Raw genomic sequence first — 57671 nt, forward strand, 5'->3', positions numbered from 1 at the left:
GATGTCGGCGGCATTCATCACTTCGAGATCGGGCAGCGTCAGCGTTCCGGTCTTGTCGAAGATGACGTGATCGGCTTCCGCGAGACGCTCGATGGCATCGCCGGAATTCAGCAGGACCCCCGCCTTGAACATCGCGCCCGAGGCGATCGTCTGCACCGTTGGAATGGCGAGCCCGAGCGCGCAGGGACAGGTGATGATCAGCACCGCGACGCCGGTCACGATCGCATCATGCCAGCCGGCGCCCGCGATGACCCAGCCGAGGATGGTGACGAGCGCGGTGGCATGCACCACCGGCGCGTAGAGTCGCGAAGCGCGGTCGGCGAGCCGCATGTAGCGCGAGCGCGCCTGCAGCGCATTGTCGAGCAGCCGCGTGATCTCGGCGAGCAGCGTCGCCTCGGAGGCCGCCGAGACTCGCACCCGCAAGCTGCCAGAGATGTTCATCGATCCCGCATAGACCGGCGTGCCCTGCTCGGCCGTGACATAGAGCGTCTCGCCGGTGATCAGGCTCTGGTCGATCTCGGAACGCCCCTCGATCACGGTGCCGTCGACCGCGCAGCGCTCGCCGGGTCGCAGCAGCACGATGTCGCCGGGATAGATCGCGGCCACCGGCACTTGAGATATCTCGCCAGGCCCGACGAACTTGGCCGCGGTCTCCGCCTTGAGCGCGGCGAGATTGCCCGCGACCGCGCGGGTCCGCCGCCGCATGTTCTGGTCGAGGAAGCGGCCGACCAGCAGGAAAGTGAGCAGCATGATCGCCGCGTCGAAATAGGCGTGCTCGGCGTGGTTGATGGTCTCGACCACCGACATGCCGAGCGCCAGCGTCACGCCGATCGAGATCGGCACGTCCATGTTGGTGGTCTTGGCCGACAGCGCGCGCCAGGCCGAGCGGAAGAACGGCTGGCCGGCATAGGCCGCCGCCGGCAGCGCGATCAGCGCCGACAGCCAGTGGAAGAAATCGCGCTGCTCCGGCAGCATGTCCGAGACGTTGCCGGACCACACCGGGATCGACAGCATCATCACGTTCATGGTGGCGAACGCGGCGACGCCGAGGCAGCGCAACAGGAAGCGCGATTCGGCGACCTCGCTCGCCTCCGCGCTCTCGGTCTCGTAAGGATAGGCCTTGTAGCCGAGCTCCTCGAGGCGATCGATGAATCGGGCCGGATCGAGCGTGCCCGCCTTCCATTCCAGCGCAACGCGCCGGTCGGTGAGGTTCACGCGCGCCAGCGTGACGTCGGGAATCGCGGACAGACCGCGCTCGATCTTGGCCATGCAGCCGGCGCAGTGAACGCCCTCGACCGCGAGATCGATGTGCTGGACGCCCTCGCCCGCAGTCCGGACGTAATGCGAAAAGTCGCGCGAGACGTGCATGGCAAAATCCTTCAGTTCAGGATCACGCGGTTGCGCGACATGAACACGCGCGTTCCCCGCGCCTCGCCCTCGATCACCAGGTCCCACTGGCCCGGCGCGACCGATGCGGCATTGCCGCGATAGAGGCCGATGCCGGCCTCCGAGAGCTCGATTGCGAGATCGGCGCGCTTGTCGGTCGGCCGCTCCAGGCGGCCGCCGAATTTCAGTCCGGCGATCGGCTGGCCGCTCGCGTCGCGCGCCTCGACCTGAAGCACGGCGTCGCCATCGGCGCGGCGCTCGACATGGGCGTTGACCTTCCATTTTCGCGCGGTTTGGTCCTGGGCCGCCGAGATCTCGCGGTCATAGGCGAGCCCCGCGGCATAGGGGCTGTCGACGTCCGTGCCTGGCAGCGTCGCGATCGCGAGCTTCATCATGGTCACGTTGACGCCGATCACGACGCCGAAGAAGGCGACCAGCATCAGAAACACCTTGGTTCCGGTCAGAGGCTTGGTTGCCATGGCGAGCTCCTGATTCTACGGCGCGACGAAATTGTCGGTGGCGCTGGCGACTTCGCCGAGGCCGATATCGGTGACGTGAAAGCGAACCGGGATCGACTTTTCCGGATTGCCCTCCACCGGCGCGGTCACGAGCACCCGCAGCTCGCTGGTGGAGTCGCGCGGAACCACGATCATCGGCCGGTCCTGCGTCACTGAATCGATCCCGATGACATGGATCGTCGCATTGACCGGACCGCTCGCGTCGATCGCGATGACGCGGTCGTAACCGCTCTTGTTGAGCAGCCGCACCGTGTAGGCATTGCGGATCGAACCGTCGCTGAGCCTGACCGCGACCGGGTTCCGGTCGTGCAGCACGTTGACGTCGAGCAGGCTCCGGGTCGCCAGCGTATAGATCATGATGCCGCCGACCGCCGCGATGATCGCGCTGTAGGCGACCGTGCGGGCCCGGACGATGCGGTAGATCGGCGCCTTGCCTTCCTGGCGGCGCTGGATGTTGACGTCGTTGTCATAGCCGATCAACCGCTTCGGCCGGCCGATTTTCGTCATCACGTTGTCGCAAGCGTCGATGCAGAGCCCGCACTGGATGCATTCGAGCTGCGGTCCATTGCGGATGTCGATGCCGGTCGGACACACGGCGACGCATTGATAACAGTCGACGCAATCGCCGACTTGCTCGCCGAGCGCGCGCAGCTCGGCCGCCTTCTTCACTGACGTACGCTTCTCGCCGCGATCGTAACGATAGGTCACGTTGAGCGCCCATTCGTCGGTGAGCGCGGCCTGGATCCGCGGCCAGGGGCACATATAGGTGCAGACCTGCTCGCGCATGAAGCCGGCGAGCACGTAAGTCGTGGCAGTCAGGATGCCGATCCAGATATAGGCGATCATCGGTGCCTGGAAGGTGACGAGTTCCTTCACCAGAGTCGGTGCGTCATTGAAATAGAGCACCCAGGCGCCGCCGGTCCACCACCCGATCAAGAGCCAGATCGAATGCTTGAGCACGATCTCGGAGATGCGCTCCAGCTTCATCGGGTCGGACGATTTGTCCTTCTTCATCCGCTCACGCCGGTCGCCCTCGATCAGACGCTCGACCGCATAGAACAGATCCGTCCACACCGTCTGCGGGCAGAGATAGCCGCACCAGATGCGGCCGCCGACCGAGTTCATCAGGAATAGCGCCACCGCGGCGACGATCAGCAGGCCGGTGAAGTAGTAGACCTCCTGCGGCCACAGCTCGATGAAGAAGAAATAGAAGCGGCTGTTGGGAAGATCGATCAGCACCGCCTGGCTCGGAGCACCGAGTCCGCGGTTCCAGCGCACGAACGGCAGGAAGTAATAGACGCCGAGGCAGAACGCCATCAGGCCCCATTTGATCCGGCGGAAGGTGCCGGAGATGCTCTGGGGATAGACTTTCTTCTGGGCCACATAGAGCGGCCCGTTGTCATCGTCTAATGGGAGCTCTTTTGGGTTCACGGGCCTGTTCATCGCCTGCAGCTTTTCGAGAGGTGCGATAAAACCTAGACCCGACGCCGCCGCGTCAGTTGATCCAGCGCAAGCGGGGGCGTTTTTTGTTCGCCCCCGCCTGTCCCGGATTGGCTATTTTCCACCGCCGAGCGAGTGGACGTAAACTGCCATCGCCTTGATGGTGGCGGGATCGAGCCGCCCTTCCCAAGCCGGCATCACGCCCGCGCGGCCCTGGCTGATGGTCTCGATCAGCGACGTCTCGTCCGAACCATAGAGCCAAATCTTGTCGGTCAAATTGGGAGCGCCCATCTCCGGATTGCCCTTGCCGCCGTCGCCATGGCAGGCGACGCAATTCTCCGCGAAGATCTTCTCGCCCTTGGCCGCGTCATAGCCCTTGCGGATCGGAAGGCCCGATAGTGCCCGGACATAGTTGGCGGCCGTGACGATCTCGTCCGGCTTCAGCACGCCGTCCTTGCCGAAGGCGAGCATCTGGCCTTCGTGCGCCTTGGCGTGGCCGGAACGTGCGCCGAACTGGATGGTCTGCATGATCTGGTCGAGCGATCCGCCCCACAGCCAGTCGTCGTCGTTCAGGTTCGGATAGCCCTTGGCACCAGCGCCGCCTGAGCCGTGACATGGCGCGCAATTGTCGCCGAACACGGTCTTGCCCTTGGCGCGCGCGAGCGCGAGCAGCGCCGGATCCTTCTCGATGTCGGCGAGCGAGGCCGCGCCCAGCGCAACCATCTTGGCTCCGCGGATCTTCTCGAGGTTGGCGAGCTCGACCGCGACGTCGGCGCGCGTCGAGTAGCCGAACAGGCCCGTGGTATTTCCCGAGATCAGCGGCCAGGCCGGATACACGATCCAGTAACCGATTGCCCAGACGATGGTGAGGTAGAAGGTGATCACCCACCAGCGCGGCAGCGGCGTGTTGAGCTCCTTGATGCCGTCCCACTCATGTCCGGTCGTGGACCTGCCGGAGACGGGATCGATGTCGCTATGATGATCGGTCATGATCTCTTACTCCTCCCGCAACGGCAAATGTGCCGCTTCGTCGAAAGCTGCCTTGTTACGGGGCCAGAATGCGTAGGCGATGATCGCGACAAAGATCGCGACGAACACCGGCGTCCAGATCGTGGTCACGAGACCGGACGCGAGATTGTCGAGGGTCAGGATGGCTTTCATCGTTAGTGCCTTCTCAGCGAAGATTGGCTTTCTCGTTGTAGATCTTGAAGTCGACCAGCGTGCCGAGCATCTGGAGATAGGCGATCAGCGCGTCCATCTCGGTCGGCGTGCCGGCCTTGCCGTCGAAGTTGCGCACCACGGCCTTGGCGTAGCGCTTGGTGAAAGCGTCGGAGCCGGCGTTGTCAGGATCGGCCTGGGCCTTCATGTCGGCGCCCGCATTGGCGATCTGGTCGTCGGTGTAGGGCGTGCCGACGGTCCGCAGCGTGCGCATGTGGTCGGCGATCGTGTCCGGATCGACCTCGGTCTTGCTGAGGAACGGATAGCCGGGCATCACCGACTGCGGCACGATTGCGCGCGGGTTGGTCAGATGGGTGACGTGCCAGTCGTCGGAATATTTGGCGCCGACGCGGGCAAGATCGGGACCGGTGCGCTTCGAGCCCCACTGGAACGGATGGTCGTACATGCTCTCGGCCGCCAGCGAGAAATGGCCGTAGCGCTCGACCTCGTCGCGCAAGGGCCGGATCATCTGCGAATGGCAGAGATAGCAGCCTTCGCGGATGTAGACGTTGCGCCCGGCGAGCTCCAGCGGCGTATACGGCCTGATCCCGTCGACCGCCTCGATCGTGCTCTTGAGGTAGAACAGCGGGGTGATCTCGACGAGACCGCCGATCGCGATCACCAGCAGGATGCCGACGATCAGGATGATCGAGTTCTTTTCGAAGATTTGGTGGCGTGTCCAGAACGACATGGAAAACTCCTCATTCCGCCGGCTGGAGAGCGACGGGCATCTGGACTTCCTGTTCGCCGACGCGAACCGTCATCCAGAGATTATAGGCCATGATCAACGCGCCGATCAGGAACAGCCCGCCGCCGGCAGCGCGGATGATGTAGAAGGGATGCATCGCCTCGACGGTCTCGATGAAGGAATATTCGAGGAAGCCGAGCGAGGTGTAGGCGCGCCACATCAGGCCCTGGAGGATGCCGGACACCCACATCGCCGAGATGTAGAGGACGATGCCCAGCGTCGCGATCCAGAAGTGCCAGTTAACGAGCTTGAGGCTGTAGAGGCCCTTCCGATTCCAGATCCAGGGCACGAGGCAGTAGAGCGCGCCAAAGGAGACGAAGCCGACCCAGCCGAGCGCGCCGGAGTGCACGTGGCCGATGGTCCAGTCGGTGTAGTGGCTGAGCGAGTTGACCACCTTGATCGACATCATCGGGCCTTCGAAGGTCGACATGCCGTAGAAGGCGACGGAGACCACGAGCATGCGCAGCACGGGATCGGTGCGCAGCTTGTCCCAGGCGCCCGACAGAGTCATCAGGCCGTTGATCATGCCGCCCCAGGAGGGCATCCACAGCATGATCGAGAAGGTCATGCCGAGCGTCTGGGTCCAATCCGGCAGCGCCGTGTAGTGCAGATGGTGCGGGCCGGCCCAGATGTAGAGGAAGATCAGCGCCCAGAAATGGATGATCGAGAGACGGTAGGAATAGATCGGCCGCTCGGCGCGCTTGGGGATGAAGTAGTACATGATGGCGAGGAAGCCGGCGGTCAGGAAGAAGCCGACCGCGTTGTGGCCGTACCACCACTGGAACATGGCGTCCTGGATGCCGCCCCAGGCGATGTAGGATTTCGAGCCGAACACCGAGACCGGCAGCGCTGGGTTGTTGCCGAGGTGCAAGACCGCAATCGTCACGATGAAAGCGAGATAGAACCAGTTCGCGACGAAGATGTGCGGCTCCTTGCGCTTGATGATCGTGGCAAGGAAGACCAGCAGATAGGTGACCCAGACGATGGTCAGCCACAGATCGGCGTACCATTCCGGCTCGGCATATTCCTTCGACTGGGTGACGCCGAGCAGATAGCCGGTGCCGGCGATCAGGATGAAGAAATTGTAGCCGACGACGACGAACCAGGGCGCGAGATCGCCTGCAAGGCGAACGCGGCAGCTCTTCTGGACGACGTAGAAGGAGGTCGCGATCAGGACGTTGCCGCCGAACGCGAAGATCACTGCGGACGTGTGCAGCGGACGCAGGCGGCCGAAGCTGGTCCAGGGCAAATCGAAGTTCAGCGCCGGCCACGCCAGTTGCGAGGCGATGATGAGGCCGACGAGAAAGCCGGCGATGCCCCAAAACATCGCCATGACCGAGGAGAACTTGATGGGGCCCATGTTGTAATTGGGCCGGCCGTTGATCTCCGCAGGCGGCAGCGCCGCCGGCCGGTCGAGGTAGCGGTTGATGATGCAGAAGACCGCGGCGACGCTCGCTGCCGCGCTCAGCGCGGCGTGGAAGGCGAAGGGCGCATCGAGCGCCTTGGCCGAGGCAATCACGCAGAGGAAGGCGGTGACCGCGAACACGACAGCCAGGCCGCTTTCACCTGATGTCATGGACTTGGAGATGGAGGGCTGGCTCATGCGGATTCTCTCTGAAAGAACACAGGGCCAGAAACCACATTCGCCCTCGCGGGGAATTGATTGAAATCAAGCTATGTGGATTTCTGTTAATGTGGGTGATGCGGCGCCAGTTGCAGTGCCCTCTCCCCTTGCGGGAGAGGGCAGCGAGGACCGTCCCGCACACCCACTTGGGTGAGGGGTTGGTCCCGCACGGAAGAGTCTTTCGGTGGAGAAAACCCCTGATCCGGCGCCATAGCCGAAGCTTCGCTTCGGCGTTCTCAAGAACGGCGGCCGAAGGCCGCCTATGCCACCTTCTCCCACAAGGGGAGAAGGGAAGAAAAAGACTCCCCCGTAATTATGGAGCCGACAATTCTCACTCCCGCGCCGTCGCCTTGAGCGCCGCGATGACGTCCTCGCGGGCGACGATTCCGACCAGCTTCTGCGCTCCGTCGAGCACGATGATGCTCCTGATGCGGTGCTCGACCATGATCTGGAGCACGCGCGTCAGCCGCGTGTCGGGGCTGACATAGATGAAGTCGGGAGTCATGACGTCGCCGATTTTGCGGCTCATCAGGTCGTGGTAGCGCGGCAGCATCTGGCTCGGCGTGAAGGCGAAGCACTTCAGGATGTCGAATTTGGTGACGATGCCGACGACCTGCCCGTCGTCCTCGACTGGATAGGAATTGAAATCGTCGCGTTCGAACATCTCGCTGAGCGCGAGCAGGTCGAGGTCGCGCCTCACCGTCCTGACGTCGTGCGTCATGTAGCCGTCGACGGTCTGCTCAAGGAATCTGTACACGGCGCGTCCTCTTTGATTCGTCTTGCACCGCTCCCGCGTCAGTGCGACAGCAGCACGCAGCGGGCAGATTGAGTGACCAGATATTGGGTGACGCCGCCGAGGATCAGCTCGCGGAAGCGCGAATGACCGTAGGCACCGGCGACGATCAGGCTGGCGCCGACAGCGCCGGCAATTTTCTCCAATTGCCCGGCGACGGTTTCGTTGCGGGCCGCTTCGGAAACGCGCGCGATCGCGGTCACGCCATGGCGGGCAAGCCACGCCGTCACGTCGGTCACGCCAGCCACCGCGGCGGGGCGGTCGTCGTCGCCTTCGGGAATTGCAAGGACGGTGACATCCCTGGCCTTGCGCAGGATCGGCAGCGCATCGGCCAGCGCTCGCCGCGCTTCCGGCGTATCCTTCCACGCCACCAGGACGCTGCGCAGGTCGAGCCAGTTGACGCCGTCAGGCACGACCAGGATCGGCCGGCCGGCTTGCATCACCAGATCCTTTGGGCTCGCGAGCGCGAAGGCGTCGGAGAAGGCCGGGCTCTGGCCGCCGGCGACGACGACGTCGGCGCAACGCGCCTGGGCGAACGTAAAGCGCGCCGGGAAATCCATGGCGTTGCGCCATTCCACATGTCCGCCGCGATTCCTGATCGCGGCGCGGAATTGCGCCTCGAGCTCGCCCAGGCGTCGCTTGACCGAGGCTTCTCCCTCATCGATCAGTGCCTGCGCTGCAGTGCCATCGCTGAAGTAGAGTGGCGGGGCGAACTGCGCCGCGGCAACGCCGATGATCGACGCCCCAAATCGTTCGGCAAGCTCGCCCGCGACCTGAAGCCGCGCCTCGTTGGGCTGATCGAGCGCCAGGCTGACCATCACGGTCGCGTATGTCATCGGAGTCTCCGGGGCAATGAGCTTTGATCCGATCGTAAGCCGGCCGCCGGCTGGCAGGATGAGATAGATCAAAACCTTGGATCACCGCGCGGGCCCGAAATCTGCCAATGGTATAAGACATCGGAACTTGCCTCTGGCCCCTCCTTGGGTACATTGCCGACGATAACGCTGTGCGGTTCCCCGCATCAGAATGGGAGTGATCGTGTGGCGCCGACCCGTGTGATTCATCCGCAAGATGACGGCCGGGGCGAACATTTCCGCGTTCGAATCGAAGGATTTGGCGTCGGGACCTGGGATCTCGATCTCAAGACACTGGAATTGGAGTGGTCGGAGACGGCCAGAATCCTGTTCGGAATCGAATCCGGCCAATCGGTGAGCTACCCGCTGTTCCTGTCCCGGCTGGAGCCGAACGACCGCGAGCGGATCGAGAGTGCGATCCGGCGCGTCTCCGAACGGGGCGGCAGCTTCGACGTGTCGTTCAGGGTCACGGGGGCGTCGGGCAGAACGCAGTGGATCCGCGCCCGCGCGGGGCTGATTCGGGACGACGCCGGCGCCGCCCGACATCTCAGCGGCATCTTTCTCGATGTCGATGAGGAGAAGCAGGTCGAGGAAACCCTGCGCACCCGCGAGAGTCACCTCCGCTCGATCCTCCAGACGATTCCCGACGCCATGATCGTCATCGACGGCCACGGCGTCATCCAGCTTTTTAGCGCGGCGGCCGAGCGCCTGTTCGGGTGGGTCGAGTCGGAGGCGATCGGCCAGAACGTCCGCATCCTGATGCCGGAGCCCGACAGCTCACGTCACGACGGCTACATCGCGCGCTACCGCACCACCAGCGACCCGCACATCATCGGCATCGGCCGGATCGTGACCGGCAAGCGTCGCGACGGCACGACCTTCCCGATGCACCTGTCGATCGGCGAGATGCAGTCGGGCGGCGAGCCCTATTTTACCGGTTTCGTCCGCGATCTTACCGAGCATCAGAAAACCCAGGCGCGGCTCCAGGAACTGCAGTCCGAACTTGTCCACGTCTCGCGGCTGAGCGCGATGGGCGAAATGGCGTCCGCGCTCGCTCACGAGCTCAACCAGCCGCTGGCAGCGATCAGCAACTACATGAAGGGGTCGCGGCGGCTGCTCGCCGGAAGCCAGGATCCGAATACGCCGAAGATCGAGAGCGCGCTGGACCGCGCCGCCGAGCAGGCGCTGCGCGCCGGCCAGATCATCCGCCGCTTGCGCGACTTCGTCTCCCGCGGCGAATCGGAGAAAAGGATCGAGAGCCTGTCCAAGCTGATCGAAGAGGCCGGCGCCCTCGGGCTGGCAGGCGCGCGCGAGCAGGACGTGCAGCTTCGCTTCAGCCTCAATCCCAATGCCGATCTCGTGCTCGCCGACCGGGTGCAAATCCAGCAGGTGCTGGTCAATCTGTTCCGCAACGCGCTGGAAGCGATGGCGCAGTCGCCTCGGCGCGAGCTCGTCGTCACCAACACCCGCGTCGCCGACGACATGATCGAGATCGAAGTCTCCGATTCCGGCTCCGGCTTCCAGGACGACGTCATGCCGAACCTGTTTCAGACTTTTTTCACCACCAAGGACACCGGCATGGGAGTGGGACTGTCCATCAGCCGCTCGATCATCGAGGCTCACGGCGGCCGGATGTGGGCCGAGAGCAACGCATCGGGTGGGGCGACATTCCGCTTCACGTTGCCGGCAGCCGACGAGAACTGATCCATGACGACCAAGGGAATCATCTACGTCATTGACGACGACGAGGCGATGCGAGATTCGCTGAATTTCCTGCTGGATTCAGCTGGCTTCGGCGTCACGCTGTTCGACAACGCGCAGAGTTTTCTCGACGCTCTGCCCGGCCTCGCCTTCGGCTGCGTCGTCTCCGACGTGCGGATGCCCGGTATCGATGGCATCGAGCTTCTCAAGCGCCTGAAGGCGCAGCGCAGCCGGTTTCCAATCCTGATCATGACCGGCCATGGCGACGTGCCGCTCGCGGTCGAGGCGATGAAGCTCGGTGCCATGGATTTCCTGGAAAAGCCGTTCGAAGATGACCGCCTCGTCGCCATGATCGAATCCGCGATCCGCGAGGGCGAGCCGGCGGCCAAGAACGAGGCCATCGCCCAGGATGTCGCCGCTCGCGTCGCTTCCCTGAGCCCCAGGGAACGCCAGGTCATGGAGGGGCTGATTGCGGGCCTCTCCAACAAGCTGATCGCCCGCGAGTACGACATCAGCCCACGCACCATCGAGGTCTACCGGGCCAATGTGATGACCAAGATGCAGGCCAACAGCCTGTCGGAACTGGTGCGGCTGGCAATGCGGGCCGGAATGCTCAACGATTGAAGTCACCAGGATTGAGGCAAGTCAAAACCGTCCGCCCGCCCTGTGCTACCAGATCGGAATGATTGCGATCAGCTCCCATCCCGAGCGGCTCCCGATGTCGTCACCCGCGAAACCAACCGTCTATGTGGTGGATGACGACGCCGCCGTGCTGGGCTCCCTGCGCTTCCTGTTGGAAATCGACGGTTTTGCCGTGCGGACCTTCAGGAACGCCACGGCGCTGCTCAATGCGGCGAGCCCGTCCGGTGCAGACTGTTACGTGATCGACTACAAAATGCCCGACATCAACGGCATCGAGCTGGCCGGGCGACTGCGCCAGTCCGAGGGCGATACCCCGGTGATCCTGATCACCGGCTATCCCGACTCGAATATCTCGGCCCGGGCGGCGGCCGCAGGCGTGAATGAAGTGATTCTGAAGCCGCTTCTGGACGAAAACCTGGTCAAACGCATTCGCCACGCCATCCAGAACCGGGTCCATAGCTGACCTAAGGGATTCTACGTAAGGCACCCCCCTTAAGATATCTCGCGAAATTTTCGAGGCACCCGATACCGCGTACCAAAGCGTCATCACAACGGAGATGGCGCAGATGCTGACCCAGACGATCAACACCCAGGCGATCAAGACCCAGATCAACGGCAGCAAGATCGCCCCGGGCCATCCCGTCTCCGACCAGTTCGGTGCGATCGCTGGCCATGTCGGCCTCGTTGCCACCGAGTTCTCCTACCGCAAGGAAGAGGAGATTTATGGCGAGGACGAGCCGGCCGAGTACGTCTATCAGGTCGTCACCGGCGCCGTGCGCAGCTACAAGCTTCTCTCCGACGGTCGCCGCCAGATCGGCTCCTTCCATCTTTCCGGCGACGTGTTCGGCCTCGAATCCGGCACCACCCATCGCCTTGCCGCTGAAGCTATCATCGACACCACGGTGCGCCTCGTGAAGCGCGCGAGCCTCGAGAAGGCCGCAGCCACCGACGTCCAGGTCGCCCGCAAGCTCTGGGCCATGACCGCTGGTGAGCTTCGCCATGCCGAAGACCATATGCTGCTGCTGGGCCGCAAGACCGCGATGGAGCGCGTCGCTACCTTCCTGCTCGAAATGGACCGCCGCCTCGCGGTTGCCGGAATGATGGCGCTGCCGATGTGCCGCCGCGACATCGGCGACTATCTCGGTCTCACGCTCGAGACCGTCTCGCGCGCGCTGTCGCAGCTTCACGCCCAGGGCATTCTCGGCTTCTCGGGCGCCCGCCAGATCGTGCTGCGCAACCGGGCACGCCTGCACAATCTCGACGCCTGATCTCCCCTCTCCCACCCGCTCATGGCCGGCTGAATTGATTCAGCCGGCCATTTCTTTTGCTGCGATCATGCCCTTGCGCCGCGTCTCCGGCATCACAAGCAGAATCAGCAGAAGTCCCGTCGCCGCGACGCCGGACAGTCCGGTGAACGCCATGGCATTGCCGAATTTATCGCTGACATAGCCGCCAAGCGCGGTGCTCAGCGACGCGCCGATGCCCATGGCCGTGCCGACGATGCCCTGCGCAAGGTTGAAATGGCCGCTGCCGAAGGCGACGTCGGCCACGATCAGCGGGATCATCACCGCGAACACCGCCGCGGTGAGGCCGTCGAACACCTGCACAAGCACCAGCAGATACGGATCCCGCACGGTCGCAAACAGCAGGCCGCGAATCGTCAGCGCCGCAAATCCAATCAGCAGCAGCGGCCTGCGCCCCCACGCTTGCGCCTTGCGCCCGACGCTCGGCGACAGCAGCGCCACGATCGCCTGCGGCACGACGATGCAAAAGGCGACGAGCACCGTCGCCCACTCGCTCGATCGCGCAGTCACCGCGCTTGCCATCAGTGGCATCATCGAGGCGTTCGCGAGCTGCAACAGGAGCACGCTGAGCGCAAAGACAATGAGCGGCCGCTGCCGGATCAGATGCCAGATATTGGTGTCGCCTCGATCCTCCGCCTCGCGCGGCATCTCGCCGTGACAGCGCGCGATGTCGACCTCGTGCTCGCGGATGCGAGAGAGCGCGATCAAAGTGGGGATTGCGAGTAGGAACGTGACCAGGAAGACCGAGCGGCTCGACAGCAGATAGCCGGCCGTTCCCATCACGGCGGCCGCAACGCCGTTACCAAGCGAGGCAAAGCGCGCGTTGCGGCCGAGACGCTCGCCGATCGCGAGCGGGCCGACCAGACCGAGGCTGATCGCCGCGATCGCCGGTCCCAGTACGCAGCTCGCTGCCGCGTGCAAGGTGGCCGCAGCCACCACCACGGGGAAGATCGGCATCGCCGCATAGGCGAGCGCGCAGCAGCCGATGGTGGCGATCGCGAGACCTGCGACCAGCCGCTCGGACTTTGCGGCATCGATGATGGCGCCGCCCGGCATCTGGCCGATCAGGGCAACGATGCCGCCGATCGACAGCACAAGGCCGATCTCGACCTGGGTCCATTTCTGGGTCGTCAGATAGACCGCGATGAACGGCCCGAATCCGGTCTGAACATCGGCGAGGAAGAAGATGAACCAGTCGAGGCCGCGCAGGCTCTGGCGCGACGGCGCCGGAATGCCGGCAGGCGACGGCGCCGCAAATTTGTCCTGCTCAACGCGACCCTCGCGATCCGCATGATTCGGCTTCCTCGACAACAGCACCGGCGGCCATTCCTCCCCGCGCCTCACTGAACGGCTTGCAGTGGCTGCAGGCTGCCGGACGCGCCGAGCACCACCATCGGCGTGTCCTCCTTGTATTCCGGCGCGGCTGCGACCTGTGCCTTGGTCAATTCCAGCGTGATGCTGTCCTTCTTGTTGACGATCTTGCCGAACCGCATCGCGTTCCAGTCCACCACGATCTTGCGGCTGCCGACGCCAAGAAAGCCGCCGAAATCGATCACGGCGGCACGCACGTGCCCGCTCCGATCGACGATGACGTCGACGATGCGGCCCATGTCCTCGTTCGCCGCGCTGAGCACGTCACGGCCGAGCACACCGTGCGCATCGCTCGCGCCGATGATCGTGACCGACGGCGGTGGCGCGGCATTCTTTGGCGTGACGGGGACCGATGACGCCGACGGCTGCGCCGTCGGCGGTGCGTTCGCTTCAGTCGCGGGTGCGGGCGACTCCTCCGCGGCACGTGACACGGCGAGCGTCATTCCGCAGACCATCACGACGCCTAGGGCCAACCATCCGGCGGTACGCATGCACCCTCCTTGCGGCGCGCCGTCAGCGCGCCAGCACGATCGAGACCTGGATCTGGCCACGCGTGCGCAACACCTCCAGCGCCACGTCGTCGCCATGGCGGCTGACGCGCAGGTCCACGCTGGACTCGCCCAGACGCAGATCGCGCAAGATCACCTCGTGCAGAAACGCCGGCAGATGCGGATTGCGCAGCCGGATCTCGCCGCGCGCCACGTCGAACTCGATGCCCAGCGCCGCCTCCAGCAGCGTGAACGCGGTTGCGCTGGCCCAGGCCTGCGGCGCGCAGGCGACCGGATAGAGCGTCGGGCCGCGCCGCTTTTCGCGCCGGAAGCCGCAGAACAATTCGGGCAACCGGCGCAGGTCCATGTAGGTCGCGGCGTCGAACAGTCCCTTGAAGACATGCGCGACCGAATGCTTGAGCCCGTAGCGCGCAAGCCCGAGCGCGATCAGTGCATTGTCGTGCGGCCAGATCGACCCGTCATGATAGGACATCGGGTTGTAACGCACCTCGCCGACAGCGACGGTGCGGATGCCCCAGCCCGAGAAGAAATGCGGCCGCATCAAATCGGCGGCGACGAGGCGCGCGCGGTCCTCGCGGATCATGCCGCTGAACAGGACCTGGCCGGCGTTGGAGGTCCGCACCTTGCAGGGCCGCTTCTTGCCGTCGAGTGCAAGCGCATAAGTGCCGAGCTCCTCGCACCAGAACGCGGCCTCGAAATGCTCGGCCAGCGTCTTGGCCTCGGCCTCGAGCTTCCTGGCGAGATCGGGCTTGCCGAGCCGGAGCGCGCAGCGCGCGGCGAGCCGCTTGGCGGCAAAGACGTAACCCTGCACTTCGGCCAGCGCGAGATTGCCTTCCGCAAGCTGGCCATCGGCATGGAAGATCGCGTCGTAGGAATCCTTCCAGCCCTGGTTGGCGAGGCCCTTTTCCGTGGCGCGCTGATATTCGACGAAGCCGTCCTTGTCGGGGTCACCGGGGCCGTCGATCCAGGCCAACCCCGCCTCGATGGCCGGCCACAGCTCGGTCAACGTCTTCTCGTCGCCGGTGCGCTCAAAATAGCTTCCCGCCAGCAGGACGAACAAGGCCGTGGAATCGACGCTGCCGTAATATTGCGCGAACGGCACCTCGCGCAGCGCCGCCATCTCGCCGCCGCGCATTTCGTGCAGGATCTTGCCCGGCGCGGCATCGGCGAGCGGATCGACCGCCTTGGCCTGGAAATGGGCGAGCCGCCGCAGCACACCCTTGGCAATCCGCGGATCGACCCACAGCATCTGCAGCGCCGTGATCAGCCCGTCGCGGCCAAACGTCGTCGAGTACCAGGGAATCCCCGCATAGGGATAGCGCCCCTGCGGCGTCTCCGTCATCAGCATGTTGAGGTCGGCCATGGCCTGGCACAGCACCTCGTTGAAGATGTTGTTGGAGGTCTCGATGCTGGCCGCCCCCATCGTCGATTGCCGCATCTCGCGGCGATGGGCGAGCAAACTCTGGAAAAAGCGCGCCGGCTTCTCCGCGATCGGCCGATTGGAGGACACCGCCACGAACAGGGATTTCGACTCGTGAGGGTCGAGTTCGAGCTGCCAGGTCGCGGCATTCACCGACAACTTCGTGGGGCGCGGGTCGAAATGTAGGCCCGTGGTGCGCTCGGCGTCATCGAGACCGCGGTAGTCGAACAGCACGTCGGTCGGTCCCAACAGCCGGCTCGAGCCGATGCCGCGGCGCGGGCGCCGCTCGCCGCGGACCTCGAACAGATCGGCGAAATCGTTGTCGAACAACAGCGTCAGCGCGAAGCCGGCCGGGCGGTCGCCGTGGTTCTGCACGCCGATGCGCTGATAGGCGGTGCCGCGCCACAGGAAGATCGTGCGCACGATGTGCAGCAGGTCCTTTTGCAGCACGAGGCTGCCCTGCCGGTAGATGTCCGGATTGGTGAGATCGACGGTCAGGGCTGAATTGTCGTCGCGCAGGTTCGAGCCCAGCAGCAATGGCTGGAGATCGTCGAGCACGAGCTCGAGCCTGGCAAGATAGCGCGTGTCGTGATGGAACAGGCCGTCGGGCCCGCCGGCCGAAGCGCCGATGTCGCCATGGCTGTCGAGCACGATAAAGGTGTCGTCGTGCTTGAGCGAACGCCGCGGCCGCGCCGACGGTCCCGTCATCGGAATATAGAAAGGCTGCTCCGCGACCTGGTCCACGGTCCGCGTCACGGAGACGAATTGGGTAACGGCTTCAGCCGACATCAGCAGCTCCCCTGCGCTTGTTTCGACACGCAACCGACTCGAACGCGACTGTTGGTTTACGCGGCGGCCTGGGCGAGCCGGCTCATTTCCTGCGTGACCAGCTCACGATAGGGCCCGTGGCCCTGCATCAGACGCTCGGGCGACCCGTCCTCGATGATCTTACCACCCCTCAACACGACCACGCGATCGAAATTGCGCAGGGTGGCGAGGCGATGCGCGATCGCGATGACCGTGCGGCCGCGCATCAGCCGCGACAACGCCTCGCGGATCGCCTCCTCGGATTCGCTGTCGAGCGCGGCGGTCGCCTCGTCCAGCAGCAGGATCGGCGCATCCTTCAGGAAGGCGCGCGCGATTGCGATGCGCTGGCGCTGACCGCCGGACATCTTGACGCCGCGGTCGCCGACCATGGTGTCGAGACCACCAGGCAGGCTTTCGACGAAATCGCAGCGCGCCGCAATCGCGGCACGCAGCACCTCGTCGTCGGTCGCGTTCGGGCGGCCATAGCGAATGTTCTCGCGAATCGAGCGGTGGAACAGCGAGATGTCCTGCGGCACGACGGAGATCGCCTCGCGCAGACTCTGCTGCGTCACCTTGGAAATGTCCTGGCCGTCGATGGTGATGCTGCCCTCGTCGGTGTCGTAGAAGCGCTGGAGCAGCGTGAACAGCGTCGACTTGCCGCCGCCGGACTGGCCGACCAGGCCGACGCGCTGGCCGGGTTGCAGGCGCAGGCTGAAGCGCTCGAATATCTTTTCGCCGCCCGGATAGCCGAAGGTGACATTGTTGAACGCGATCGCGGCGCCGCTCTTCACCAGCGGCTCGGCCTCGGGATGGTCGCGCAATTCATGCGGCACCAGCAGCGTGGCGATCGCCTCGGTCAGCCGCGCAACGTGCTGGGTGACGTCGACCAGCGCCACCGCGAGATCGCGCGTCGCGTTCAGAATGGAGAGACCGAGGGTGCAGACCAGCACGACGTCGCCGGTGGTCGCCCGGCCATCCTGCCAGAGCATGATCGCCCAGGCCATCAGGGCGATCGTGAGCACGACAGTGACGCCGGCATGGATAAGCCGCAGCTTCTCCAGATAGCGCAGGCTGCGGCCGCGCGCGGTCAGCTCCCGGTTCACGGTCGCGTCGAACCGCTCATGCTCGTGCCCGATGCCGCAGAACGCGCGCACCAGCGGCATGTTGCTGATGACGTCGATCATCTCGCCGTCGACGACGGCGGCCTTGTCGGCGAAGTCGTCATGCAGCGGTTTCCCCGCGGCCGCGAGGCGGAACATCGCAAGCACCATGCCGCCGGCAATCACCATCAGGCCGAGCGCCATATAGGGACTGACGGTTCCAATCAGCGCGATGGCCGCAACCGTTGCGATGCACGGCGGCAGCACATTCCAGACGAACATGTTCTCGACCGTGAACACCGCATTCGACGTCGCCGTGATGCGGCTCGTCAGCATGCCGGGCATGCGGTCGGAGAAGTAGCTCGGCGCGTGGCCGGTTAGATGACGAAAGATGTCACGGCGCAGATCACCCGTGACACGGACGAAGGTGAAGCTGGCCGTCCAGCTCGCGATCCGCCAAAGGAAATTGTCGGCGGCGATCAGCGTCATGAGGAAAATGAATGCCAGCCATACGCTCCCACCATGCGCAGCGCCGGCCGACAAGCTGTCGACGAGGGATTTGACGCCGTACTGCGTGCCTACGGAGCAGGCAACGGCCGCCACCACAGCCGTCAGGATCACGAGATGCGACGCCAGCCGACGCCGAAGATAGCGCAAAACAAAGGCAAACGGCCGGTGCGCGTATCCAGAAAGATGATCCATGTGACTATCGACCCCGTCGTGATGTTTTCAATTTTTCTGTTAGTCGACTGAACATCGACCACTTCGCCTCGGTTCCCGGGCACACTCATCACGACATGCGGATGCGGGCGTTCTGCGATGATGTGATGGCAGCATCGCGACGGGCATCCGACGTGTCGAATAAGTAACGTTCGGAAGGAGGAACTTCGCAAGTGCGGGAACGTTCCTTTGTCTGGCGTGCCGGTGCCGAACAGGCGGGGGCTTTCTACAATCATGATCGCACAGAGGAGATGGTGAGATGCGCATCGCGCAGGTAGCTCCGTTGACGGAGGCTGTTCCACCCAAGCTGTATGGCGGCACCGAGCGGGTGGTGCATTGGTTGACGGAAGAGCTGGTGGCCCTTGGGCACGATGTGACGCTGTTCGCGAGCGGCGACTCGCAAACCTCGGCAAAGCTGGATGCGCTGTGGCCGCGGGCGCTCCGCCTCGACGGTTCCGTGCGCGATCCCAATGCGCTGCACATGGTGATGCTGGAACGGGTACGGCAGAAATGTGACGACGAGGAGTTCGACTTCCTCCACTTCCATCTCGATTATTATCCGTGGTCGCTGTTCTACCGGCAGCCGACGCCGTTCCTGACCACGCTGCACGGCCGGCTCGACTTGCCGGAGCATCAACCGGTCTTCAACACCTTCTCGAAGGTCCCCGTCATCTCGATCTCGAATGCGCAGCGGCGGCCGGTGCCGCAGGCGAACTGGGTGAGGACGATCCACCACGGCCTGCCGGAGAACCTGCTGACGCCGAAGCCGGCGAAACAGGAATATCTCGCCGTGCTCGGCCGCATCGCGCCGGAAAAGGGCGTCGACCGCGCCATCAAGATCGCGACGCATTGCGGCATTCCGCTCAAGATCGCCGCCAAGGTCGATCGTGCGGACCAGGATTACTATGACGAGCTGATCCGGCCGATGATCGAGAACAATCCGCTGGTGGAATTCATCGGCGAGATCAGCGATCACGAGAAGTCGGACTTCTTGAGCGGCGCGCTTGGCTTGTTGCTGCCGATCGACTGGCCCGAGCCGTTTGGCCTGGTGATGATCGAAGCCATGGCCTGCGGAACGCCGGTCGTCGCCTTCAACCGCGGCTCGGTGCCGGAGATCATCGACGAGGGCCTCACCGGTTTCGTCGTCGAGGACGTCCTCAGCGCAGCCGGCGTCGTCGGCCGCCTGCCGCAACTCGACCGCTCCGTCATCCGCAAGCAGTTCGAGACGCGCTTCACGGCGCGGCGCATGGCGCTGGACTATCTCGCGGCCTATCGCAGCCTTGGCGAGGAACAGGCGCCGCGGATCAAGCTGGTGAGCAGCGCGGAGTAGCAGGACCACGCGCCCATCCCATCGCGATCGTCATGGCCGGGCATGTCCCGGCCATCGACATTTGCGTGGGGCGCGATCATCTCTATCAACCGTCATTGCGAGCGCAGCGAAGCAATCTAGACCGTCCCCGCGGAGGGATTCTGGATTGCTTCGCTGCGCTCGCAATGACGGAGAAGGCGGCAGCCTACCTCACCACCGCCCGCTTGGGCTCGACGATCTCGAACATGCGCGGGAATTCGTCCATCAGGCCCATCAGCTCGGCGAGGCGCATCGGGTTGCCGGCGAACTTGACCTTGCCGGCGGCCACGGCCTCGGGAAAGCTGGTCAGTTTTGCGATCACTTCATCGAGCGTCAACCGCGCGAGCGTGAAGCTGGCATCGGCATTGTCCGCCTGCATGCCCTCCGTGTAAGTCAGCGCGCAGTTCTCCAGATTGAGCACGAAGGTCTCGCCGGTGTCGGAAAAGCTCCAGTTCAGCACGATGTGCTTTCCTTCCGCCTTCGGTCCGTTGAGGCGGATGCCGAGCACGTCCCAGAGCTGTGAGGTGCGCAGCGCCGCCAGCGTCTCGCGCGGCATCGGCGGGCGTGCCGGCACCTTCGGCATGCCCTGGCGCAATTCCTGCGCGCCGAACAGATAGGCATTGCGCCAGGTCGCGCTTTCGGCGGCGTAGCCGAGCTGCTCCAGCGTATCCGCCAGCAACGCACGCGCGGCCTGATTGTCCGGCTCGGCAAAGACGACATGGCCGAGCGCCTGCGCCACGAAGCGGAATTCGCCCTTGTCGAAATCGACACGCGCCCGCGCGAGGATGGCGTCGGCGCCGCCCATGTACTCGACATATTTCTTGCCCGACTCCACCGGCGGCAGCGGATCGAGGTTGACCGGATTGGCGTCGTACCAGCCCAGATACTTTTGATAGATCGCCTTCACATTATGCCGGATGTGGCCGTAATAGCCGCGGCCGTGCCAGGCGCCCTCCAGGCTCTCGGGCAGCTGGATCGTCTCGGCGATCTCGGCCGCGGTGAGGCCGTGGTTCATCAGGCGAATGGTCTGGTCATGCGCGAACTTATAGAGGTCGCGCTGCTGCCGGATCATCGTGCCGATGCGTTCGCGTCCCCACACCGGCCAGTGATGCTGGCCGCACATCGCCTCCGCCTTGCCATCCCAGAGCTGCAAGGCCTCGCCCAGATATTTCGACCAGGCCAGCGCGTCGCGCACGTCGGCGCCGCGGAACGGCAGCAGATTGTGGAAATTGTGGGTGCAGTTCTCGGCGAGGTTCAAAAGCTTGTAGCGCGGGATGAAGAAATGCATCTCCGCCGGCGCTTCGCTGTTCGGCGCCATCTGGAATTCGAATACGACGCCGTCGATCACGCGCCGGTCGCCGGTCGCCATGATCAAATCGGTCGGCCGCAGCAGCGCCACTGAACCTGCTGCCATCGACTTGCCGAGGCCGCAATCGACCTGCCCGCGCGCTCCCTTGGCGAGGAGAGGCCCGAACTGGTACTGCGCCCGCCGCAGCATCGCAGGTCCCGCGATGATGTTCTCGGAGACGGCATGCTCCATGAACAAGTTCGGCGCGATGATCGGCACGCGGCCGCTCGCGAGTGCATCCTCCTCCAGAACGCCGCGCGCACCGCCCCAATGGTCGGTGTGGGTGTGCGTGAAGATCACGGCCGCGACCGGTCGCTGGCCGCGATGCTTGTAGTAGAGATCGAGCGCGGCGCGCGCCCCCTCGATCGAGGTCAGGGTGTCGACGACGATGACGCCGCTGTCGCCTTCGATCAGCGTCATGTTGGCGATGTCGAGCCCACGCACCTGGTAAACGCCGGGCACCACCTCGAACAGGCCGTGCTGCATGTTGAGCCGCGACTGCCGCCACAGGCTCGGGTTGACCGTGGTCGGCGCCTGCTCGGCGGCGAGAAAGCCGTACGGCTCGAGGCTCCAGACCGTCCGCCCTTGCGGACTGGTGATCGCCGCGTTCTCGATCGTGCCGAGGAAGCCGCGCGCGGCGTCGTCGAAATCCCGCGTGTCGGAGAATGGCAGCGCGTTCAGCATCGCCGTTTGCTGCGCGATGACGGACGGTGTTGCGCCCTTCGGCTCGTTGCTGGACGTATCCGTCATCTCGATCTCCTCCCCCGCCTGTTGCGCGGCATCTAACCGCATCTCGCGGCCGATTGCCATGGCGGGAGGACGCAGCAATGCGTAGCCCCGCGCCAACAGGTGGAGAGAAGCAGCGTGTTCGCAGCTACATGCCCAGCAATCTCGGCAGCCACAGCGACAGACCCGGCCAATAGGTCACGACCACCAGGAACGCCAGCATGGTCAGCAGCCATGGCCACACCGCGACCGTGAGCTCGGTGATGCCCATCTTGGCGATGCCCGAGGCCACGTAGAGATTGAGGCCGACCGGCGGATGGCACAGCCCGACCTCCATGTTGACCGTCATCAGGATGCCGAAATGGATCGGATCGATGCCGAGCTTGATCGCAACCGGAAACAGGATCGGCGCCATGATCAGGATGATCGAGGACGGCTCCATCACGTTGCCAGCCAATAGCAGCAGGAGATTGACGACGAGGAGGAAGCCGATCCAGCCGAGACCCTGGTCGATCATCCATTGCGCGAGCGCTTGCGGCACGTTCTCGTAAGTCATCAGGAACGAGAACAGGACGGCGTTGGTGATGATGTAGAGCAGCATCGCCGAAAGATTCGCCGAAGACAGCAGCACCCGCGGCACGTCTCGCAGCTTCAGATCCTTGTAGATGAACACGGCGACGATGAAGGCGTACACCGCGCTGACGGCTGCAGCTTCGGTCGGTGTGAACAGGCCGCTATAGATGCCGCCGATCACGATCACGATCAGCAGGATACCCCAGATCGACTTGCGGAACGCATCGAAGCGCTCGGAGAGGGTTGCTTTCGGCATCCTCGGATAGTCGTTACGCCAGGCCCGATAGAACGTCGTGGCGCCGAGCAGCATAGCGAGCACCATTCCCGGCACGATGCCGGCGATGAACAGCTTGCCGACGGAGGTGTTGGTGGAGACGGCAAAAAGCACCATCGGAATCGAGGGTGGAATGAGAATTCCAAGCGAGCCCGAGGTCGTGATCACGCCCGCCCCGAACCTCTTCGGAAATCCCTGCGCGATCATCGCGGGCAGGATCACCGATCCGATCGCCACCACGGTGGCCGGCGACGAGCCGGAAATCGCGGCGAACAGCGCGCAGGCGACCACGCCCGAGAGCGCAAGGCCGCCGTACCAATGGCCGACCAGCGAAGTCGCGAACGTGATCATCCGGCGCGCCACGCCGCCATGGGTCAGGAAGTTGCCGGCAAGGATGAAGAACGGGATCGCCATGATCTCGAAGCTCTCGATGCCGGTGAACAGCTTCAGCGCCACCGATTCCGTCCGCACGTCGGTCAACGTGAACATGAAGCTGAGCACGGTCAGACCGAGCGCGATCGAGATCGGCATACCCGTGAGCATCAACGACAGCAGGAGGCCGAAGACGACGGCGACACGCAGGCCCTGCGGCAGCGTGATCACGTGCGCCGAATGGGCGAAGCACACGGCGACGATCAGGACCGGCAACAACATCAGGACCCAGCCGAGCGGGCTGCGTTCGTCGCGGACGACCTGACTGCGCGTGACCGGGGCCGGATGGACCGGGTCTATTTCGACGCCCTCGACGCCGGCCATGTCGTGATGCGGCAACTCGCCGGTGCGATAGAACGACCAGGCGACCTGCAGGAAGCGGAAGCACATCAGCCCGGAGCCGAGCGGGATGGTGAGATACACCAGCCACATCGGCGCTTCCAGATCGTTGGATTGCTGGCCGGTCTGCCACATCTGGCCGACGAACGCGGCCCCGAAATAGCATACGATGGCAGTGAAAAGGGCGCCGCACATCAGGCCGAACGTGATGACGCGGCGGCGCGATCCGCCGGGAAGGATATTGACCAGGACGTCGACGCCGACATGGATGCCGGTGCGCACCCCGTAGGCCGCACCGAACTTCGCCATCCAGATGAACATGTAGATGCAGAGTTCCTGCGCCCAGGACAGGTCGAGAGCGGCAAGCCAGACGAACGCGGCTCGCGCGGGGACGGCCAGCAAGGCCAGGTTGCGCGCCTCCGCCCATTTGGCGATGTCGATCGACAGCCCGGCACCATATCGGTGCAGCACGGCAACGAAGATGAGCAATGTCGCGGCCGCGATCATCGTCGCGATCAGCCATTCCTCGAGATGATCGAGCACACGATTCAATGCACGCAGCAACTTGGTCCCCTCAGCTTGGCTGATCATTCAAGAGCAACGGCCGGGAGTGCGATCACCCCCGACCGTTCATGGTTGTTCTCAAAGCGCGCCGGCGTCAGTTCATCTTGACGTCGAGTTCCTTGGCGACGAGATCGAGCACCTCCTGCCCGACCCGCCCCTTCGCCCATTTGTAGGTCGGCTGCATCGCTTCCTGCCACGCCTTGCGATCGGCGTCAGTCAGATAATGCAGCGTGGTCTTGCCCGTCTTCTTGATCTCGGCCAGCGCATCTTCGTTTTCCTGGTGCGCGATCTGGTTGGTGTAGTCGGTCGCCTCGTTCATCGCCTTTTCGAGCTGGGCGCGGATATCGGGCGGCAGGCCGGACCAGAATTTCGAATTGACGATGACAGCATATTGCAGGTGCGCGTGATAGGACACGGTGATGTCCTTCTGCACCTCGTAGAACTTCTGCGTCAGGTAGTTGGACGCGGTGTTCTCGCAGCCGTCGACCACGCCCGTCTGCAAAGCCTGGTAGACTTCGGAAAACGCCATGATCTGCGGGATCGAGCCCATGATCCGGAGATATTGGTCGGCGACCTTCGATCCGGAGATGCGGAATTTGAGACCCTGGAAATCGGCCGGTTTCATCAGGGCGCGGTTGGCCGAGAGCATGTGGAAGCCGTTGTCCCAATAAGCGAGCCCGGTGATGCCCTTGGTCTCGAGCCTCTCGAACAGCCACTTGCCGATCGTGCCCTTCATCGCGTTGGAATAGGTTTGGTCGTCCTTGAACAGCCAGGGCAGGTCGAGCGCCTCGAACTCCTTGATACCGAGCGGGGCGAATTTGGCGGTTGAAGGCGCGAGCATGTGCACCGAGCCGAGCTGCAGCGCCTCGATCTCCTCCTTGTCCTTGTACAGCGTGGAGTTCGGGTAGATTTCGACCTTGACCTTGCCGTCGGTGTATTTCTCCGCGAGCTCCTTGAACTTCAAGGCGCCCTTGCCCTTGGGAGTGTCGTTGGCGACGACGTGGCTGAATTTGATGACGATCGGGCTCTGGGCCTGGGCCAAGACAGGAGACAAGGCAGGAGCCACGAAGATAGCTGCGGCGGCGGCCGCAAGAAGCAGCTTGCGCATGAACGAACCTCCCAACAACCTCTAAAACCGGGTTTTTTTTGTTTTCCGGTTTCAGTAGTGGCAGCAATCCGCCACCCGAACAACTAGACCTAAGCCCAATTTGCCGCAGCCAAGCCATCTTGCGCAACCCGGCACCCGCTGCCGTTCCCGGAAGCGAGCGCTTATGTCGCATTGCGGCAGTGCGATCAGCCGTTGCGCTGGGCGACCATGAACAGACGCCGGAACGGAAACAGCGTCTGTCCCGCGGCGTTCTTCGGATAGGCTTTCGCGACCCGCATCCCATAGGCGGCTTCGAACGCGGCCTTCTCGTCGCCCTGCAAGATGTCGAGATAGCGCGTCAGCCAGGTCCCCTTGGTCCATTCCTTCACGGGATTCTCGCCTTCCAGCACCTGCAGATATTCGGTCTCCCAGATGTCGATATTGGCCGACATCGGAGCGAGAAGACCGTGATAATAGGCCGGCGCTTCGACCGGCGGCGGCGTGACGAGATGCTCGACCTTGGACCGCCAGGGACCGTTCAGCGCGGTCTCGCCAATCAGCACATGCGAGGGCGCCAGAAAGTTGCGCGGCATCTGCACAGCGAGCATTCCGCCGGGCGTCACCTTCTCCATGATCGACGGAAACAGTGCCGCATGATTGGGCAGCCAGTGCAGCGCGGCATTGGAGTAGACGACGTCATATTGCTTCGTCGGGCGCCAGTGACCGAGGTCCTCGTGTGACCATTCCACGTCCGGCGCCGCCTTGCGGCCGGCGGCAACCATCTCGGCCGAGCCCTCGACACCGGTTACCGTCGCGTCCGGCCAACGCTCCTTGATCAGCTTGGTGACGTTGCCGGCGCCGGCGCCAAGATCGGCAACCGCACGCGGACCAGCATCCGGAATCCGCATCAAGAGGTCGACGGCGGGCCGGAGCCGGTGACCGGAGAATTTCAGATATTGCTGCGGATCCCAGACCATCGCTCGGCGCCTTTTCTTTTTCGTGTTTCCTTCAACGCGGCTCTTGGTTACCACTGCTCGTCCCGGTCGGGCAAATCAGGCTGGCCGGGACACGGCAGGAAACGAACAGAAAAACGAACAGCGACAAGCTGACAGCGAACAAGAGGGCGTGTCACCATGGATCTCGGGCTCAAATCGAAAACCGCCGTCGTCACCGGAGCGAGCGTCGGCATCGGCCGCGCCATCGCCAAGGGCTTGGCTGCCGAAGGCGTGCGCGTCGTCGGCGTGGCACGGCGCACCGACCTGCTCGCCGAGCTGGTAACGGAAGTCGGCTCCGGTCTGATCACGCCATTCGAGCAGGACGTGATGGCCAAGGACGCGGCGGAGAAGATTTCGGCCTTCGCCGTGAGCGAGCTCGGCCATGTCGACATCCTCATCAACAATGCCGGCGGCAGCCGCCCCCTCCCCGTCGATGCGCCCGACAGCCAATGGGACGAAGCGATCGCGCTGAATTTCACCAGCTACCGCCGCATCGCGCATGCGCTGCTGCCGCAGATGATCGAACGCAAATGGGGCCGCATCGTCAACATCACCGGCAAGTCCGAGCCGGAAGGCCTCAACGCCGCGTTTGCCGCCAAAGCCGCCGTGCACGCCTGGGCCAAGGGCCTGTCGCGCGAGATCGGCGAGCACGGCATCACCATCAACTGCATCCCGCCCGGCCGCATCATGAGCGAACAGATCCGCCGCAACTACGCGCCTGATTATCGCGAGCGGTTCGCGGAGGAAGAGATTCCCGTCGGCTATTGGGGCGAGCCGGAAGACCTCGCCGCGCTCGCGGTGTTCCTGGCGTCACCCGTAGCGCGGTACATCACGGGCACGGTGATCCCGGTGGATGGGGGGCTGAGGAGGTATCAGTTCTGAGGCTATCATCCCTGGCGTCCATCAGCCCCGGAGGCAGGTCCTTTCCGGATGTCTTCAGGAGGAGCAGAAAGTTCCAGTTCGCCCTGACGAACCGGCTAAGGACACCAGTAGAGCGGCGACGAACCGCCCGCAATCATCTCCATACCTCCAAAAGGATTTGACGGCCTGCCCGATGGCAGCCTTGCAATCGTGCGGCGCGAGGTCCTTCCAGACGGGATAGTTGCCGTTTAGCGTCGTTAGCCTAGCCGAAAACAACGTAAGCCATCGCTAGCGGGCCCGCGGCTGATCAATGCCGTCCTGATGAATCTTGGCCCTTTATGGACAGCGATGGAGCCTTATCGCCACCGAGTTAGCCCACATGCAGTATTGTCGGGTTCTTTCGAGCCCCGCAACAGATGGTCCTTGACCATTGATCTAAATCAACCGACGACAGGTTGGTTCGTTCTCCTCTCAAAAGAATCGCTGGTCATCGTAATCGTACCGAAATCGAGCGATCGAGCTTCAATTGGAGAAAGGATGAAGCAGACTTGGTGAATTGCCCTTACGGAGCTTTTCAAGGTTGGACGCAAGACCAGCAAGAGCGGCGATTCAGGTTGCAGCGATATCGCCTCATCCTATTCGCAATCGTTCCGCAATGGGGGTGGGGATATGCGAGACGGCAAGTTCTTCGATAGCCCCGCAGGCTTGACGGTAGCCAGAATTATCTCGCTAACCGGCGCCGAATGTCACGACGCGACACGACTTTCACATCTGATTACAAACGTTGCGCCACTCGAACTCGCCGGGCCGAATGACCTCGTCTTTATCGAAAGCGGCAAGTACGCCGACGCGCTGACTACAACGCGCGCCGGGGCCTGCCTGATGCTTCATCGCTTCGAAAACTGCGCCCCAAGTACTCTCATCTCGCTGCTTGCGAAGCAGCCCTACCAGGCATTTGTTGACGTCCATAGCGAACTTTATCCCCGGTCTCTTCGGCCCACCTCCGTTTACGAAGCCAGCGACATAGCTTCCGGCTCGACGATCCATCCAACTGCGCGCCTTGCTGGCGGAATCACGGTTGATCCGGGAGCCGTGATCGGACCCCGAGCTGAGATTGGAGCGGGAAGCATCATCTCCGCCACGGCCGTGATCGGCCCGGATGTTCTGATAGGCCGCAACTGCACGATTGGCGCGGGCTGTTCGATTACACATACGCTTATGGGTGAGCGGGTCGTCATCCATCCGGGCTCCCATATTGGGCAGGACGGTTTTGGCTATGTCGCCGGTGTCCGATGGCAAAAAGTCCCGCAGACCGGGCGAGTCATTATCCACGACGACGTAGAGATCGGGGCCGGCACGACGATCGATCGGGGCGGCATAAGAGACACGATCATCGGAGAAGCTACAAAGATCGACAATCTCTGTCAGATCGGTCACAACGTAGTCATTGGCCGCCATTGTATTATCGTCGCACAATCGGGGCTTAGTGGCAGCGTTACGATTGAAGATTTTGTCGTCCTCGGTGGCAGAGTTGCGATCGCTCCTCACGTCACGATTGGCAAGGGTGCAAGGGTGGCGGGGGGCTCGGGAGTTATGACCAACGTTCCCCCGGGAACGACCTGGGGTGGCTATCCAGCCCGGCCTAGAATGCAATGGATGCGGCAACTCGCTACGCTGGCTCGACTTACCAAATCGGGCATATAGCTGGCGCCACCCCGAAGCATCCGTAAAAAACACGCAAGGCCCCCGCAGGGCGACCTCATCCCAGCGGCAAGTTCTCCGCGATCGCGGAGAACGAGGCTACTGCAGAGGTTGGCGCTGTTATTCGATCACGTCGTCCGCGCGCACCAGCAAGGACGGAGCTATCTCCACGCCGAGCGCCTTTGCGGTCTTGTGATTGATGACGGTCTTGAACTGCGTCGGCTGCTCGATGGGAATCTCGGCGGGGTTAGCACCTTTCAATACCTTGTCGACGAAAACAGCCGCGTGGCGGAACATTGCGGTGAAGTCCACCCCGTAACCCATCAGGGCCGCCCCGCGGGAGGCGACAATGGGTGCGGCAACCGATGGCACCCGGCACTTGTCCACAATCGCGGCGACCATGGACGTGTTGGTGACAAACGCGTTTGCATCCGTGATCACGAGGCCGTCCATCGGGTTAGAGCCGACGAGTGACAGCGCGCTTTCGAGATCGCCGGGGACGTCGACCTCGATAGGTAGTAGCTCCATCTTCAATGCCTGCGCCGCGTTCCTCATGGTGCTCATTGTGGTGTTGTTCAGTGGATTTCCTCGCTGCATGAGCACCCCTACGCGTCGCGTCGAGGGAGCCAAGCCTGCGAGAATCTCCAAGCGCTTTGCAGCCAGTTCTGTCAGGAAAAAGGTTTGCCCCGTGATGTTGCCGCCAGGATGAGCCATGCTGGCTGCAAGCCCTATGGTCACCAGATCGGGGCCTACGATCATCACGGTCGGAATTTTTGCCGTCGCGTTGTGAGCGGCAAGAATCCCGGGATATGTGGCTGTGACGAGAACGTCAACATCAAGAGCGACAAGTTCATTCGCAAGCGCCGGCAGCCTGGCGTCGTCGCCACCGGCGTCGCGGTATTCGACATGAACGTTCACGTCGTTAACCCAACCGAGATCGCTGAGCCCCTTGAGGAACGCGTCGACTTCCAAATTCCGCGGTGGAGGGAGGAGAAGGCCAATTCGGGGCATTCGCTTTGCTTGCTGTGCTCGCGCTGCCAGCGGCAACGCAGACGCCACACCAACCAAAATCAGGAATTCTCGTCGTTTCATTACCAATCCAGTCTCATACACTCCGGCTGAGAACAGCCATTGTTCTACGTTGCTCCAAGCGAACTGACGACCGGATCGGGGCAAAGGCGGCAGTCTGCACCGGAGGCGATGACTTCTGCTCTCCCCAGACTCGGGACCTGCCGATGCCCATGCCAACCGACGCTCCACGCTAGGGAGCGACGTCATTCCCCGCAGCAGCGGCTCGGGTCATGGCGAGAGCGACGCCACGTAGGCAGCCAGCGCGATCATGTCGTTCTGCGACAACTTTTCGACGGTCTGTTGCATCAGGGAGCTTGCGCTTGCCACGCGGCCCCCGCTTTGAAACTCATGAAGCTGGCGCACGATGTAGGTCGGCGAGCGCCCGGCAATTGGCGGAATATCACCGACGCCTTTCAACTCCGGACCGTGGCAGCTACCGCAGGCGACGGTTATTCCCGATCCGCCCGTCTTGGCGAGTGTTTCTCCCCTCGCCAGACTTCCAACCGGAACATAGGCTGTGAAGGTCGCCCGGGAGTCTCGAAGCTCGAACTGATCCACATCGTCCGGTACCTCGACGATGCGCGGGCCGAGGGTTTCGGAGCCGCCCTCCGGGCTTTTGACGTAGAACAAGCGGGACGGCCCCGTCTTTGGAATGCTTTCGCTTTCGACGACCTTGATGATCTGCTTGGGCTTCTGCGCAGAGAAATAATCTGCCGCAGCGCGCATCTCGGCGTCGGTCATGGCTTTGACTGACGCCATCATCAATTGTGTGGAGGGCCTCTCCGGCCCCGACATCTTTCGCGCGCCGCTTTTGAAATCAGCCAGCTGCTGAACGAGATAGCTCGCCGGCAAGCCCGCGAGACTCGCATTTTCAGGACCGCCGGTGCCCTCGACGCGATGGCACGATCCGCAAGCGCGGACATCCGGCTTTCGTCCGTTGGCAACGATTTCCGGCATGGCCGGGTGGTCGTCCGGATGCCAATCAGGCGCAAAGAAAAGATCGCGCGCCTGCTTCCAGCTGAACGCGGCGTTGCTGCCGGCGAGTTGATTGGGCTTGTCGTCAGCCGGGGGCACCTTGACGGTCGGGTCCCACAAGAACGCCCAGGCCGGAAGCCCATTCTGCGCCAAGGCAGCGGTCGCGGTGAGGATCACGGCTGCCCACAAAATTGGCACAGACATTTTCATGGCAATAAACCTCTGCAAATGGATCGAGCAAAATCAGCGAAAAAGAAAAAGAAACTTAGCACTTCGAAAGCGGAATGCCGGAGCTGCACGCCTGGATCTGCTTCACCACAGGAAGCGCACATCGCTCCTTCACAGGAAGCACCCGATGGTCTTTTGCCGATCGGTGCAATCCTGGCATCCTGCCAGTGTTTTGCCCGACGCGTCAACGTCAGGGCCGCCGCGAATGTCGTCGCGATGCGATTCGAAAATCCCTTATTGATCAAGGGGCCTTCTACTGTGCATGGGGTTGTTTTCGCGTTTTTTGTTTTGGGCCCTTAAAAAAACACGCAAGACCCCGCATGACCACTCACCCCGCCTGCAGGATCTCCGCGATCGCCGCTCCCGCCGCGATGGTGCCGAGCTTGCCGCCGACATCGCGCGTCGCCCTGCCCTCGCCGATCGCTTTTGCCACCGCCGCCTCGATCGCACGTGCGGCTTCCTCGTAGCGCACCGCGCCGCTGTTCTGGCCGTGCCAGGCCAGCAGCAACGCCGTCGACAGGATCAGCGAGACCGGATTAGCAACGTCCTGTCCGGCGATGTCAGGCGCCGAGCCATGCGCGGCCTGCGCCATGGCGAAGCTGTCGCCGACATTGAGCGAGCCGCCGAGGCCGAGGCTGCCCGAGAGCTCGGCGGTGAGATCGGACAGGATGTCGCCGAACATGTTGGTGGCGACGATGACGTCGAAGCGGTCGGGGTTACGCACCACATGCGCCATCATGGCGTCGACGAGGATGTCGTCGACCCCAAGGCCGGGATAGGTCTTCGCCGCCGCGCGGCAGATGTCGAGGAACATGCCGTCGCCGAGCTTGAGCACATTGGCCTTGTGCACGATGGTGAGATGCTTGCGTCGCTTCATCGCCAGCCGGCACGCCGCGTGCGCGATGCGCTCGCAGCACAGGCGCGTGATCCGGCGCAGCGAGATCACGACGTCAGGCGTGACCAGCATCTCGCCATTGCCCTGCTCCATGTTGCGGTCGGCGTAAAACCCCTCCGTGTTCTCGCGCACCACGACGAGGTCGAAATCGCCGACCCGGCCGGACCGCCCCGCAAAGGTGCGTGCGGGCCTGACATTGGCGTAGAGGTCGAGGTTCTTGCGAAAGTGCCGCGACGGGTTGATCTCGCCATGGGTTTCGTCCTTGAAGTCGAAGGTCGCGGTCGGCCCGAGGATCAGGCCGTCGGCGGCGCGGACGATGTCGAGCAGCTCGGGGCGCACCGTCGTGCCAAATTGTTTGAGGCTCGCATGGCCGACCGCATGCTCCTCCAGGCGCAGATTGAGCTGGAAGCGCTCGGAGGCCGCGCGCAGCACGCCTGATGTCGCGGTCGTGATCTCGGGCCCGATGCCGTCACCGGGCAAAACGACGATGTGCATGGCGCTCCCCTGACATTGCAGCAGTTCGCGTGATCATACGCCGGCGCGCAGGTTCATCGCCCAGCCTTCGCGCATACACTGCATGCAAGCATATGCCTGTGGAAGGCGGCCGCGCCGTAGTACATGCCAAGTCCCATGGAGCCGGCCGCCGGAGCAACGCGCTAACGCAATGACAATCACGTTACCTGCCGCCGCGCGCAAGCCCGACCACACCATTTCCGACGGCCTTCCGCCCGCACAGCGGCGCTGGGCCATTGCCGCGATCTTCACCGCGCTGGCGATGGCCTCGCTGGACACCGCGGTCGCCAACATCGCGCTGCCCGCCATTGCCGGCGACCTGCATGTGACCCCGGAGCAATCGGTCTGGGTGGTCAACGTCTACCAGATCGCGCTGGTGGCGACGCTGCTGCCGCTCGGCGCGCTCGGCGAGATCGTCGGGCACCAGCGCATTTATCTCGGCGGCCTGATCCTGTTCACCATCGCCTCGCTGTTCTGCGCGGTGGCGTGGTCGCTGGAGAGCCTGCTGGTCGCGCGCACGCTGCAAGGGCTGGGTGCGAGCGGCATCATGAGCGTCAACACGGCGCTGGTGCGCTTCGTCTATCCCGGCCGAATGCTCGGCCGCGGCTTCGGCCACAACGCGCTGGTGGTCGCGACCGCCTTCACCTTCGGTCCCTCGATCGCCTCCGCCATCCTCGCGGTCGGCCCGTGGCCATGGCTGTTCGCCGTCAACATCCCGTTCGGCCTGGTCGCGATCGGCATCGGATTTGCGATGCTGCCGAAGACGCCGCGCGCCGATCATGGCTTCGACTTTCTCGGCGCGGCCCTCGCGTCGGCCTGTCTCGGCTTGTTCATCACGGGTATCGGCAGTGCTGCGCATAATCTCTCACCCGTGGTCGTGGGCATCGAGCTGGTCACGGCCCTGGTGCTCGGCTTCATCCTGACGCGCCGCCATGCCGATCATCCGGCCCCGATGCTGCCGATCGACCTGTTCAGCCGGCCGATGTTCGCGCTGTCGGCGGCGACGGCGGTGTGCTCGTTCGCGGTGCAGGGCCTCGCCTTCGTCTCGCTGCCGTTCTATTTCGAGGACGTGCTGGGGCGTTCGCAGGTCGAGACCGGCTTCTTCATGACGCCGTGGCCGCTGGTGGTCGGCATCATGGCGCCGATCGCAGGACGCCTCTCCGACCGGCACGCGGTCGGATTGCTCGGCGGCATCGGGCTCGTGCTGCTCGGCCTCGGCATGGCGCTGCTGGCGATGCTGCCGGCCAATCCTGCGATCCCCGACATCATCTGGCGGATGGTGATCTGCGGCATGGGATTCGGCTTCTTCCAGGCGCCGAACATGAAGGCGGTGATGTCGAGCGCGCCGCCACATCGCAGCGGCAGCGCCTCGGGCATCGTCGCCACCGCGCGCCTGACGGGGCAGACGACGGGTGCGGCGCTCGCCGCAGCCTGCTTCTCGCTCGCCGGTCATGACGGTGCGACCGTAGCGCTGGCACTCGGCGCGGGCTTTGCCGCGCTCGGCAGCGTGATGAGCTTTTTGCGGCTGGCGGTGAAGTAGACCGTCAGGCCAGATGTCGGGCCGCCGTCACCTCGACAGTCGCGACCGGAACGACCGTCCCCTCGTCGAGTGCTGCGAGACGCTCATCGATGGCAGCGATGACCTTGCGCGAGAACGGCCCGAGATGCGCATAGGCAGCGATCATCTGCACGGCAATCCGCGCCGACGTGGTGTCGCGCTTGGCGCAGTTCATGAAGGTCTGCCACAGCGGCCCACGCGCCTCGGGAAGGGCTGTGACCACCTTGTGCACCGTTTCCATCGCGCCGATCCGGGCGCGGATATCGCCTTCGGCGAGCTCCTGGCGCTGGCGCGAGCGGTCGAGCAGCGTCATCAGACGATCGATGCGCCTTGCATAGGCCTCCGGGCTGTAGATGTGCTCCAGCACGCGCTTGTAGTCCGTCAGGATGTCGCGCAACGGGCGCACCGGGTCGAAGTTGATCCCGGCGGTGCACTGATCCGCGCCGATGGTCGGCGCCAAATCATGGCCCGGATGCAGCCGGCCTTCGCGCTCCAGGCGGCGCGTCAGTTGCGTGTTCGGCAAGGCATAGAGCAGGCCGACCATGCTGACCGGGATCGCCGCCTCTTCGATGAAGTCGATCATGGCATCCGCCATCGAGAGCTTCTCATTGTCGAAGCCGACGATGAAACCCGCGGTGACGAGCATGCCCGCGGCGTAGATCTTGTGGATGCTCTCGGCGATGTTGCGCCGCGTGTTCTGTTTCTTCCGCATCGCGACCAGCGTCGCCGGATCCGGACTTTCGATGCCGACGAAGATGGCGAAGAAATTCGCCTGGCCCATCAGGTTCAATAGCTCGGGATCGTCGGCCAGATTGACCGAGGCTTCGGTCGACAATTCGAACGGATAGCCGTGGGCGCGCTGCCATTCGGCGAGCTGGGGCAGGAACAGCCGCAGCGACTTCTTGTTGCCGATGAAATTGTCGTCGACGAAGTCGAGATGGCCGCGGTAGCCCATGGCGTAGAGCCTGTCGAGCTCGACCAGCATCTGCTCGTTCGTCTTGGTTCGCGGCACCCGGCCATAGAGCTCGATGATGTCGCAGAACTCGCAGGTGAACGGGCAGCCGCGGGAATACTGCACACCGAGATAAAGGTAGTCCTCGAACTTCAGCAGGTCGAAGCGCGGCACCGGCGTCTTGGTGACGTCGGCCTGGAATTTCGGCGCGATGAAGACGCCGGAGCGTGCGCCACTGTCCCAGGCCGCGACGAATTCGTGGAGAACGCTTTCGGCCTCGCCGAGCACCTGGAAGTCGGCCCTCTCATAGATATGGGGGCTCGAGGTGGGATCGGGACCGCCGACGACCACCGGCTTGCCCGCGGCACGGCAAATTTCGATCAGGCGCAGCGTGTCGGCCTGCTGCGGCATCATACCGCCGGTGAAGACGACGTCGGCCCAGGAAAGATCCTCGTCGCTGAAGGCTTCCGTGTTGCAATCGATCAGCCGGACCGTCCAGTGCTCGGGCAACATCGCGGCAACGGTGATCAGCCCCAAAGGGGCCGCGGGGCGCTTCACGCCCAACACTTTGCAGGATTCGCCAAAGCTCCAGAAGGACTCTGCCGAGAACAGCGGATAGAGCATCAGGACTTTGCAAGGCTGCGGTACGTTCATGGAACCCCTTTTTGGCTGATTCCACTGTAGCAGAGCATTGTCGACTTGCATCCCGGCAAAAGGGACAAACTGTCGCTCTCGGTTCCGGGGGCGTTGGCGCGGAAGCCGGAGGACGGCGCCCCAAGCCGTGCCGCGGGCGTCCAGGGCGGGAATCTCCAGCGGCTACCCCTCGGACTATTGATTTGAACGTTTCCAATTTGCCGGACACATTGCGCCCCTGAGTCCAATCGGTGGATTGGGCCAATCAGGGGACTGCGATGGCAAACCTAACAATCAACGGAAAAACCTTCACGCTCGACGTCGAGCCGGATACGCCCCTGCTGTGGGCGATCCGCGAGAATGCCGGCCTGACCGGAACGAAATATGGCTGCGGCATTGCACAATGCGGCGCCTGCACCGTTCACATCGACGGCGTCGCCACCCGCTCCTGCGGCGTTTCAGTCGGCGAGGCCGCAGGCAAGAAGATCACGACCATCGAAGGGCTCGCCTCCGGCAACGCACTGCACAAGGTGCAGGAAGCCTGGATTGCCCAGGACGTGCCGCAATGCGGCTATTGCCAGAGCGGGATGATCATGGCGGTCGCGGCGCTGCTGAGCGAGAAGCCGAAGCCGACCGACGCCGACATCGACGAGGCCATCACCAATATCTGCCGCTGCGGCACCTTCCAGCAGGTGCGCGAAGCGATCCACACGATCGCAAGCGCGTAAGGAGCCGCCACATGAACAAGCATGTCTCTCCCAGGATGAACCGCCGTGCCTTCGTCATCGGCACCGCCGCGGTCGGCGCAGGTCTCGCAATCGGCCTCGATATCCCCTTCGGCGGCCCCGCAATGGTCCGCGCGGCCGACGGCTCCCCCGAGATCGGCGCCTGGGTCGTGGTCAGGCCCGACGACACCGTCGTCATCCGCATCGCCCGCTCCGAAATGGGCCAGGGCTCGCTCACCGGCCTTGCCCAGCTCGTCGCCGAGGAACTCGAATGCGACTGGTCGAAGGTCTCGACCGAATATCCGACACCGGGCCAGAGCGTCGCCCGCAAGCGCGTCTGGGGCGATTTCTCGACCGGCGGCAGCCGCGGCATCCGCTCTTCGCAAGACTATGTCCGCAAGGGCGGTGCCACCGCACGCGTGATGCTGATCCAGGCTGCCGCCGAGGCGTGGAAAGTGCCGGCGTCGGAATGCACGGCCGCCAACAGCGTCATCACCCACACGCCGACCGGCAAGACCACGACCTACGGCAAGGTCGCGGAGGCTGCGGCCAAGTTGACGCCACCGGCCGACGTCAAGCTGAAGGACCCCAAGGACTGGAAGCTGATCGGCAAGGGCGTGAAGCGGCTGGACACCGCCGAGAAGACCACCGGCACCATGATCTACGGCATCGACGTCAAGCTGCCGGGCATGCTGAACGCCGCGATCAAGGACTGCCCGGTGTTCGGCGGCAAGCTGAAGAGCTATGACGAAGCCAAGATCACCGGCATGAAGGGCGTCAAGAAGGTCGTCAAGGTCGGCGACACCGCGGTCGCGGTCGTTGCCGACACCTGGTGGCACGCCAAGACCGCGCTGGAGGCGCTGCCGATCGTCTGGGACGAGGGCGACAACGCCAAGGTCTCCAGCGAGTCGATCGCGAAATGGCTGACCGAAGGCCTCGACAACGGGCAGCCGGCCTATGTCGGCAACAAGAACGGCGACGCGAAGGCGGCGATTGCCGGTGCCGCCAAGAAGATCGAGGCCGTCTACAACTATCCCTACCAGAACCACGCCACCATGGAGCCGATGAACGCCACGGCGCTCTACACGGCGGACAAATGCGAGGTCTGGTGCGGCACGCAAAATGGCGAGGCGGCCTTCGCGGCCACGTTGGAAGCGTCGGGCCTGCCGGCGGAGAAGTGCGACGTGCACAAGGTGATGCCCGGCGGCGGCTTCGGCCGGCGCGGCCAGACCGACTATGTCCGCCAAGCCGTCCTGATCGCCAAGGAGATGCCGGGCACGCCGATCAAGCTGTTGTGGTCGCGCGAAGAGGACATGGCGCACGGCCGATATCACCCGATCACCCAGTGCAAAATGACCGGCGCGTTCGATGCGGACAACAATCTGGTCGCACTACACTACCGCCTGTCCGGGCAATCGATCCTGTTCTCGCTCCGTCCCGAAGCGCTGCAGAACGGCATGGATCCTGCCGCGTTCCAGGGCGTCGCCCAGTCCGGCGAAGCCGCGTTCGGTTACTCCGTGCCAAACCTCCTGGTCGAGCATGCGATGCGCAACCCGCACGTTCCGCCGGGCTTCTGGCGCGGCGTCAACGTCAATCACAACGCGATCTACATGGAATGCTTCATGGACGAGCTGGCCCAGGCCGCAGGCCAGGACCCGCTCGAATTCCGCCGCAAGCTGATGGGCAATCACCCCAAGCATCTGGCGGTGCTCAATGCCGTGGCGGAGAAGATCGGCTGGAGCACCCCGGCGCCGCAGGGCATCTATCGCGGCATCGCGCAGGTCATGGGCTATGGCAGCTATGTCGCCGGCGCCGCCGAAATCTCGGTGACCGACGGCAACAAGATCAAGGTGCATCGCATCGTCGCCTCCACCGATCCCGGCTACGTCGTCAATCCGGCGCAGGTGGAGCGACAGATCGCAGGCTCCTTCGTCTATGGCCTTAGCGCCTTGTTCTACGGCGGCTGCACCGTCAAGGACGGCAAGATCGAGCAGACCAACTTCGACACCTACAATTCGATGCGCATCAACGAGATGCCGAAGGTCGAATCGGTGATGGTGCCGAGCGGCGGGTTCTGGGGCGGCGTCGGCGAGCCGACCATCGGCGTCGCGGCGCCGGCGGTGCTCAATGCTTACTTCGCGGCGACGGGCAAACGCATCCGCTCGGTGCCGTTGCGCGACCAGAACATCACCTTCGCCTGAGAAACGCCGCGGCGGCCGTAACGGCCGCCGCGGCACCCTTTCCGGACAAGCCTCATGAATGCGTCGGTGACACGGCGGGATGCCGTCCTCGGCATCGCCGCCGCGGCTACATCATTCGCCGTTCCTTCGATCCTGCGCGCGCAATCGGCGGGCCGCGTCGTCATGGTCGGCGGCGGTTTTGGCGGTGCGGCGTGCGCCCGCGCGCTGAAGCGCGCGCAGGCAAACTTGCAAGTCATCCTGATCGAGCCCAATGCAGCCTTCACCTCCTGTCCCTTCAGCAACGAGGTAATTGCCGGCCTGCGCGACATCGAAGCTCAGCAATTTGGCTATGATAGGCTTGGTGCCGAAGGCGTGACGGTGATCAGCCAAGCCGTAACCACAATCGAGCCGCAGCTGCGCAGCGTCGTGACGGCCGATGGCGTTGCGCTGCCCTATGATCGTCTCGTCCTCTCTCCCGGCATCGACTTCCATTTCGAGGCTCTGCCTGGCTACGACGACGCGGCATCCGAAAAGATGCCGCATGCCTGGAAGGCCGGCGCGCAGACGCTGTTGCTGCGTCGGCAGCTGGAGGCCATGCCGGACGGCGGCACTGTCGCCATTGCGATCCCCGCCAATCCCTCGCGCTGTCCGCCTGCTCCTTACGAGCGCGCCAGCCTGATTGCGCATTACCTGAAAACCAAGAAGCCGCGCTCGAAAGTGCTGGTCCTCGACGCCAAGGACAATTTCTCCCAGCAGCGACTGTTCGAGAAGGCGTGGAAGGAGCTTTACGGCGACATGATCGAACGCATCGGGCTGTCGCAAGGCGGCCGCGTGACCTCGGTCGATGCCGCGACCAGGACCATCGTCACCGAGTTCGGCAATTATATCCCTGACGTCGCCAACGTCATCCCGCCGCAGCGTGCCGGACGCATCGCCGAGGTCGCGGGCGCTGCGGATGCCACCGGCTGGTGCCCGATCGATCCCGTCACCTTCGAGTCGAAGCTTGTCCAGAACATCCACGTCATCGGCGATGCCTGCCTCGGCGGGGGCATTCCCAAATCGGCATCCGCGGCAAGCGCACAGGGCAAGGCCTGCGCCGCCGTGATCGTGAACCTCCTTGCCGGCCGCGCACCAGAAACGCCGCGATTGACAGGCGTCTGCTACAACATCGTCGCACCCGGCTACGGCTTTTCGCTCGCGGGCAATTACCAGCCCAGGGGCGACATCTTCGCCGAGGTCGAGGGCGGCGCGACCAGCCCGATCGATGCGCCGCGCGAATTGCGCGCCCGCGAGGCGGCTGAAGCCGAGCGCTGGTTTCAAACCATCACGGCGGACACCTTTGGCTAGAGCATTGGTCCATATCGCAGCGCTGATCGCCGCCAGTGTCGCCTTCGCCTGCCATGCGGGAGCCGAGGAGCTCCTGCCCTACAACATCACCGGCGACGGCATTGCGGAATCGCTCACCGGCGCGCCCGGCGATGCCGCGCGCGGGCGCGCGCTGGTGCTGGCACGCACGACGACTTGCATCCTGTGCCATTCCGGTCCGTTCCCGGAAACCCGGTTCCAGGGCGACCTCGCGCCTGATCTCTCGGGTGCGGGGAACCGCTGGACGGTGAGCCAGTTGCGGCTTCGACTGGTCGATGCAGCGCGCTTCAACCCTGAGACCATCATGCCGTCCTATTATCGCACCGATCACCTCGTGCGGGTCGGGCGAAATTTCGCCGGCAAACCGATCTTGTCCGCCACCGAGATCGAGGACATCGTGGCTTTTCTCGCAACGCTTCGGGACTAGGACTGTTCATGCCAACCACGCGACGACAATTCCTGAACCTTGCCGGAAGCGTAACGGTCGCCGGGACGATCCCGATCGTCACGCTGCGGCCGCTCGAGGCGACACCGGCGATGCTAAACGCCGCGATCCGCAACGTCGTCGGCGAAGCACCTGTACGCACCGGTAAGGTGAAGCTCGACATTCCGCCGCTGGTCGAGAACGGCAACACGGTGCCGCTGACCGTGAGCGTCGCGAGCCCGATGACGGCGGACGACTACGTCAAGAGCATTCACGTCTTCAACGAGAAGAACCCGCAGCCCAACATCGGCAACTTCCATCTCGGCCCCTCCTCTGGTCGCGCCCAGGTCTCGACCCGGATCCGGCTCGCCGACACCCAGAAGGTGGTGGCGATAGCGCGCCTTTCCGACGACACGTTCTGGCAGGTCACGACCGAAATCGTCGTGACGCTGGCCGCCTGCACCGAGGAGATGAACTGATGGCCGCGCTCATCAACGTTCCCGCGAAAGCCAGACGCGGCGAAATCATCGAAATCCGCACGTTGACCTCGCACATCATGGAGACCGGCTTCCGCCATACCGCGGACGGCGCGTTGGTCCCGCGCGACATCATCACCAGCTTTACGTGCCGCTATAACGGCACCGAGGTTTTTCGCGCCGATCTCTTTCCGGCGATAGCAGCCAATCCCTATCTGTCGTTCTTCACGGTCGCGAAGGAGAGCGGCAAGTTCGAGTTCGAATGGATCGGCGACAACGGCTATTCGTCCAGCGCATCGGCGTCGATCACCGTCGAATGAGTTTTTGGCGCGCGATATCGGCCGCGGCGCTCCTCGCCACGAGCCCTGCCCTGCTCGCCGGCGAGATTCCGCCGGACGCGCGCCGCTCCGGCTATTCGTTCATGGGGCCCGACACCCGCGCGATGCAGGATGACGACAGCTCAAATCCCGGCATGCTGTTCGTGCTCGACGGTGAGGCGTTGTGGACGAAGAGGACCGGTAGCGCCGACAAGGCCTGTGCGGATTGCCATGGCGATGCACACGGCAGCATGAAAGGCGTCGCGGCGCGCTACCCGGCCTTCGACAAGGCGCTGGCGCGCCCGGTCAAGCTCGACCAGCGCATCAATCTGTGCCGCAGCAATCATCAGCAGGCACCGGCGCTCCCCTACGAGAGTCGCGACCTGCTGGCCTTGTCCGCCTTCGTCGCGCACCAATCGCGCGGCACCGCGATCACGGCCGGCGACGATCCGCAACTGAAGCCATTCGTCGAACAGGGCCGCGACCTCTTCATGCAGCGCCAGGGCCAGCTCAACCTTGCCTGCACCAATTGCCACGACGACAATTTCGATAAGCGACTTGCCGGCGCGCCGATCACGCAGGGACAGCCGACCGGCTATCCGCTTTATCGCCTGGAATGGCAGACGCTGGGGTCGCTGGAGCGCCGGCTACGCAGCTGCATGACGGGTGTCCGCGCCCAGGCCTATGATTTCGGCGCGCCCGAGCTGGTCGCGCTCGAACTCTATCTGATGTCGCGAGCGCATGGCTTGCCGATGGAAACGCCGGCCGTGCGGCCCTGAATTCCACAGATTAGGGCTAGGCAGACGCAGAACGGCCGCTAGTATCCGCCCAAATTGAGTCACAGGGAGGGACCTCAAGTGGTCAACCACAAAATCTCGCGTCGTACGCTCTTGACGGGCACTGCCGCAGCTGGCGCGCTCAGCCTGACGGGATTGCCGGCGCGCGCCGACGTGAACTGGAAGAAATACGCAGGGACCAAGCTCGAGGTGATCCTCGCCAAGGGGCCTCGCGGCGACAATCTGCAAAAATACGTCAAGGAGTTCACCGAGCTCACCGGCATCCAGGTCGAAGCGGAGCAGATTCCCGAGCAGCAGCAGCGCCAGAAGGTGGTGATCGAGTTCACCTCGGGCCGTCCGAGCTTCGACGTCGTCCATCTCAGCTATCACGTGCAGAAGCGGCAGTTCGAGAAGGCCGGCTGGCTTGCCGATTTGACGCCCTTCATGAAGGACCCGGCGCTCACCGCGCCCGATCTCGTCGAAAGCGACTTCTCGGCCGCGGGCCTGCAATACGCCAGGAACGACAAGGGCCAGATGCTGTCGCTGCCGTGGTCGGTCGATTATTTCATCCTCTATTACAACAAGGAGCTGTTCGCGAAGAAGGGCGTCGCCGTTCCCAAGACTCTCGACGAGATGGCTGCGGCGGCCGAGAAGCTCACCGACACCAAGGAAGGCATCTACGGCTTTGTCGGGCGCGGCCTGCGCAACGCCAACATGGCGATGTGGAGCAACTTCTTCCTCAATTATGGCGGGGAATTCCTCGACGCCAAGGGCAATATCCTGACCGACGGTCCGGAAGCCATTGCCGCGACCAAGCTGTATCAGACGCTCCTGACGAAATCGGCACCTCCAGGCGTCGCCGGCTTCAACTGGATGGAGTCGATGGCCTCGTTCACGCAAGGCCGATCCGCGATGTGGATCGACGGCGTCGGCTGGGCACCACCGCTGGAAGATCCGGCCGCCTCGCGCGTCGTCGGCAAGGTCGGCTACACCGTCGTGCCCGCCGGCCCCAAGGGCCAATATTCCTCGACCTATGGCGACGGCATCGGCGTTGCCGCTGCGAGCAAGAACAAGGAAGCCGCCTATCTGCTCTGCCAATGGGTGGTCTCGAAAACGCAAGGCGCGCGTCTGCTGCAGGCCGGCGGCGGCGTACCGTTCCGCAATTCGATCCTCGGCGATCCCGAGGTCCAGAAGGGCGTCAAGACCAAGGAATGGCTGCAATCGGTGATCGATTCCGGCAAGATCAGCAAGCTGGGCCTGCCCGTCGTGATTCCGGTCGCCGAATTCCGCGACATCGTCGGGGCCGCGGTCACTGCGACCTTGTCCGGCGCCGATCCTGCCGCCGAGCTGAAGAAGGCCAACGATCAGTACCGGCCGATCCTGGAGCGTAGCGAGAAGGCGTGAGTGCGTTGACACAATCGACTCCGGGTGCGGCACAGTCTGATGCCGCGCCGGAGAAGGAGTTGCGGCCGCCGTCCTACTGGCCGTTCGTGGTGCCGGCGCTGGTCGTCGTGATCGCGATCATCATCTTTCCGTGGGTCTTCACGATCTGGATGAGCCTGAACGAGTGGAAGGTCGGCTCGTCGACCACCTTCGTTGGATTGTCCAATTATCTGCGGCTGACGAGCGATCCGCGGTTCATTGAGGCCGTCGGACATACATTGGTCTACACCATACTGTCCGTGCTGCTGCCGCTCGTGCTCGGCACGTTTGCGGCCGTGGTGTTTCATCAGAAATTTCCTGGCCGCGGCTTTCTGCGCGGCGTCTTCATCATGCCGATGATGGCGACGCCGGTGGCGATCGCGCTGGTCTGGACCATGATGTTCCACCCGCAGCTCGGCGTACTGAACTATCTGCTGTCGCTGGTTGGAATCCCAGCGCAGCTCTGGGTATTCCATCCCGCGACCGTCATTCCCTCGCTGGTGCTGGTCGAGACCTGGCAATGGACGCCGCTGGTCATGCTGATCGTGCTCGGCGGCCTGGCCGCGATCCCGACCGAGCCTTATGAAAGTGCACAGATCGATGGCGCCAGCATCTGGCAAGTGTTCCGCTTCATCACCCTGCCGCTGATCATGCCGTTCCTGTTCATCGCCGGCATGATCCGCATGATCGATGCCGTGAAGAGCTTTGACATCATTTTCGCAATCACCCAGGGCGGACCGGGATCGGCGTCGGAGACGATCAATATCTATCTCTACAGCGTCGCCTTCTCCTATTACGACCTCGGCTACGGCTCGGCGATCGCTGTCGTGTTCTTCCTGCTGATCGTCCTGCTTGCGGCGGTGATGCTTTATGCGCGCCAGCGCATGCTGTGGACCGAGATCGCGAGCGGCACATGAGTCCAAGGCAAATCATCGGCAAGATCGGCCTGTGGTTCTCGGTGTTCGTCATCGTGTCGCCGGCGATCCTGTTCTTCCTCTGGATGCTGTCGCTGTCGCTCAAATTCGAGATCGACAACGCCGCCTACCCGCCGGTGTTCTTTCCCGAACATGTCGCCTGGAAGAACTATGCCGACGTGCTCGCTTCCAACCGCTTCCTGACCTATTTCATCAACAGCCTGATCGTGACAGGGAGCGCGACGCTGCTTGCGCTGCTGGTCGGCGTTCCCGCCGGCTACGGGATTGCGCGGATGGCCGCGCACAAATCCGCGATCGTGATCCTGATCGCCCGCATCACGCCGGGCCTGTCCTATCTGATCCCGCTGTTTCTCATGTTCCAGTGGCTGGGACTGCTCGGCACGCTGGTGCCGCAGATCATCATCCACCTCGTGGTCACGGTGCCGATCGTGATCTGGATCATGATCGGCTATTTCGAGACGACGCCGATGGAACTGGAAGAAGCAGCCCTCATCGACGGCGCCACGCGCTGGCAGGTCTTCCGACACGTCGCGCTGCCGATCGCCAAGCCCGGCATCGCGGTCGCCTTCATCCTGGCCGTGATCTTCTCCTGGAACAATTTTGTCTTCGGCATCGTGCTGGCCGGACGCGAGACCCGCACCCTGCCCGTCGCCGTCTACAACATGATCTCGTTCGACCAGTTGAGCTGGGGGCCGCTCGCGGCCGCTGCGCTGATAGTCACCCTGCCGGTGCTGCTGCTGACGGTGTTCGCCCAGCGACAGATCGTCGCCGGGCTCACCGCGGGTGCCGTCAAAGGCGGGTAGCTACTCCGCCGGTGCCGCGTGCATGTCCGCATGCGGCATGTAGGGCTCGCTCGCGCCGAGCCTGCTGGCCGCGAACAGACCGGCGGCCATCACGGCATAGGCGAACGCGACCGCGGGCGTGACGCCGAAGCCACCGCCGATGCCCACGGCTTCGCCATGCATGAAGCCGAAGTAGGTCAGCACTGCACCGACCAAGGCGAACGCCGAGGCCTTCTCGAAATCGCGCTCGATAATGAAGACACCGATCGCGCCGAGGATCAGGCCGCCGAGGATGGAGCCGCCGCCCATCACTTCGAGCCCGTGATAGAACACGCCCTGCTGCGGCAAGGCTGCGATCGCCGCAGCCTTGACCGCGTCGGCCTTGTCGGCGGCCATTCCGCCGACCGTCGCAGCCGCATTCATGGTCGAGCCCAACATGGTGTCGATCTGGAGCTTGGCCCACGCCGCGAGATGCGGCGTCAGTGCCAGCACGATCGCGGGCGCGTGCTTGACCGGCGTGGTCTGGAACGCCTGCGCGCCAATGAGCATGCCGATATAGAGCAGGATGGGCGAGATCGCGACGACCGGCACCAGCGCCAGCAGCACCGAGATGATGCCGAACCAGGCCAGCACCACCACCATGATGCCGGTCGCGGCCGAATAGCCGATCCGGCCGCCCATCGCCTTCCAGCCGGGATGCCCGATATAGACGGCGTTGATGAAGGGATTGCCCATCAGGCAGCCGATCAGGCTGACGATTCCGTCGGCGGTGAGCACGCGCGTGGTCGGATATTCGTCGCCGGCGGCTTCCGCGCTCTCGACATTGTCCATGGCCTCGACGAGATCATAGATGCCGAACGGAATGGCGGTGACCAGGATGATTCCGAGGAATTCGAAACCGGAGAAGACGTAGCCCACCGCCGGGATCGGCACCGAGAAACCGAAATTGGCAAAGGCATCACCGACGCCCTTGACGCTGAGCCCCCCGAGACCGAGGCCGAACAGGTTCGAGCCCCAGGCGATGACCATGCCCACCGCGATCGCAACGAGACCGGCGGGAATGCCGCGCCAATATTTCACGCCGCCGAACCAGCTCACCAGGATGATGGCGAAGCAGACGAGGCCGATCTGCGGCGTCATGTACATTTCGAGCGCCGGCCGCATCGAGATGAAGGTGACGGATACGCCGGCGAGCGTGCCGAGCAGCGCCGCGCGCGGTGTGATCTTTCGGATGAACGGCGCGATGAAACCGCCGATCATCAGGATGAAGCTCTGGAAGAACACCCAGACCAGGCCAGCCGACCAGCCCTTGAGCGGATCACCGGTCTTGATCGTGATCGGCAGCATGATCACGAAGGTGACGATGAACATGTGCGGCACGCTGACGCCCGAGGGCAGCGCACAGACGTCGTTGCGGCCGGTCTTCTGCGCCAGCCGATAGGCAAGGAACGCGTAGTAGAAGGTGGAAAGGCACATCATCAACCCGAGCGCGGGCAGGATGCGGCCGAACACGAGACTGTCAGGCATCTTCAACACGAAGCGCAACAGGCCCGTGAGCACCAGCATGTTGACGAGGATGTTGGTGCCGAAGCCGAAAAACGCGTTCCAGTCGCCCGGTGTCCATAGTGCCGGCTTGAACTCGGAGGTGCCGGCCGTCCCTGTCGTGCCTGTGCTCATCGTGATGCCCCTACGCTGATGTGGAAATCTTCATCGCCTCCAGTACCGCGGCTGAGCTTGCGACCCAGCCGAAGATGCCGCCCTGGGCCTTGATCATCTTCAGGCCCATCTCGTGAAACTCGGGAAAGTAGGACGCGCAGCCGTCCGAGATGACGACGCAGCGATAGCCGCGATCATTGGCCTCGCGCACGGTGGTGTTGACGCACACTTCGGTGGTGACGCCGCACACCAGGAGATTCTCGATGCCGTATTTCTCCAGCACGTCGGTGAGCTCGGTGGCGTAGAACGCGCCCTTGCCGGGCTTGTCGATCACGATCTCGTTGTCGAGCGGATAGAGCTCCGGAATGATGTCGTGGCCCGCCTCGCCGCGAATGAGAATGCGCCCCATCGGACCGGGGTCGCCGATGCGCAAGGATGGCGCGCCGCGCTCGATTTTCGCCGGCGGCGCGTCGGAGAGATCGGGCAGATGGCCCTCGCGCGTGTGGATCACCAGCATGCCGGTGTCCCGCGCGGCCTTCAGCACGGCACCGATCGGCTTCACCGCGCGCGCGAGCTGGCTGACGTCGTTGCCCAGCGTCTCCCCGAAGCCGCCGGGCTCCATGAAGTCGCGCTGCATGTCGATGATGAGAAGCGCGGTGGCCGGCCAGTCGAGCTTGACCGGCTCCGGTTCGGCGATGATGACACCCAGTGTCGGCTTGGTTGAGTTCAACATGACTCAAGGCCCCCGCGAGAACTCTCTCTGCAGGAGTTCTGCAAGCGCCATGCCATTGTGTACAATTGGGGTTGAACCGACGGCGCAGGAAAATTTACTGCGCTGTCAGAATGTTATTGGAAAAGCCGGGGTCTGCTTATTCGCTGTGCGGCGGCTTTGCGACGTGCATTTGCCCAAAGGATGAGCGCTTTCTGTCGTCATTCCGGGGCGACGCGTAAGCGTCGAACCCGGGCGGCTGAACACGCGGTGAAATGGATTCCGGGCCCGCGTACGCGCGCCCCGGAACGACGAAGGTGGCGTTAGCGACCCGCTCCGTACGGCCGGCGATACTCCTCCCCGTAAGGTGCGCAAGAGGCATTCAGCGTCGCCATGTAGAGCGACCTTCGGCCGTGCCGCGCAATACTTCTGCGTGGAGCATCTGGTGCGGGTGACGCCATGGCCCGATCAGCGCCTCAGCCGTCTCCGTGATCTCGGTATCGAACGCGCTTGCAGGCATCGTGTTCTCCGCAAGCAAGCCATGACCAGCAGGAGCGCCACGGATGCGGCCAGCGATATTGACTTCGCTGTGCATGCCTCTGACTGTCACAATTCGCGTCGCGCAGCCGCTCCTCCCTCCCGCAGCGCAAACCCCAAAGTCGAATACCAAGTCAAATAAAAGCCGAACAAGAGATGAGGACTCCTGAAATGACGCTGATGCAGGTCGAGCTGGACGACAAATACCGGCTCGAATCTAAGCGGATCTTCCTGTCCGGCACGCAGGCGCTGGTCCGGCTGCCCATGTTGCAGCGCGAACGCGACCGGCTTCAGGGCCTCAACACCGGGGGCTTCATCTCGGGCTATCGCGGCTCCCCGCTCGGCATGTACGACCACGCGCTGTGGCGCGCGAAGGAACATCTCCAGCAGCACGACATCGCCTTCGTCCCCGGCCTCAACGAGGACCTCGCGGCGACCGCCGTCTGGGGCAGCCAGCAGGTCGGTCTGTTTCCCGGTGCCAAGGTCGATGGCGTGTTCGGTATCTGGTACGGCAAGGGCCCTGGCGTTGATCGCTCGGTCGATGCGCTCAAGCACGCGAATGCCGCCGGCACCTCGCTCAATGGCGGCGTGCTCGCGCTCGCCGGTGACGACCACGGCTGCCAATCCTCGACACTGGCGCACCAGAGCGAGCAGGTCTTCGCGGCGGCGCTGATCCCCGTCATCAATCCGGCGACGCTCCAGGATTATCTCGACCTCGGCCTCTACGGTTTTGCGCTGTCGCGCTTCTCCGGCTGCTGGGTCGGCTTCAAGGCAATCAGCGAAACCGTGGAAAGCTCAGCCTCGATCTATAGCGATCCTGAACGCATCCAGATCAAGCTCCCCGACGATTTCGAGATGCCGCCCGGCGGCCTCAACATCCGTTGGCCCGATCCGCCGCTCGAGGCGGAGAGGCGCCTGTTCGGCCCGAAGATGGCGGCGGTACAGGCGTTTGCCCGCGCCAACCAGCTCGACCGCATCGTGCTCGACTCCAGGCCGGCACGGCTCGGCATCGTCGCGACCGGCAAGGCCTATCTCGATCTGCGGCAGGCCCTGGCCGATCTGGGCATTACCGACAAGGACGCGCAGGACCTTGGCTTGCGCATCTACAAGGTCGCACTGACTTGGCCGCTGGAGGAAACCGGCGCCAAGCGCTTCGCGGAAGGACTTCAGGACGTGCTGGTCGTCGAGGAGAAGCGCGGCTTCATCGAAGACCAGCTGATGCGCATCCTCTACAACATCGATGCGTCCAGGCGTCCGACCGTGACGGGAAAACGCGACGAGCGCGGCGCGCCGCTATTGCCGAGCGAGAGCGAGCTGACGCCGACCCTCGTTGCAGCCGCGCTGGTGGCGCGGCTGCGCAAGCTCGGCCACCATAGCCCGGTGCTGGAGCAGCGCCTCGCCCGGCTCGAGGCCTTCGACACTCCTGTTCCGGCCTCCGCGCAGATCAAGCTCGCGCGCACGCCATTCTTCTGCTCGGGTTGCCCGCACAACACCTCGACGCGCGTGCCCGAAGGAAGCCGCGCCATGGCCGGTATCGGGTGCCACGGCATGGCCCTGAGCATGCCGACCCGCCGCACCGATCTGATCTCGCATATGGGCGCCGAGGGCGTGAACTGGATCGGACAAGCGCCCTTCACCACCGAGCAGCACATTTTCCAGAACCTCGGCGACGGCACCTACACCCATTCCGGACTGCTTGCCCTTCGCGCGGCATCGGCCGCCGGCATCAGCATCACCTACAAGATCCTCTACAACGACGCCGTCGCGATGACCGGCGGCCAGCCGGCCGAAGGCGGCTTCAACGTCGCCCAGATCGCGCATCAGGTCTGGGCCGAGGGCGTCAAGCGCCTCGCGATCGTGTCGGACGATCCGGGTAAGTATCCAGATGGCAATTACTTCCCGCAAGGCGCGACCATCCATCACCGCCGCGACCTCGACGCCGTGCAGCGCGAACTGCGCGACATCAAGGGCCTTACGGTCATCATCTACGACCAGACCTGCGCCGCGGAAAAGCGCCGCCGCCGCAAGCGCGGGCTCTATCCAGATCCCGCCAAGCGCGCCTTCATCAACGAGCTGGTCTGCGAAGGCTGCGGCGACTGCTCGCAGGCCTCGAACTGCGTCTCGGTGCAGCCGCTGGAAACCGAGTTCGGCCGCAAGCGCCAGATCGACCAGTCGAACTGCAACAAGGACTTCTCCTGCGTCGAGGGTTTTTGCCCGAGCTTCGTCACCGTCCATGGCGGCACGCTCAAGCGAATCAAGACCTCGGCGGTGGACTCAGGCCAGTTGTTCGCCGACCTGCCGCTGCCGCCTGCGCGTGAGCTGGACGCCCCCTACAACATCCTCGTCACCGGCATCGGCGGCACCGGCGTCATCACCATCGGCGCGCTGCTCGGCATGGCCGCCCATGTCGACGGCCGCGGCTGCTCGGCGCTGGATTTTACCGGCCTGTCGCAGAAGAACGGCGCCGTGATGAGCCATGTGCGCATCGCCGCGAAGCCGGAAGACATCTCCGCGGTCCGGATCACCACGGGCGGCGCCGACGTCATCCTCGGCTGCGACATGATCGTCTCGGCAGGTCCCTCTGCGCTCAGCCGCGCCGAGCGCGGAACCACGAAAGCGTATATCAACGCCGACCTGCAGCCGACCGCAAGCTTCGTGCAAAATCCCGATCTCGATTTCGAGATGGGCACGATGCAGACGGTGCTGCGCGACGCTGTCGGCGACAAGAACCTCGACATCATCGACGCGACAGGCATTGCCTCCGCGCTGATGGGCGATTCGATCGCGACAAATCCCTTCATGCTCGGCTTTGCCTTCCAGAAGGGCGCGATCCCGCTATCGCTGGACGCGCTGCTCCGCGCCATCGAGATCAACGGCGCCGCGATCGAAATGAACAAGCTCGCCTTCACCTGGGGACGCCTCGCCGCCCACGACATGTCGCGGGTGCGCAGCGTGCTGCAATTCCGGAGCCGGGCCGCCGCGCCGACGAAGTCGCTCGACGACATCATCGCGACGCGCGCGGAGTTTTTGACGGGCTACCAAGACAAGGCTTACGCCGACCGTTACCTCGCCGCCGTCGCCAAGGTGCGGAAGGCGGAGAATGCGGCCTCCCCCGCATCCATGGAGCTGACCGAGGCTGTCGCGAAAAACCTGTTCAAGCTGATGTCCTACAAGGACGAGTACGAGGTCGCGCGGCTCTACACCGACGGCAGCTTCTCCAAGAAGGTCTCGGAGAAATTCGACGGCGACTTCAAGCTGAAGTTCTATCTGGCCCCGCCGATCTTCGCACAGCGCGACAAGACGACCGGACACCTCCAGAAGAAGGAATTCGGCGGCTGGATGATCCACGCCTTCCGCGTGCTGGCCAAACTAAAGTTCCTGCGCGGCGGCGCGTTCGATCCGTTCGGCCGCACCGAGGAGCGCCGGACCGAGCGGAAGCTGATCGCGGATTATCTCGACATGATCGATCAGCGGATCGCCGGGCTGAAAGCGGAGCAGATCCCGCTGCTGGCGAGGCTCGCGCGGCTGCCGGAGACGATCCGCGGCTTCGGGCATGTCAAGGAAGCCAACATCAAGCTGGCGGCGGCGGAGAAGGCGCGGTTGGAAGCGGAACTGGAGAACAGCCGCTTTGCGGCGGCTGCGGAGTAGCGGTAGGCCCGAACTCTCTCGCCGTCATTGCGAGGAACCCTTGCGACGAAGCAATCCAGACTGCCTCCGCGGAACGATTCTGGATTGCTTCGCTTCGCTCGCAATGACGGGGATATAGCGGAGACGACAATCAGGCAGTTGCCGTCGCCGCACTCGCCGTCACCGCCCCCTCCGCCAGATGCCTTCCCGCGATGTACCCGAACGTCAGCGCCGGCCCCAGTGCAATCCCCGGCCCGGGACAATTGCCGTTCATGATCGAGCCCATGTCGTTGCCGCAGGCGTAGAGGCCCGCAACCGGCGCGCCGTCCTCGCGCAACACGCGCGCCTGTGCATCCACCTTCATGCCGGTCGCCGTGCCGAGATCGGCGGGATAGATCCGCATCGCATAGAACGGCGCGCAGAGGATGGGCGCGACGCAGGGGTTCGGCTTGTGGCTGCTATCGCCGAGATGGCGCTGGTAGATGGTGCTGCCGCGACCGAATTCCGGGTCACGGCCCTCCTTCGCATCGGAATTGTAGTTGGCGATGGTCGCCGCGAGTGTCGACGGCTTGATGCCGATCTTCCCTGCGAGCTGCGCGATATCAGCGGCCTCGGCCAACTCGCCGCTCGCCGCGTAGCGCCGGATATTGCGCGTGAACGGCTGGATGCGGCCGAGGCCGTAGCTCCACAGGAACGGGCGGTCGCAGATCAGATAGAACGGCCAGTCCGGTTCGCCATTGCCGTCACGCAGCATGGCGAGAACGAACTCGTGGTACGACAGTGCCTCGTTGACGAAGCGCCGGCCGGCCGCATTGACCGCGATCACGCCGGGCTTGGCGCGGTCGGTCGCCATGTGCGGGAAAACACCACGGCTTCCGTCAGTACGCCGGAACAGCGAGGTCGGCACCCAATAGGCCGGGCTCGTCGCATCCGTATTGAGCGCTGCGCCGGTTGCAGTCGCAAGGCGGAGCCCGTCGCCCGTAGCGGACGTGTGGGCCGCCGAGATAAATCCGGTCGCGGGTGGGAACAAGCGTTTGCGCAAGATCGCGTCGTGCGAAAAGCCGCCGGTCGCCAGCACCACGCCGCGTCGCGCGGCGATCAGCCGATCGCGCGCGCCATGACGGATGAGCACACCACCGACGCGCGCGCCCTGGAGCGACAAATCCTCGACGTCCGCACTGAAGAGGATCTCGACCTGCCGGTCCAGCAGCGAGGCATACAGCCGCGCGGCGAGCGCATTGCCGAGATGCAGCGTCGTGCCGCGCGGGCTGCGCAGCCGCTGCCACGCATACTCGGAAACCAGCCGCGCCGCGCGAAGAGTCGAGCGCAGCGATTGTCCGGCCCGGCGCAGATGCGGCATGTCGAGGCGGTTGACCATCATGCCGCCGAACAGCGTGAACTCCGGCAGCGGCGCGCGCAGCCGCGCGAAATGCCCGCCCAGCCGCGCGCCGTCGAAGACGACCGGCTCGAGCACGCGCCCGCCCGGCGTCGCGCCCAGCCGCTCCGGATAATAGTCCGGACAGGCTTTCACCGGCTGGAGCCGCACTTGCGTGTTGGCTTCGAGATAGGCGACCGCCTCCGGCCCGCGCGCGAGGAAAGCGGCGCGGAGGCCCGCATTGGCGGGCTCCGGCACCGTGCTCGACAAATATTGCACGGCGTCCGTGATGCTATCGGAGAGCCCCGCCTCTTTCATTTTGGCATTGGCGGGAATCCAGACCATGCCGTCGGACCATGCGGTGGTGCCGCCGACGAAGGCGGTCTTCTCGATCACCAGCACGCGCAGGCCCTCGGCGGCGGCCACCGCCGCTGCCGTCATGCCACCGGCGCCGGCGCCGACGACAATGACATCGTAGGTCTCATGCGCCGGCATCATGCAGCGGGGTTCCCGAAGCGAGGCATGACACCGTCATACCTCGCTTCGGCGCCCACACGCTAGCGGGCCGGCTTGCGTTCGACCGGGTCGATGTCGATCGCCCGCAGGCGGCCGAGCCGCAACACGTCCATCGCCAGCCGCCGGCCGATCCGGTCGCGATCGAGCACACGGATCAGATCGTCGACGCCGTTGATCTCGACGCCGTCGAGGCCGATCACGACATCGCCGGACAACAGGCCCGCCTTCGCGGCCGGCCCGTCCGGCTCGATCTGCGCCAGCAGCGCGCCCATCTTGTTCTCGACGCCGGCCAGCACCGCGTGCCGCCGCGGGATCGGTGCGGTCTGGCCGGCCACGCCGATATAGGCGCGGCGGACATAGCCGTGGCGGATGATCTCCGACAGCACGAATTGCGCGGTGTTGCTGGCGACCGCGAAGCATATGCCCTGCGCGCCATTGATGATGGCGGTGTTGATGCCGATCACCTCGGCATTCGACGACACCAGCGGCCCGCCGGAATTACCGGGATTGAGCGCGGCATCGGTCTGGATCACGTCTTCGATGGTGCGGCCGCTGACCGAGCGGATCGAGCGCCCGAGCGCCGAGACCACGCCGGCGGTAACGGTCGATTCAAAGCCGAGCGGGTTGCCGATCGCGATCACGAGCTGGCCGCGCCGCAAGGTCTTGGAGTTGCCGAGCGCCGCATAGGGCAAGTCCCGCACCCCGTTGGCGCGAAGCAGCGCAAGATCAGTGTCGGGATCGACGCCGAGCACCCGGGCGTCGCCGACATGGCCCTCGACGTCGCGCAGCCGGATCTCCTTCGACGAGCCGACCACGTGGCTATTTGTGAGCACGAGTCCGTCCGGCGAGATCACGATGCCCGAGCCGAGCCCGCCGCGCTCGCGGCCGTTCGGCACCTTTGGTCCGGTCTCGACGCGCACGACGGCTGGGCCGACCCGGTCGGTCACGTCGATGACGGCATTGGAATAGGCGTCCAGCAGGGCCCGGTCGTTGTCCCGGACAGCCGCTGTCGCCCGCGATGACGCGGCGTCATCGACGATGTCTGAAGTAAAATCCAACATGGTAGGAGTCCTTGAGGCTCACACAGATGGTGGCCTGCTCCTTTAGGCGCAAGGGACCCGCCCGGGGCGCAAGGCTGGACTGCCCAGGTGGCTAGGGTGCCCGTCGCAGCGTGCCCGCCCTTGTCTTGACCGGGTCCAGCAGCGACCAGTCGCCATCCGGCAGCACGTAACCCAGGGGGAACGGCGCGCGTAGCTCGAGCCCGAGCGAGCGCAGCACACGGTCGTCGCGGTAGTAGCATTGCAGCACCACGCGGACGAGCGTCGCGGCAGCCGCGCCGCCGGAACTGCGAAACTCCTGCGCCACCGCATCGCGCCTGGCCGCATCGAGCTCGGCCAACGGCTGGCCCGCGAGCCGCCCCAGATGGTCGAGCGCCGCCGCGACCAATTTGGCGTCACGCCCCAGCGTCGCCAGCATGTCGGCCTGGATCGCGGGATCGTCGGCGCCCGGCACCTTGTACTCGTCGCTGGCGGGCACGATCATCGCGGCGATAGCGCGGAGGTCGTCGCGCTGGCTGCGTGTCAGTTGATTGTCTGCGGACATGTCGGCCTCAATCGAACAAATTGGCGAGGCGCTGCTTCATCTGGTCGGCGATGTAGAGCGCAAGGGCCTGAATGGTGGACGTCGGATTCACCCCGCCCGAGGTGACGAAGATGCTGCCATCGACGATGAAGAGATTCTTGACGTCGTGCGAGCGGCCCCATTCGTTGACGACGGAGCGTTCGGGGTCAGTGCCCATGCGCGCCGTGCCGAGCAGATGCCAGCCGCCCCACGGGATCGGCGAGTTGACGCAGATGTCGCTCGCCCCCGCGGTCTCGAGAATCTCCCGGCCGCGCGCCAGCGCATGCTCCATCATCTTCCGGCTGTTCTCGCTGATCGTGTAGTTGATCTTCGGCGCGGGAATGCCGTGGCTGTCCTTCAACACCGGATCGAGCGTGACCTGGTTATGCTCCTCCGGCAGGTCCTCGCAGATCGCGGAAAAGCCGAGCCGGTGGCCGTTGAGCTTGCGGAAGATGCGGTGATGATCGGCGCCCCACGGCAATATCCCCTTCTGCTCGCTGACGACAGCCTCGAACACCGGCCCCGCGCCGCGCACGAACTGAACGCCATAGCCGCGCACGAAGCCGCGCGAGAGGTCCGTGTCATACCATTCCTTGCTCCACAGGCAGGTCGGCGGCGCGCGGTTGCTATCGGTCGGCTCCTTCACATAGCCGTAGATCTGCGCATAAGGATGGAACATCAGGTTCTTGCCGACGAGGCCGGACGAATTGGCAAGCCCGTTCGGAAAGCGGTTCGATGCCGAATTCAGCAGCAGCCGCGGCGTGCCGACGCCGTTGCAGGCGATGATGACGACATGCGCCGGCTGGAACTGCTCGACGCCATCCTTGTCGTAATAGACCACGCCGGTGGCCATGCCGTTCTCGTCGGTGGTGATCTCGCGCACCCGACAGTGCGTACGCAGCTCGACGCCGGCGCGGACCGCGTGCGGCCAATAGGTGATGTCGGTCGAGGACTTCGCGCCTTGCGCACAGGCCGGCGTGCAATGGCCGAGGTTGATGCAGCGCGCTCGGCCCTCGTAGTCCATGGTCGCGACCGTCGTATCCGACGGCCACCAGTGCCAGCCGAGCTTGTTCATGGTCTTGCCGATGATCGCACCGGACAACCCCATCGGCTGTGGCGGCATCGGCGGATGCGTCAGCGGTGACAGCGGATCGCCCGACAGGCCGGAGGTGCCCATCATCCGGTCGTTCTCTTCGAAGAACGGGGTCAGCGCGTCGTAGTCGATCGGCCAGTCGTCGGCGACGCCGTCGAGCGTCCTCACCTTGAAATCGGAGGGATGCAGCCGCGGCCAGTGCGCGGTGTACATCACCGTCGAGCCACCGACCGCATTGTAGTTGACGACCTTGATCAGCGAATCGTCGTCGTTGATCGGATAGTCCTCGGGCCGCCCGCGGACGTTGGGGCTGGACGACCACTCACCGTAGAACTTGGCCTCCCAGTCCCGGCCCGTGCTGGGATATTCCGCCGGGTTCATCCAGCCGCCCTGCTCCAGGCAGAGAATATGCATCTTGGTCTCGGCCAGCGACCACGCCACCGCCGCGCCCGAAGCGCCGGCGCCGATGATCAGGACGTCCACGGGGTCTTTCATCGCAAATTTTTCCTCCCTTCGCCGCTTCCCGGGCGATTCGGCCTCCGCTCCGCAAGGCCGGCGAACGATAGGATCAGAGCTACGGCTGAGTAAAGCCGCGAGGCCGGAATGTCGCACTTCGCGGGGCGCAGACCATTGGTATCGCCACATCCGGATGCTAGGAACAAGGCGCACGAGCCATCGATAGCGAGACCTTATGTCCTTCCGAAAGTCCTTTGCCAGCGCGCGCGCTTTTGCGCTCGTTTGCTTTATTGCCCTGTCCGGATTTCTGGGCACATCCGGCCCCGCCTCGGCGCTGACCGCCGCCGCGACGGTCCGCGACGGCAACGCCATCCAGCTCGGCGACGTCACCTACCGCCTTGACGGCGTCGACGCACCCGAGCTGGACCAGGTCTGCATCGACGATCACGCCGATCCCTGGACCTGCGGCATCGAGGCCCGCGACCAGCTCGCCAAGCTGATTGGCAAGCGATCGGTGCGTTGCGACGATGTCGGACCGGAAAAGAGTTTTGGCAAGCGGCACCGCGCGATCTGCACGGCCGAGGGCGACAAGACCAGCTTGAACGAGCAGCTGGTCAAGCTCGGCTATGCCATTGCTCGCGAGCCGGTCAAGGCGAACGTCAAGTCGGCCGCGGCCGACGCGAAATCAACCTCGGCCGGAATCTGGAAGGGCTGCTTTGTTGCACCGCAAGAATTCCGCGCCGGCAAGAAGGACGGCGCGCTCCTGGGCGCCGCCTGCCGCACCGACCGCGACAAGGAGATTCGCGCGGTGTTGTTTCCTGAGGATCTGACGATGCCGCCGAGCTGTGGCATCAAGGGCAAGCTTGCGGTCCGCGCGCGCGTGACCGGCAATATCGGCATCTACCATTTACGGGGCTGTCCGAGCTACCCCGCGACCACCAAGCCGGACCGCTGGTTCTGCTCTGAGGACGACGCCCAGGCTGCGGGCTTCCGCAAGGCGTACAATTGCCGACGACCGAAATAGCGCAGCCCATCACGCACCCGTGAGCGGCAGCCGGAGACAGTATTCATCCGGAATTGAACTCTATCGGGAGTTGCTGCATTTGTAAGCGTACGCAAGCGCTTTGCGCGAGCGTTTCCTTGGCGGCAATCCGGCTCCGGCCCGATTGCTTTGCTCGGGCGTTTCCTCCCTAGACTTGGGCCGCTTGTCACAACAAGCGGCTCTTCTTTTTTGTGCGCCCTTAGCGGCGCATCGGCATGATCTGATCCATGGCCGGCATGTTCGCATTCAGATGCGCCATGATCCAGACGGTACCACCGACCACCAGGAACACCACCAGCAGTCCGAAGGCCAGCGCCAGCACGTTGTTGGTGTTGTCAGGGCCGGTGGTGATGTGCAGGAAGAACACGAGGTGCACGCCCATCTGCGCGATCGCCAGCACGATCAGCGCG

48 protein-coding genes and 1 pseudogene (2 of these 49 only partly in view) are annotated in these 57671 nt (G+C 64.1%); 20 read left to right on the forward strand and 29 right to left on the reverse strand.

Features of this window, described 5'->3' with window-relative positions; genetic code table 11:
* The 9 genes from AC0L3J_RS09775 to AC0L3J_RS09815 form a co-directional block, all read right to left on the reverse strand.
* Nucleotides 1-1368: the 5' portion of a cation-translocating P-type ATPase gene (locus tag AC0L3J_RS09775; protein WP_456765393.1), read on the reverse strand. The gene continues 825 nt to the left of window position 1, outside the view; the window shows 1368 of its 2193 coding nt (coding positions 1-1368); its start codon is at nucleotides 1366-1368; the stop codon falls past the left edge of the window.
* Nucleotides 1369-1379: 11 nt separating this feature from the next.
* Nucleotides 1380-1865 carry a FixH family protein gene (locus AC0L3J_RS09780; protein WP_456765394.1) on the reverse strand — a complete coding sequence of 162 codons (486 nt, stop codon included), beginning with the start codon at nucleotides 1863-1865 and terminating at the stop codon, nucleotides 1380-1382.
* Between the two features lie 15 nt (nucleotides 1866-1880).
* Nucleotides 1881-3347 carry a cytochrome c oxidase accessory protein CcoG gene (ccoG, locus tag AC0L3J_RS09785; protein ID WP_456765395.1) on the reverse strand — a complete coding sequence of 489 codons (1467 nt, stop codon included), beginning with the start codon at nucleotides 3345-3347 and terminating at the stop codon, nucleotides 1881-1883.
* A 111-nt stretch (nucleotides 3348-3458) separates the two neighbouring features.
* The gene (ccoP, locus tag AC0L3J_RS09790) at nucleotides 3459-4334 is read right to left on the reverse strand and encodes a cytochrome-c oxidase, cbb3-type subunit III (protein ID WP_473346832.1); all 876 of its coding nucleotides are present in this window, start codon (nucleotides 4332-4334) and stop codon (nucleotides 3459-3461) included.
* 6 nt (nucleotides 4335-4340) lie between these two features.
* Nucleotides 4341-4505, reverse strand: coding sequence for a CcoQ/FixQ family Cbb3-type cytochrome c oxidase assembly chaperone (locus AC0L3J_RS09795; RefSeq protein ID WP_007594016.1), 165 nt, complete (start codon nucleotides 4503-4505; stop codon nucleotides 4341-4343).
* Nucleotides 4506-4518: 13 nt separating this feature from the next.
* Nucleotides 4519-5253, reverse strand: coding sequence for a cytochrome-c oxidase, cbb3-type subunit II (gene ccoO, locus AC0L3J_RS09800; RefSeq protein WP_247288469.1), 735 nt, complete (start codon nucleotides 5251-5253; stop codon nucleotides 4519-4521).
* A gap of 10 nt (nucleotides 5254-5263) precedes the next feature.
* The gene (gene ccoN / locus AC0L3J_RS09805) at nucleotides 5264-6913 is read right to left on the reverse strand and encodes a cytochrome-c oxidase, cbb3-type subunit I (RefSeq protein WP_456765397.1); all 1650 of its coding nucleotides are present in this window, start codon (nucleotides 6911-6913) and stop codon (nucleotides 5264-5266) included.
* 352 nt (nucleotides 6914-7265) lie between these two features.
* A complete protein-coding gene (locus AC0L3J_RS09810) occupies nucleotides 7266-7691 on the reverse strand; it encodes a CBS domain-containing protein (protein WP_456765398.1) in 426 nt (141 codons plus the stop codon).
* 38 nt (nucleotides 7692-7729) lie between these two features.
* Nucleotides 7730-8563, reverse strand: coding sequence for a universal stress protein (locus AC0L3J_RS09815; RefSeq protein WP_456765399.1), 834 nt, complete (start codon nucleotides 8561-8563; stop codon nucleotides 7730-7732).
* A gap of 204 nt (nucleotides 8564-8767) precedes the next feature.
* Here AC0L3J_RS09815 and fixL point away from each other — a divergent pair, with 204 nt between their 5' ends.
* The 4 genes from fixL (at nucleotide 8768) to AC0L3J_RS09835 (ending at nucleotide 12192) form a co-directional block, all read left to right on the forward strand.
* Nucleotides 8768-10285, forward strand: a complete 1518-nt coding sequence (fixL, locus tag AC0L3J_RS09820; protein WP_456765400.1) for a sensor protein FixL — start codon at nucleotides 8768-8770, stop codon at nucleotides 10283-10285.
* Between the two features lie 3 nt (nucleotides 10286-10288).
* Nucleotides 10289-10906, forward strand: a complete 618-nt coding sequence (gene fixJ, locus AC0L3J_RS09825) for a response regulator FixJ (protein WP_007607675.1) — start codon at nucleotides 10289-10291, stop codon at nucleotides 10904-10906.
* Nucleotides 10907-10964: 58 nt separating this feature from the next.
* Nucleotides 10965-11387, forward strand: coding sequence for a response regulator (locus tag AC0L3J_RS09830; RefSeq protein WP_456765401.1), 423 nt, complete (start codon nucleotides 10965-10967; stop codon nucleotides 11385-11387).
* Nucleotides 11388-11490: 103 nt separating this feature from the next.
* Nucleotides 11491-12192, forward strand: coding sequence for a helix-turn-helix domain-containing protein (locus tag AC0L3J_RS09835; RefSeq protein WP_456765402.1), 702 nt, complete (start codon nucleotides 11491-11493; stop codon nucleotides 12190-12192).
* 39 nt (nucleotides 12193-12231) lie between these two features.
* On the opposite strand, the gene AC0L3J_RS09840 is transcribed toward AC0L3J_RS09835, so the two are convergent.
* Genes AC0L3J_RS09840 through AC0L3J_RS09855 form a run of 4 tightly spaced genes read right to left on the reverse strand, consistent with a single transcriptional unit; the run spans nucleotide 12232 to nucleotide 18137 of the window.
* Nucleotides 12232-13545 (reverse strand): MFS transporter, encoded by a 1314-nt coding sequence (locus AC0L3J_RS09840; protein ID WP_456765403.1) that lies wholly within the window; start codon nucleotides 13543-13545, stop codon nucleotides 12232-12234.
* Between the two features lie 23 nt (nucleotides 13546-13568).
* Entirely contained in the window at nucleotides 13569-14090 is a 522-nt protein-coding gene (locus tag AC0L3J_RS09845; protein ID WP_456765404.1) for a PRC-barrel domain-containing protein, read from the reverse strand.
* Nucleotides 14091-14112: 22 nt separating this feature from the next.
* A complete protein-coding gene (locus AC0L3J_RS09850; protein WP_473346833.1) occupies nucleotides 14113-16317 on the reverse strand; it encodes an amylo-alpha-1,6-glucosidase in 2205 nt (734 codons plus the stop codon).
* A gap of 56 nt (nucleotides 16318-16373) precedes the next feature.
* Entirely contained in the window at nucleotides 16374-18137 is a 1764-nt protein-coding gene (locus AC0L3J_RS09855; RefSeq protein ID WP_456765406.1) for an ABC transporter ATP-binding protein, read from the reverse strand.
* Nucleotides 18138-18414: 277 nt separating this feature from the next.
* Here AC0L3J_RS09855 and AC0L3J_RS09860 point away from each other — a divergent pair, with 277 nt between their 5' ends.
* Nucleotides 18415-19485 carry a glycosyltransferase family 4 protein gene (locus tag AC0L3J_RS09860; protein WP_456765407.1) on the forward strand — a complete coding sequence of 357 codons (1071 nt, stop codon included), beginning with the start codon at nucleotides 18415-18417 and terminating at the stop codon, nucleotides 19483-19485.
* 184 nt (nucleotides 19486-19669) lie between these two features.
* Here AC0L3J_RS09860 and AC0L3J_RS09865 read toward each other — a convergent pair whose 3' ends face one another.
* The 5 genes and pseudogenes from AC0L3J_RS09865 to AC0L3J_RS09885 form a co-directional block, all read right to left on the reverse strand.
* Nucleotides 19670-21601: an alkyl/aryl-sulfatase gene (locus AC0L3J_RS09865; protein WP_456765408.1), complete on the reverse strand. Its 1932-nt coding sequence runs from the start codon at nucleotides 21599-21601 to the stop codon at nucleotides 19670-19672.
* Between the two features lie 124 nt (nucleotides 21602-21725).
* Nucleotides 21726-23006 carry a TRAP transporter large permease gene (locus AC0L3J_RS09870; RefSeq protein WP_456769682.1) on the reverse strand — a complete coding sequence of 427 codons (1281 nt, stop codon included), beginning with the start codon at nucleotides 23004-23006 and terminating at the stop codon, nucleotides 21726-21728.
* Between the two features lie 216 nt (nucleotides 23007-23222).
* Nucleotides 23223-23786: pseudogene (locus AC0L3J_RS09875) on the reverse strand (TRAP transporter small permease); the annotation flags it as partial.
* Nucleotides 23787-23853: 67 nt separating this feature from the next.
* The gene (locus tag AC0L3J_RS09880; protein WP_456765409.1) at nucleotides 23854-24867 is read right to left on the reverse strand and encodes a DctP family TRAP transporter solute-binding subunit; all 1014 of its coding nucleotides are present in this window, start codon (nucleotides 24865-24867) and stop codon (nucleotides 23854-23856) included.
* 185 nt (nucleotides 24868-25052) lie between these two features.
* On the reverse strand, nucleotides 25053-25823 hold the full coding sequence (locus AC0L3J_RS09885) for a methyltransferase domain-containing protein (RefSeq protein WP_456765410.1): 771 nt from the start codon (nucleotides 25821-25823) through the stop codon (nucleotides 25053-25055).
* 156 nt (nucleotides 25824-25979) lie between these two features.
* Here AC0L3J_RS09885 and AC0L3J_RS09890 point away from each other — a divergent pair, with 156 nt between their 5' ends.
* Together AC0L3J_RS09890 and lpxD are read left to right on the forward strand one after the other, a co-directional pair.
* A complete protein-coding gene (locus AC0L3J_RS09890; protein WP_456765411.1) occupies nucleotides 25980-26723 on the forward strand; it encodes an SDR family NAD(P)-dependent oxidoreductase in 744 nt (247 codons plus the stop codon).
* A 648-nt stretch (nucleotides 26724-27371) separates the two neighbouring features.
* Entirely contained in the window at nucleotides 27372-28406 is a 1035-nt protein-coding gene (gene lpxD / locus AC0L3J_RS09895; RefSeq protein WP_456765412.1) for a UDP-3-O-(3-hydroxymyristoyl)glucosamine N-acyltransferase, read from the forward strand.
* Between the two features lie 117 nt (nucleotides 28407-28523).
* On the opposite strand, the gene AC0L3J_RS09900 is transcribed toward lpxD, so the two are convergent.
* From AC0L3J_RS09900 to AC0L3J_RS09910, 3 genes are all read right to left on the reverse strand, one after another.
* Entirely contained in the window at nucleotides 28524-29495 is a 972-nt protein-coding gene (locus AC0L3J_RS09900) for an ABC transporter substrate-binding protein (protein WP_456765413.1), read from the reverse strand.
* Nucleotides 29496-29702: 207 nt separating this feature from the next.
* Nucleotides 29703-30659 carry a c-type cytochrome gene (locus AC0L3J_RS09905; RefSeq protein WP_456765414.1) on the reverse strand — a complete coding sequence of 319 codons (957 nt, stop codon included), beginning with the start codon at nucleotides 30657-30659 and terminating at the stop codon, nucleotides 29703-29705.
* Nucleotides 30660-31005: 346 nt separating this feature from the next.
* Nucleotides 31006-32067, reverse strand: a complete 1062-nt coding sequence (locus AC0L3J_RS09910; protein WP_456765415.1) for an isocitrate/isopropylmalate dehydrogenase family protein — start codon at nucleotides 32065-32067, stop codon at nucleotides 31006-31008.
* A 169-nt stretch (nucleotides 32068-32236) separates the two neighbouring features.
* Here AC0L3J_RS09910 and AC0L3J_RS09915 point away from each other — a divergent pair, with 169 nt between their 5' ends.
* A complete protein-coding gene (locus AC0L3J_RS09915) occupies nucleotides 32237-33625 on the forward strand; it encodes an MFS transporter (RefSeq protein WP_456765416.1) in 1389 nt (462 codons plus the stop codon).
* Nucleotides 33626-33629: 4 nt separating this feature from the next.
* On the opposite strand, the gene AC0L3J_RS09920 is transcribed toward AC0L3J_RS09915, so the two are convergent.
* Nucleotides 33630-35249: a B12-binding domain-containing radical SAM protein gene (locus AC0L3J_RS09920; RefSeq protein ID WP_456765417.1), complete on the reverse strand. Its 1620-nt coding sequence runs from the start codon at nucleotides 35247-35249 to the stop codon at nucleotides 33630-33632.
* A 257-nt stretch (nucleotides 35250-35506) separates the two neighbouring features.
* Between AC0L3J_RS09920 and AC0L3J_RS09925 the strand changes: the two genes are divergently transcribed.
* From AC0L3J_RS09925 to AC0L3J_RS09970, 10 genes are all read left to right on the forward strand, one after another.
* Nucleotides 35507-35956, forward strand: a complete 450-nt coding sequence (locus AC0L3J_RS09925) for a (2Fe-2S)-binding protein (protein WP_007594050.1) — start codon at nucleotides 35507-35509, stop codon at nucleotides 35954-35956.
* Nucleotides 35957-35967: 11 nt separating this feature from the next.
* Nucleotides 35968-38154: a xanthine dehydrogenase family protein molybdopterin-binding subunit gene (locus AC0L3J_RS09930; RefSeq protein WP_456765418.1), complete on the forward strand. Its 2187-nt coding sequence runs from the start codon at nucleotides 35968-35970 to the stop codon at nucleotides 38152-38154.
* A gap of 54 nt (nucleotides 38155-38208) precedes the next feature.
* Nucleotides 38209-39480 (forward strand): FCSD flavin-binding domain-containing protein, encoded by a 1272-nt coding sequence (locus tag AC0L3J_RS09935; RefSeq protein ID WP_456765419.1) that lies wholly within the window; start codon nucleotides 38209-38211, stop codon nucleotides 39478-39480.
* Nucleotides 39473-39925 (forward strand): sulfur oxidation c-type cytochrome SoxX, encoded by a 453-nt coding sequence (soxX, locus tag AC0L3J_RS09940; protein WP_456765420.1) that lies wholly within the window; start codon nucleotides 39473-39475, stop codon nucleotides 39923-39925. Before AC0L3J_RS09935 ends, soxX begins: the two co-directional genes overlap by 8 nt.
* Before the next feature lie 8 nt (nucleotides 39926-39933).
* Nucleotides 39934-40401, forward strand: coding sequence for a SoxY-related AACIE arm protein (locus AC0L3J_RS09945; protein WP_456765421.1), 468 nt, complete (start codon nucleotides 39934-39936; stop codon nucleotides 40399-40401).
* Entirely contained in the window at nucleotides 40401-40718 is a 318-nt protein-coding gene (gene soxZ, locus AC0L3J_RS09950) for a thiosulfate oxidation carrier complex protein SoxZ (RefSeq protein ID WP_456765422.1), read from the forward strand. The genes AC0L3J_RS09945 and soxZ overlap by 1 nt, the downstream gene beginning before the upstream one ends.
* On the forward strand, nucleotides 40715-41494 hold the full coding sequence (gene soxA, locus AC0L3J_RS09955; protein ID WP_456765423.1) for a sulfur oxidation c-type cytochrome SoxA: 780 nt from the start codon (nucleotides 40715-40717) through the stop codon (nucleotides 41492-41494). The genes soxZ and soxA overlap by 4 nt, the downstream gene beginning before the upstream one ends.
* A 78-nt stretch (nucleotides 41495-41572) precedes the next feature.
* The gene (locus AC0L3J_RS09960) at nucleotides 41573-42895 is read left to right on the forward strand and encodes an ABC transporter substrate-binding protein (protein ID WP_456765424.1); all 1323 of its coding nucleotides are present in this window, start codon (nucleotides 41573-41575) and stop codon (nucleotides 42893-42895) included.
* Complete coding sequence (locus tag AC0L3J_RS09965; protein WP_027516623.1) at nucleotides 42892-43830, forward strand: carbohydrate ABC transporter permease; 939 nt, start codon at nucleotides 42892-42894, stop codon at nucleotides 43828-43830. Before AC0L3J_RS09960 ends, AC0L3J_RS09965 begins: the two co-directional genes overlap by 4 nt.
* Nucleotides 43827-44651: a carbohydrate ABC transporter permease gene (locus AC0L3J_RS09970; RefSeq protein ID WP_456765425.1), complete on the forward strand. Its 825-nt coding sequence runs from the start codon at nucleotides 43827-43829 to the stop codon at nucleotides 44649-44651. Before AC0L3J_RS09965 ends, AC0L3J_RS09970 begins: the two co-directional genes overlap by 4 nt.
* On the opposite strand, the gene AC0L3J_RS09975 is transcribed toward AC0L3J_RS09970, so the two are convergent.
* Together AC0L3J_RS09975 and AC0L3J_RS09980 are read right to left on the reverse strand one after the other, a co-directional pair.
* Complete coding sequence (locus AC0L3J_RS09975; protein ID WP_456765426.1) at nucleotides 44652-46307, reverse strand: regulator; 1656 nt, start codon at nucleotides 46305-46307, stop codon at nucleotides 44652-44654.
* A gap of 10 nt (nucleotides 46308-46317) precedes the next feature.
* Nucleotides 46318-47019, reverse strand: coding sequence for a cysteine hydrolase family protein (locus tag AC0L3J_RS09980; RefSeq protein ID WP_456765427.1), 702 nt, complete (start codon nucleotides 47017-47019; stop codon nucleotides 46318-46320).
* Nucleotides 47020-47703: 684 nt separating this feature from the next.
* Between AC0L3J_RS09980 and AC0L3J_RS09985 the strand changes: the two genes are divergently transcribed.
* Nucleotides 47704-51180, forward strand: coding sequence for an indolepyruvate ferredoxin oxidoreductase family protein (locus AC0L3J_RS09985; RefSeq protein ID WP_473346863.1), 3477 nt, complete (start codon nucleotides 47704-47706; stop codon nucleotides 51178-51180).
* A gap of 130 nt (nucleotides 51181-51310) precedes the next feature.
* Here AC0L3J_RS09985 and AC0L3J_RS09990 read toward each other — a convergent pair whose 3' ends face one another.
* The 4 genes from AC0L3J_RS09990 to AC0L3J_RS10005 form a co-directional block, all read right to left on the reverse strand.
* Complete coding sequence (locus AC0L3J_RS09990) at nucleotides 51311-53032, reverse strand: FAD-dependent oxidoreductase (protein WP_473346835.1); 1722 nt, start codon at nucleotides 53030-53032, stop codon at nucleotides 51311-51313.
* A gap of 59 nt (nucleotides 53033-53091) precedes the next feature.
* Nucleotides 53092-54111, reverse strand: coding sequence for a S1C family serine protease (locus AC0L3J_RS09995; protein WP_456765430.1), 1020 nt, complete (start codon nucleotides 54109-54111; stop codon nucleotides 53092-53094).
* Between the two features lie 91 nt (nucleotides 54112-54202).
* Complete coding sequence (locus AC0L3J_RS10000; protein WP_456765431.1) at nucleotides 54203-54652, reverse strand: gluconate 2-dehydrogenase subunit 3 family protein; 450 nt, start codon at nucleotides 54650-54652, stop codon at nucleotides 54203-54205.
* Between the two features lie 7 nt (nucleotides 54653-54659).
* Nucleotides 54660-56258, reverse strand: coding sequence for a GMC family oxidoreductase (locus tag AC0L3J_RS10005; RefSeq protein ID WP_456765432.1), 1599 nt, complete (start codon nucleotides 56256-56258; stop codon nucleotides 54660-54662).
* Between the two features lie 196 nt (nucleotides 56259-56454).
* Between AC0L3J_RS10005 and AC0L3J_RS10010 the strand changes: the two genes are divergently transcribed.
* Entirely contained in the window at nucleotides 56455-57243 is a 789-nt protein-coding gene (locus AC0L3J_RS10010; protein WP_456765433.1) for a thermonuclease family protein, read from the forward strand.
* 217 nt (nucleotides 57244-57460) lie between these two features.
* On the opposite strand, the gene cyoD is transcribed toward AC0L3J_RS10010, so the two are convergent.
* Nucleotides 57461-57671 carry the 3' portion of a cytochrome o ubiquinol oxidase subunit IV gene (cyoD, locus tag AC0L3J_RS10015; protein ID WP_018457172.1) on the reverse strand. It continues 179 nt past the right edge of the window, so 211 of the gene's 390 nt are visible here — the last part of the coding sequence; its start codon lies off the right edge, out of view — the gene reads right to left on this strand; the stop codon is at nucleotides 57461-57463.

The sequence above is a fragment of the Bradyrhizobium sp. Kon37 genome, from assembly GCF_055807535.1.

What these genes read in the sequence shown, in the direction of transcription:
- AC0L3J_RS09925 (WP_007594050.1), top strand. Translation starts at nt 35,507, where the DNA reads ATGGCAAACCTAACAATCAACGGAAAAACCTTCACGCTCGACGTCGAG.
- AC0L3J_RS09905 (WP_456765414.1), bottom strand. Translation starts at nt 30,659, where the DNA reads ATGAAAATGTCTGTGCCAATTTTGTGGGCAGCCGTGATCCTCACCGCG.
- AC0L3J_RS09910 (WP_456765415.1), bottom strand. Translation starts at nt 32,067, where the DNA reads ATGCACATCGTCGTTTTGCCCGGTGACGGCATCGGGCCCGAGATCACG.
- ccoG (WP_456765395.1), bottom strand. Translation starts at nt 3,347, where the DNA reads ATGAACAGGCCCGTGAACCCAAAAGAGCTCCCATTAGACGATGACAAC.
- lpxD (WP_456765412.1), top strand. Translation starts at nt 27,372, where the DNA reads ATGCGAGACGGCAAGTTCTTCGATAGCCCCGCAGGCTTGACGGTAGCC.
- AC0L3J_RS09985 (WP_473346863.1), top strand. Translation starts at nt 47,704, where the DNA reads ATGACGCTGATGCAGGTCGAGCTGGACGACAAATACCGGCTCGAATCT.
- ccoN (WP_456765397.1), bottom strand. Translation starts at nt 6,913, where the DNA reads ATGAGCCAGCCCTCCATCTCCAAGTCCATGACATCAGGTGAAAGCGGC.
- AC0L3J_RS09815 (WP_456765399.1), bottom strand. Translation starts at nt 8,563, where the DNA reads ATGACATACGCGACCGTGATGGTCAGCCTGGCGCTCGATCAGCCCAAC.
- AC0L3J_RS09990 (WP_473346835.1), bottom strand. Translation starts at nt 53,032, where the DNA reads ATGATGCCGGCGCATGAGACCTACGATGTCATTGTCGTCGGCGCCGGC.
- AC0L3J_RS09780 (WP_456765394.1), bottom strand. Translation starts at nt 1,865, where the DNA reads ATGGCAACCAAGCCTCTGACCGGAACCAAGGTGTTTCTGATGCTGGTC.
- ccoP (WP_473346832.1), bottom strand. Translation starts at nt 4,334, where the DNA reads ATGACCGATCATCATAGCGACATCGATCCCGTCTCCGGCAGGTCCACG.
- AC0L3J_RS09970 (WP_456765425.1), top strand. Translation starts at nt 43,827, where the DNA reads ATGAGTCCAAGGCAAATCATCGGCAAGATCGGCCTGTGGTTCTCGGTG.
- AC0L3J_RS09850 (WP_473346833.1), bottom strand. Translation starts at nt 16,317, where the DNA reads ATGTCGGCTGAAGCCGTTACCCAATTCGTCTCCGTGACGCGGACCGTG.
- AC0L3J_RS09930 (WP_456765418.1), top strand. Translation starts at nt 35,968, where the DNA reads ATGAACAAGCATGTCTCTCCCAGGATGAACCGCCGTGCCTTCGTCATC.
- AC0L3J_RS09860 (WP_456765407.1), top strand. Translation starts at nt 18,415, where the DNA reads ATGCGCATCGCGCAGGTAGCTCCGTTGACGGAGGCTGTTCCACCCAAG.
- AC0L3J_RS09915 (WP_456765416.1), top strand. Translation starts at nt 32,237, where the DNA reads ATGACAATCACGTTACCTGCCGCCGCGCGCAAGCCCGACCACACCATT.
- AC0L3J_RS09795 (WP_007594016.1), bottom strand. Translation starts at nt 4,505, where the DNA reads ATGAAAGCCATCCTGACCCTCGACAATCTCGCGTCCGGTCTCGTGACC.
- soxZ (WP_456765422.1), top strand. Translation starts at nt 40,401, where the DNA reads ATGGCCGCGCTCATCAACGTTCCCGCGAAAGCCAGACGCGGCGAAATC.
- fixJ (WP_007607675.1), top strand. Translation starts at nt 10,289, where the DNA reads ATGACGACCAAGGGAATCATCTACGTCATTGACGACGACGAGGCGATG.
- AC0L3J_RS09845 (WP_456765404.1), bottom strand. Translation starts at nt 14,090, where the DNA reads ATGCGTACCGCCGGATGGTTGGCCCTAGGCGTCGTGATGGTCTGCGGA.
- AC0L3J_RS10010 (WP_456765433.1), top strand. Translation starts at nt 56,455, where the DNA reads ATGTCCTTCCGAAAGTCCTTTGCCAGCGCGCGCGCTTTTGCGCTCGTT.
- AC0L3J_RS09865 (WP_456765408.1), bottom strand. Translation starts at nt 21,601, where the DNA reads ATGACGGATACGTCCAGCAACGAGCCGAAGGGCGCAACACCGTCCGTC.
- AC0L3J_RS09855 (WP_456765406.1), bottom strand. Translation starts at nt 18,137, where the DNA reads ATGGATCATCTTTCTGGATACGCGCACCGGCCGTTTGCCTTTGTTTTG.
- AC0L3J_RS09880 (WP_456765409.1), bottom strand. Translation starts at nt 24,867, where the DNA reads ATGCGCAAGCTGCTTCTTGCGGCCGCCGCCGCAGCTATCTTCGTGGCT.
- AC0L3J_RS09980 (WP_456765427.1), bottom strand. Translation starts at nt 47,019, where the DNA reads ATGTTGAACTCAACCAAGCCGACACTGGGTGTCATCATCGCCGAACCG.
- AC0L3J_RS10005 (WP_456765432.1), bottom strand. Translation starts at nt 56,258, where the DNA reads ATGAAAGACCCCGTGGACGTCCTGATCATCGGCGCCGGCGCTTCGGGC.
- AC0L3J_RS09995 (WP_456765430.1), bottom strand. Translation starts at nt 54,111, where the DNA reads ATGTTGGATTTTACTTCAGACATCGTCGATGACGCCGCGTCATCGCGG.
- AC0L3J_RS09890 (WP_456765411.1), top strand. Translation starts at nt 25,980, where the DNA reads ATGGATCTCGGGCTCAAATCGAAAACCGCCGTCGTCACCGGAGCGAGC.
- AC0L3J_RS09975 (WP_456765426.1), bottom strand. Translation starts at nt 46,307, where the DNA reads ATGAGCACAGGCACGACAGGGACGGCCGGCACCTCCGAGTTCAAGCCG.
- ccoO (WP_247288469.1), bottom strand. Translation starts at nt 5,253, where the DNA reads ATGTCGTTCTGGACACGCCACCAAATCTTCGAAAAGAACTCGATCATC.
- AC0L3J_RS10000 (WP_456765431.1), bottom strand. Translation starts at nt 54,652, where the DNA reads ATGTCCGCAGACAATCAACTGACACGCAGCCAGCGCGACGACCTCCGC.
- AC0L3J_RS09835 (WP_456765402.1), top strand. Translation starts at nt 11,491, where the DNA reads ATGCTGACCCAGACGATCAACACCCAGGCGATCAAGACCCAGATCAAC.
- AC0L3J_RS09885 (WP_456765410.1), bottom strand. Translation starts at nt 25,823, where the DNA reads ATGGTCTGGGATCCGCAGCAATATCTGAAATTCTCCGGTCACCGGCTC.
- AC0L3J_RS09935 (WP_456765419.1), top strand. Translation starts at nt 38,209, where the DNA reads ATGAATGCGTCGGTGACACGGCGGGATGCCGTCCTCGGCATCGCCGCC.
- AC0L3J_RS09945 (WP_456765421.1), top strand. Translation starts at nt 39,934, where the DNA reads ATGCCAACCACGCGACGACAATTCCTGAACCTTGCCGGAAGCGTAACG.
- AC0L3J_RS09830 (WP_456765401.1), top strand. Translation starts at nt 10,965, where the DNA reads ATGATTGCGATCAGCTCCCATCCCGAGCGGCTCCCGATGTCGTCACCC.
- soxA (WP_456765423.1), top strand. Translation starts at nt 40,715, where the DNA reads ATGAGTTTTTGGCGCGCGATATCGGCCGCGGCGCTCCTCGCCACGAGC.
- AC0L3J_RS09900 (WP_456765413.1), bottom strand. Translation starts at nt 29,495, where the DNA reads ATGAAACGACGAGAATTCCTGATTTTGGTTGGTGTGGCGTCTGCGTTG.
- AC0L3J_RS09920 (WP_456765417.1), bottom strand. Translation starts at nt 35,249, where the DNA reads ATGAACGTACCGCAGCCTTGCAAAGTCCTGATGCTCTATCCGCTGTTC.